The following is a 57,671-nucleotide window of genomic DNA, read 5'->3' as shown; positions in this document are numbered from 1 at the left end:
GCGCCGGGCAACGTCGCCGCCGTCCGCTTCACCGTCAACGGGGTGTACCGGGGTGAGACCCGCATCCAGCTCGAGCACGTGAACCGGATCGGCAACGATGCCGCACCGGACTGGCCGGCGGGCAACGAGAATGACGTGTACCGCGTCGACATCGAGGGCACGCCCAGCATCTTCCAGGAGACCGCGTTCCGGTTCACCGACGGTTCGGGGCGAGACGCCGCGGCGGCCGGATGCCTGGCGACGGGCCTGCGCGCGCTGAACGCGGTGCCGGCGGTCAACGACCGCTCACCCGGCTGGGTCACCGCACTGGACCTGCCGCTGATCCCCGGAGTCGGAACGATCCGTTAGGCCTTGGGCCGCTTGAACAGGACCACGTGGGCCAGCGGTATCCGGGTCTGCTCCGGCGCCGCCGCGATCCGCTCGGCGGCGCCCTTCTCCAGCCGGTCGAAGAATTCGCCGACGCGCTCGGCGGCCCGGTTCTCCAGTGCATGCGCGAGTGAGGCGAACAACGCCGCCCGCGCAAAGGCGGCCCAGCGTGCTCCGAAAGCTCTTGCATCGCCGTCGATCCGGTATTTCTCCCAGAACCGGTCGGTGGCGTCGAAGATCTCCAGGTGCTCGATCTCGAGCCGTTCGAAACGGCCCGACGGGGCGAACGGCGCCGCGAAGTCGGCCGCGCGGCGGACCACGGTCGGGATGCACATCCGCGCCACCTCGTCGGCGGTCAGCAGGCCGCTGCCGGCCAGCTCGTCGAGGGCGTCGAGCAGGGCCGACATCAGCAGCCGGAAACCGTGATCGCCGTCGTCGCCCATCGCCGTCGTCATCACCACGAGCCGGCCACCCGGGCTCAGCTCCCGGCCGCGGAACGCGACGAACTCGTGCCAGTCATGAGCACCCTGCCGTGCGTACGCCGCGCGCACCAACTCGTCAGAACAGAAATTCGCGTGGATGTGACCGTCGATGCCGCACGGGACGCGGGTCAACCAGTCGATCGCCCATGAACTCCAGCCCAGGTGCACGCTGTCCGACGGCAGAATCTGGGAGTAGAACGACCGGCCTATCGCCGAGACGAAGGTGGCCTTGTCCTTGTTCAGGTAGGTGTCCGGGTCGTTCTCCAGGGTGTGAAACAGCTCGGTGAAGTCGTTGTCCGGCCGGTCGGTGTGGGCCACCAGCACCGAATGCTCCGGACGGGTTCGCTTGCGCAACACCGCGATCGCCGCACCGATCGGCAGCAGCGAGTTCAGGCCGTTGGCCGCGCCGTAGTCGGCGATCACGATCGGCTGGCCTGGCCTCGGTAGCGGCACCGCGGCCGCCGCACGCTCGAAGACGGCGATGGCCGGCTTCAGTCCGGCGCCCTGCAGGCGCGACGAGGCACTGTAGGAGTCGCTGTCCTTCGGCTCAGGGCGCACCACGATGCTGGATTCCGCCATGACCGGAACGGTAGTCCTCGGCATGCCGTCGCGCCGCAGAAGGCGGGCCCCCGCGTAGCTGTGCGAAACTCTGCGCATGACAGGTCGGGTCGGGCCGCGTGTCGCGCTCACCGTGACCATCCTCGCGACGGTTTGCGGGGCGGTCGGCTTCCTCGTGACCCTGATGCTCAACGCGTTCGTCTATGACGAGTTCGATGCCTATGGGCAGATCCCGATCCCGGGAACCGGACAGTTGACGCTGCCGGCGGGGGAGGTGACCGTCAGTTTCCACACCCGCGCGCCCGGCGGGACCGACGGCGGTTTCCCTGTGCCCCCGTTGCGGCTGGCCATCACGTCCGCCGACGGCGGCCCCGAACCCGTGGTGACCGAGACGATGAGCTCGACCACCTCGGTCAACAACGACGTCCGCGTCCGTATCTGGATCGCCCGGATTCCCGCCGACGGTGTCTACGAGATCCAGACCGACGGCGAGGTCAGAGGTTACATCGACCCGCGGATGGCCTTCGGTCGCGACACCTCGGCGGGCTGGTTGCCGGGGACGTTCGGCGCGGTGTTCGTCGCCGGCGTGGTCGGGCTCGCGCTCGCGGTGGTGTGGTCCTCACGGGCCGGGCGCACACCGCGACCGCTGCCGGGTCCGGTCAACCTCGACGAGCCGAGCTGGCCCGGGCCGCTGCCGCCGCCGGTGTCCTCCTACCAGCCCAGCGATCAGCGGATCCGCCTCGAGCAGCTGAAAACACTGGCGGCGCTGCGGGACTCCGGTGTGCTCACCGAGCAGGAGTTCGAAGCCGAAAAGCGCCGCATCCTGGAGGGTTGACGGCTCCTGCGGCTCAGTGCCCCCTGGCCACCCATTCGTCGTAGTGCACGATCTCGTCGCCGACGGTCGTGGAGTCGCCGTGACCGGTGTAGACGACGGTGTCCCCGGGCAGCTTCCCGAGCCGGCCCGAGATCGATTCCAGGATGGTCGGGAAGTCGGAGAACGAGCGTCCCGTCGCGCCCGGCCCGCCTTGGAACAGCGTGTCACCGCTGAACACCGCGTTCAGTTCCGGGGCGTGCCAGCACACCGAACCGGGGGAGTGCCCGGGGGTGTGCAGAGCACGCAGTTCGGTGCCTGCGACCCGCAGCGTGTCTCCGTCGGAGACGGAGCGGAAATCGCTGTCCGGGTGGGTCATTCGCCACAGCACCTCGTCGGCGGGGTGCAGCAGCACGGGGGCGTCGAGCGCCTGCCCGAGCTGCGGGGCGACGGTCACGTGGTCGTTGTGGCCGTGCGTGCAGACCACCGCCACCACGTGCCGGCCGCCGACGGCCTCGATGATCGGTTCGGCGGTGTGGGCCGCGTCGAACACCACGACTTCCTTGTCGTCGCCGACGATCCAGATGTTGTTGTCGACGTCCCAGCTGCCGCCGTCGAGTTCGAATGTTCCGCTGGTGACCAGTCGCTGAATCGGTCCGCCGTTCACAGCACCACCACCGAGCGCAGCACTACATCGTCGCTGCCGGCGTGCATCTTGTGGAACGCGTCTTCGATCTGGTCGAGGCCGATGCGTTCGGTGACGAACTTGTCCAGCGGGAAACGGCCCTGCAGATACAACGAGATCAGGGTCGGGAAGTCACGCTCGGGCAGGCAGTCGCCGTACCAGGAGGACTTCAACGCCCCACCGCGGGAGAAGAAGTCGATCAGCGGCATCTCCAGTGTCATGTCCGGGGTCGGCACCCCGACCAGCACCACCGTGCCGGCCAGATCGCGGGCGTAGAACGCCTGCTTCCAGGTCTCGGGACGGCCCACCGCGTCGATCACCACATCGGCGCCGAAGCCGTCGGTCAGGTCCTGGATCGTCTCGACCACATCCAGCTCGCCGGCGTTGATCGTGTGCGTCGCACCGAACTCCCGGGCCCAGTCGAGCTTCCGGTTGTCCATGTCGACCGCGATGATCTTCTTCGCACCGACCAGCCTGGCGCCGGCGATCGCCGCGTCACCGACGCCGCCGCACCCGATCACCGCGACGGTGTCGTCGCGGGTGACCGCGCCGGTGTTGATCGCCGCGCCCACACCCGCCATCACCCCGCAGCCCAGCAGACCGGCCGCGGCCGGGTCGGCTGCCGGATCGACCTTGGTGCACTGGCCTTGGTGCACCAGCGTCTTGTCGGCGAACGCGCCGATACCCAGCGCCGGGGTCAACTCCGTGCCGTCGGTCAGGGTCATCTTCTGCGCCGCGTTGTGGGTGTCGAAGCACAGATGCGGGCGACCGCGCTTGCATGCCCGGCACTGTCCGCACACCGCGCGCCAGTTCAACACCACGAAGTCGCCGGGCTCCACGTGGGTGACGCCCTCGCCGACGGATTCCACCAGACCTGCCGCCTCGTGGCCGAGCAGGAACGGGAACTCGTCGTTGATCCCGCCCTCCCGGTAGTGCAGGTCGGTGTGGCAGACCCCGCACGCCTGGATGTCGACGACCACTTCACCCGGGCCGGGATCGGGAATGACGATGTCCACCACCTCGACCGGTTGAGCCTTGGCCCGAGCGATCACACCGCGCACAGTCTGAGTCATGGTCTCGACCCTAATGGGTCAGGCAGAGTGGGGACATGTCCGACCGCATGCCCGTCGCATTCCTCTCCCACGGCGCCCCGCCGCTGGTGGACGACGCGCTGTGGGTGTCGCAACTGGCGGACTGGGCCGCCCGCCTGCCCGCCCCGTCGGCGATCCTCGTCGTCTCCGCGCACTGGGAGGCCGCGCCGCTGACCATCGGTTCGACCGATCCCCGCACGCCGCTGACCTACGACTTCTGGGGCTTACCCGAGCGCTACTACGACGTCACCTACGACGCGCCCGGGGCGCAGGACGTCGCGGCCGCCGTCGCGAAGTTGATGCCTTCCACCGAGCCTGTGCACCATGACCCCGACCGCCGGCTCGATCACGGCGCGTACGTCCCGCTGACGGTCATGTACCCGGCGGCCGACGTGCCGGTGCTGCAGATCTCGCTGCCCACCCTGGATCCGGAGCGGCTGCTGCATCTCGGGAACCGGCTGCGACCGTTGCGCGACGACGGTGTGCTGATCCTCGGGTCCGGCTTCACCACCCACGGTCTGCCGTTCCTCGACGACCCGAGGCCGAACGCGGTGCCGCCGGGCTGGTCGGTCGAGTTCGACGCGTGGGCCCGTGAGCGGCTGGCGGCCGGCGATGTGGACGCGCTCGTCGACTTCCGCCACCAGGCGCCGGGCATGCCGTACGCGCATCCGACGATCGAACACTTCGCTCCGCTGTTCGTCGCGCTCGGTGCGTCCGACGATCCCGGCGCGGCGCCGAAACAGGTGATCGACGGCTACTGGATGGGTCTGGCGAAACGGTCGGTCGAACTGGGCTGATCAGGGCTACGGTGAATGCTGAGATGCTCACCGACAGCCGACTCGACCTGCTGTCTGCCGCCCGCGAAGCGCACCGGCGGCGGGACTGGGCCGCGAGCTACGAGGCGTTCGAACGGGCCGGGCGGCACGCGCCGCTGCCCACCGACGACCTCGACGCGTTCGCGTTCGCGGCCTGGCGGCTGGGGCACATCAAGGAGTCCAGCCGTGCCGCGGAGCGGGTGTTCACCGAGCTGACCCGCACCGACCCGAATGCCGCCGCGATGAAGGCCAACGACCTGGCACTGGCGTGGCTCGTGCGCGGCGACCTCAACATCGGGCAGGGCTGGATGAGCCGGGCGCGCAGGCTGCTGGCCGCCGCCGAGGAGAGTGTGGCCCACGGCTACCTGGCCTATCTGGACGCCGTCGTCGCGGCGATGACCTACGACCTGGACGCGCTGGCGGAGCACGTGCGGGCGCTGCGGGCGATGAGCGAGCGCCTCGACGCACCCGCGGTGACCGCGCTCGGGCTGATCGCCGCCGGTATCGAAGCGATTGTGCACGCGCGCACCACCGACGGATACGCGCTGATCGACGAGGCGATGCTGCCGCTGCTGGCCGACCAGGTGCCGATCGAGTGGGCCGGAGACATCTACTGCATCGTGCTCCACCACTGCCACAAACTCGCAGATCTGCCCAGGATGCGCTCGTGGACCCAGTCGATGGAGCGGTGTTGCGGGGTGTCGGGATCGGTGCCCTACGGCGGCGTGTGCGATGTGCACCGGCTCCAGGTGCAGGCGGCCGCGGGCGACTACCGGGAGCTCGAGGAGCGGCTGGGTACGGCGAGCCGTGCGCTTGCGGACGTCAACTCGTGGGCCGCCGCCGAGGGCTACTACCAGCTCGGCGAAGTGCGTCGTCTCAAAGGTGAGTTAGACGGTGCGGCAAGGGCTTTCGCGCAGGCGCGGGCGCTCGGCCTGGACCCGCAACCCGGTGAGGCGTTGCTGGCGTGCCGGCGCGGTGACCACGCAGGGGCGTGGACCTCGATCCGCATCGCGCTGGCGGGCAGTGACCGGTTGTCCCGGGTGCCGCTGTTGCGCGCCGCGGTCGAGATCGCGTTGGGCCGGGACGCGCTCGACGAGGCCGAAAGCTATTGCCGGGAACTGGAAACCGATGCGGTCGCATTCGGCACGCCGGGCTTCCTGGCCTGGTCCGCCCACGCCCGCGGTGCCGTGGCGGTGCGTCGCGGAGCGTTCGGCCAGGCGCTGGGACATCTGCAGATCGCGTTGCGCGAGTACCGCCTTGCGCAGTCCCGGTACGAGACGGCCGAAGTGTACGAGTGGATGGCGCTGGCGCGGCGGGGGCTCGGTGACCACGACGGGGCCGCGGCCGATGCGGCGACCGCTGACGCCATCTACGCGCAGCTCGGCGTCGAATCCGCCGGCATCTGCGGAGCGCCGGCCCCGGGTGGACTGACCCGCCGGGAACTCGACGTGCTGACCAGGATCGCCCATGGCGCCACCAACCGGCAGGTCGCCCAGCAGCTGCAGCTGTCCGACAAGACGGTGGGCCGACATCTGGCCAACATCTACGCCAAGCTCGGGGTGAACACCCGCACCGCGGCGGCCAGCTGGGCGTTCCAGCACGGCGTGGCGACCGATGACCGCTGATCTACATCATCTGCACCATCGCCGGACCCCCGAAACGCATGGTTCGACCGATACCGGCCGCGCCGTTGGCGGCCTACCGTTTTCTCCCATGACCACACTGAATGAGAATCCGGCGATCGCCGCCGAGACCACTGAGGGATTCGCCGGACGCGTCGTCGGCTCCATCGACGCCGCCAGCATCGCGATCCTGCTGTCGATCGGCCACCAGACCCGGCTGTTCGACACGATGTCTGACCTGCCGCCGGCCACCAGCACCCAGATCGCCGACGCGGCCGGACTCGACGAACGCTACGTCCGGGAGTGGCTCGGCGGTGTGACGGCCGGCCGGATCGTCGACTATGACGCGGCCGCGCAGACCTATTCGCTGCCGCCGCACCGCGCGGCGGTGCTCACCCGCACCGCCGGCCCGGACAACCTCGCGCGCGTCGCACAGTTCATCCCGCTGCTCGGCGAGGTCGAGCAGAAGGTCATCGACTGCTTCCGTCACGGCGGCGGGCTGTCCTACGCCGAATATCCGCGCTTCCACACCCTGATGGCCGAGGAGAGCGGAGAGGTTTTCGACGCCGCGCTGATCGACGTGATCCTGCCGATGGCCGAGGGAGTTCCGCAGCGCCTGCGCGACGGTGCCGACGTGGCCGACTTCGGTTGCGGCAGCGGCCATGCCGTCAACGTGATGGCGGCGGCGTTCCCGGCCAGCCGCTTCGTCGGTCTCGACTTCTCCGCCGAGGGACTGGCCGCCGGCGCGGCCGAGGCGCAGCGGCTGGGGCTCACGAACGCCACGTTCACGCCCACCGACGTCGCCGACTACGACGCGACCGAGGCGTTCGATGTCATCACCGCGTTCGACGCGATCCACGATCAGGCCCACCCGGGCCGGGTGCTGGCCAACATCCACCGCGCGCTGCGGCCGGGCGGGACGTTCCTGATGGTCGACATCAAGTCGTCGAGCCGGGTCGAGGACAACGTCGGGGTGCCGTTCGCCGCGTACCTGTACACCGTGTCGACCATGCACTGCATGAGCGTGTCGCTCGGGCTCGGCGGTGACGGGCTCGGCACCTGCTGGGGTCGGGAGCTGGCGACGTCGATGCTGACCGACGCCGGGTTCGGCGATGTGCAGGTCCGCGAGATCGAGTCGGATCCGATTAACTTCTACTACATCGCCACGAAATAGCCCTCGCTACGCTCGGGAGCGATGAGCGCACTCGAGGTCCTGAGCGACTGGCCGGTCCCCACTGCCGCTGCCGCGGTGGTGGGGCCGTCCGGTGTATTGGCCCGCCACGGCGACACCGGCCACCGGTTCGCGCTGGCCTCGGTGACCAAACTGCTGGTGGCCCGTGCCGCGCAGGTCGCCGTCGAGGAAGGGGCGATCGAACTCGACGGCGACGCCGGCCCGCCGGGCGCGACGGTGCGACACCTGCTGGCCCACACCGCCGGCTACGAGATGAACTCGTCGAAGGTGATCGCGCGGCCCGGCACGCGACGGGTCTACTCCAATCACGGTTTCACCGTGCTCGCCCAGACCCTCGCCGCGCAGTCGTCGATCCCATTCCCCGCCTACCTGGCCGAGTCCGTCTTCGCGCCGTTGCGAATGGGCGACACCACCCTCGACGGCGGGATCGAGGCCGCCGGTTACGGGGTCACCTCCACCGTCGACGATCTGGTGGCGTTCGCCGGCGAGCTGCTCACGCCCGCGCTCGTGTCCGGTCAGATGCACCGTGAGGCGACCAGCGTGCAGTTCCCGGGTCGCGACGGTGTGTTGCCGGGCTTCGGCGTGCAGCGTCCCAACGACTGGGGACTGGGTTTCGAGATCCGCGGCGGCAAATCGCCGCACTGGACCGGGGCCGGCAACTCGCCCCGTACCTACGGTCATTTCGGTCAGACCGGCACGTTCCTGTGGGTCGATCCGGACGCCGCATTGGCGCTGGTCGTGCTCACCGACCGCCGCTTCGGGGAGTGGGCGCACCCGGTGATGCCCGCACTGTCTGATGAAGTCCTAAGAGAGTACGGGCCGGACTAGCGCAACAGGCGTCTCACGAGGCACAATAGACTCGCAAGTCACAACTTCATCCGCACTCGTTCTGTGCCGTTCGGAAACCACCAGGTCGTTGGGGAAGACGTCCCTCGTGGAACCGAAGGAGCAACAGATGCGTGCAGCGAACCAATTCGCCGACGCGACGACGGGCGTGGTGTACATCCACGCGTCGCCCGCGGCGGTGTGCCCGCATGTCGAGTGGGCGTTGTCGTCGACCCTCAATGCGAGGGCGAATCTGAAGTGGACCCCGCAGCCGGCCATGCCCGGTCAACTGCGCGCCGTCACCAACTGGGTCGGTCCGGTCGGCACCGGCGCCGCGCTGGCGAACGCGCTGCGGTCGTGGTCGGTGCTGCGCTTCGAGGTGACCGAGGATCCCAGCCACGGTGTCGACGGGCACCGCTGGTGCCACACGCCGCAGCTCGGGCTGTGGAGCGGCGCGATGAGCGCCAACGGCGACGTGATGGTCGGCGAGATGAGATTGCGCGCGCTGATGGCGTCGGGCGCCGACGTGCTCGCCGCCGAGCTGGACTCGGTGCTGGGCACCGCGTGGGACGATGCGCTGGAGGCATACCGCGACGGCGGCGAGGGCGCCGAGGTCAGCTGGCTCAGCAGGGGCGTGGGTTAGCCGGGTCGCAGGATCTGCAGCGCGCCCGGCGCCGCCGACACCTCCACGGGCAGCGGGCAAACGTACTCACCGTCGGCGTAGGCATTGATACCGGGACAGGCCACCGTGACGGTCCGGGCCCGGGCGGTGCTCACCTCGTCGAGGTGTACGTGGGTGCCTTTGAACACGGTGGGAAAAAGCCGGATCAGCCTGGTCCGCGACGCGGACGCCACCATGGTCACGTCCAGCAGGCCATCGCGCGGGTCCGCGTCCGGACAGATCTTCATCCCGCCCCCGTAACTTCGGGTGTTGCCGAACGCCGCCAGCGTCAGATCGGCGTCCACCTCTCGGCCGTCGAAGCTCAGCCGGAACGGGAGCAGTCGCAGCTTCGAGATCTCCGCGACCATCGCGAGGTTGTAGCGCATCCGGCCGTGCGGCCAGCGCATTCGGTTGGTGCGGTCGGTGACCAGCGAGTCGAAGCCGGCGGCCATCACGGTGCCGAACCAGCGGTCGGTGCCGTCGGCACCGCGGATACGGCCGAGGTCCACGGTGTCGACGATGCCGTCGACGACGACGTCGGCCGCCGCCTCCGGGTCTCTGGTCGGAATGCCGAACTCGCGGGCATGGTCGTTGCCTGTGCCGGCCGGGACGATGCCGAGGGGGATGCCGGACTGCGCGAGCACCTGCAGTGCCAGTGAGATGATGCCGTCCCCGCCGACGACCACCAGCGCGTCCATGCCGCGCTCGAGCGCTCCTTCGACCAGCTGCCGGGCGTGGGCGGAGTCGCGGCCGGCGATCGCGACGACGTCGACACCGCGGTGGTGGAGTCTGGTGATCGCGCGTTCGGCGGCGTGCGGGGCGCTGCCGTGCCCCGAGGCCGGGTTGGTCAGCACCGTGACCCGGGAGCGGGTCACGGAATCAGCTTGCCCGGGTTGAGGATTCCAGCCGGGTCGAGGGCGGCCTTGACAGCCCGCAGCACCGTCACGCCGAGATCGCCGACCTCGGCGCGCATCCACGGCCGGTGATCGGTGCCGACGGCGTGGTGATGGGTGATGGTGGCCCCGGCGCGCACCATCGCGTCGGACGCGGCGGTCTTGGCCGTGCGCCACTGCTCGATCGGATTTCCGCGCTGCGCGGCGACCACGGTGAAGTACAGCGACGCGCCCGTCGGATACACATGCGAAATGTGGCACATCACCAGCGCGGGCGTACCGGATTGGGCCAGCGAGCTCGTCAGCGCCTCGGTGACGGCCGCCTTGACCGCCGGCACGTTGGACCAGTTGGTCGCGGTCTCCAGCGTCTCGCACAGCGCCCCGGCCGACAGCAGCGCGTCGCGCAGGTACGGCGCGTTGAACCGGCCGTGTTCCCAGGCGCGTGCCGGGCCTTCGCCCAGCGACGTACCGCCCTTGGCGGCCAACAGGTCCCGGGTCTCGGCATGTCTGCTCGCGACGTGGGCCTCGGTGCCCTCGAACACCGTGATCGCCAGGCAGCCGCCGGTGCTTGTCTGCTCGCCGATGCTTTCGGTGGTGGCGAGGTTGACCCCCGTCTCGGCCTCGTCGGAGAGCCGGATCACGGTCGGTCCGGTACCGGTCTGGGCGACGGCGCGCAGCGCGTCGGCGCCGGTGGTGAAATCGGGGAACGACCACGCCTCGAACCGGGTGGCCTCCGGCACCGGATGCACCCGCACGCGGACGCGGGTGATGATCCCGAAGCTGCCCTCCGACCCGAGCAGCAGCTGACGCAGGTCCGGGCCTGCTGCCGAAGCCGGCGCCCGCCCGAGGTCGAGGACGCCGGCCGGCGTGACGGCACGCAACCCGCGCACCATGTCGTCGAAACGTCCGTAGCCGGCCGAATCCTGACCTGACGAGCGGGTCGCAGCGAATCCGCCGATGGTCGCGAAGCAGAAGCTCTGCGGGAAATGTCCCAGCGAGAAGCCGCGCTCGCCGAGCAACCGCTCGGCGTCGGGCCCGGTCAGGCCCGCCCCGAGTTCGGCTTCCCAGGAGACCTCGTCCAGGAAGTGCAGCTCGGCGAGTCGATGCAGATCCACCGACACCACGGCTTTGAAGTCGCCCCGGGCGGGGTCGAGGCCGCCGACGACGCTCGTGCCGCCGCCGAAGGGGACGACCGCGATACTGTGGTCCGAGCAGAACCGCAGGAGTTCGGCGATCTCGTCGTCGCCGCCGGGCGCCAGCACCGCGTCCGGGGCGTCCTGCACTCCGAAATCTCTGCGCCGCAACAGATCCAAGGTCGACTTGCCGCCGGCGCGCAGAAGGCGTTCGCGGTCGTCGAGAATCAGGTTTTCTTCGCCGACGATCGCGGCGAGACCGTCCCGGTCGGCCCGGGAGAGCGCCGACGGACGCAACCGAACCTGCTCGAGGGTGGGTTCGTCGACAGGATCGCCGTCGATGCCGAGCGCCTGGCTGAGCAGGGACCGGATACCGGGGGACAGGGGCTTGGCCGCCGCGGGGTCGCCCCACGCATTCCACTGCATCATGAGTTACAGTATTACAGATGATGTCAATCCGTAACTCTGATGCGAGCGTCGAGCAGCGAATCCTCGACGCCGCTGCCGAGTGCATCCTGGCTTTCGGGGTGGAACGGACGACCATGACCGAGATCGCGCGCAGGGCCCGGGTGAGCCGGCCGACGATCTACCGGCGGTGGCCCGACATCCGCTGGGTGATCGCCGAACTGCTCACCGTGCGCATCGCCGGCGTTCTGGAGGCGATCCCGGACCGCGGAGCCGACCGGGAGGCGACGGTGGGACGCGTCGTGGCCGTGGCAGACCATTTGCGCGCCGACGTGATCGTGCAGTCGGTGATCCGCAACGCGCCGGGCCTGGCGATGACCTACATCGCCGACCGACTCGGCACCAGCCAGCAGATTCTCATCGACGCACTGGCCGAGGCGATCAAAGCCGGTCAGGACGACGGCAGTATCCGGGCCGGGGATCCGCGCGGGATGGCCGCGATGTGCCTGCTGATCACCCAGTCGACGATCCAGTCGGCGCAGATGGTCGCCGAGTTGCTGGACAACGACGCACTCAACCGCGAGCTGGCACTCTCTCTGAACGGATATCTGAAACCATGAGTGGCGCAACTGCTTTGAACGCCGCACGCCGGGCCGCCGAACTCGCGCAGCTCGGGGAAGGCGCGCCCGTCGACCTCGTCGTGATCGGCGGCGGCATCACCGGCGCGGGTATCGCGCTCGACGCGGTCACACGCGGGCTGTCGGTGGTGCTGGCGGAGCGACACGACCTCGCGTTCGGCACCAGCCGCTGGAGCTCCAAACTCGTGCACGGCGGGCTGCGGTACCTGGCCAGCGGCAACGTGGGCATCGCCCGGCGCAGCGCCGTGGAACGCGGAATCCTGATGACCCGCAACGCGCCCCACCTCGTACATGCGATGCCGCAGCTGGTTCCGCTGCTGCCGTCGATGAACACGGCGTCCCGCGCGTTGGTCCGGTTCGGCTTCGCCGCCGGCGACGGTCTGCGCAGGCTGGCAGGCACCCCGGCGGACACGCTGCCCAGGTCGCGTCGGATCGACGCGCACCGCGCCGTCGGTTTGGCTCCGACCGTCGCGCGGGAAGGGCTCGACGGAGCGCTGCTCGCCTACGACGGACAGCTGATCGACGACGCCCGGCTGGTCACCGCCGTGGCGCGTACCGCCGCCCAGCACGGCGCCCGAGTACTCACCCGGGTCGCGGCGTCGGACGCGTCCCGCGACGCGGTGACGCTCACCGACAGCACGACGGGGGAGTCCCTGCGGGTGTCGGCCCGCGCTGTCGTCAACGCGACGGGTGTCTGGGCGGGGGAGGTGGACGACTCGATCAAGCTGCGCCCGAGCCGCGGCACGCACCTGGTGTTCGACGCCGCGAAATTCGGCAATCCGGTTGCCGCGCTGACAGTTCCGATTCCGGGTGAGATCAACCGGTTCGTGTTCGCGATGCCCGAACAACTGGGCAGGGTGTACCTGGGGCTGACCGACGAGGATGCCCCCGGCCCGATTCCGGACGTGCCGGAGCCCACCCCCGGGGAGGTCAGGTTTCTGCTGGACACGGTCAACACGGCGCTGGATGCGGCGCTGACAGAGGCGGACGTGATCGGCGCCTACGCAGGCCTTCGTCCGCTCATCGACACGGGAGCCGGCAGGACGTCCGACATCTCCCGCGAGCACGCGGTCACCGAGTCGCCGTCGGGCGTGCTCACCGTCATTGGCGGCAAGCTCACCGAATACCGGTACATGGCCGAGGATGTCGTCGACCGTGCGGTGCAGTTGCGCGGGCTTGCCGCGGGCGTGTGCCGCACCCGCAACCTGCCGCTCGTCGGCGCACCCGCCAATCCCGTTGCCACGCTGCGATCTTCGACCGATCTGCCCGGTTCGCTGGTGGCGCGGTACGGCGCCGAAGCACCGAACGTGATCGCCCGGGCCACCTGCGAGCGGCCCACCGATCCGGTCGCCGACGGCATCGACGTGATCAGGGCCGAATTCGAGTATGCGGTCACCCACGAAGGGGCGCTCACCGTCGACGACATTCTGGACCGCCGCACCAGGATCGGGTTGGTGGCCCCAGATCGCGAGCGTGCCATGGCCGCCGCCGAGGAGATGCTGTCGCCGGCCCGCTGAAACTCGCCCGGTTACAGCGGGATGTTCTTGTGGCGGCCGCGGCGCAGCGGCGCCTCGGCCAGCGCCTGCGTCAGCTTCGAGCGGGTGCGCGCGGGGTCGATCTTCTCGTCAACCACGCCGATCTCGATCGCGGAATCGACACCGCCGGCGATCTTCTCGTGCTCGATGGCCAGCGCCTCGTGCAGCGACTCGCGCTCCTCGGGGGCGGCGGCGGCCAGCTTCTTCTTGTGCAGGATGCCGACCGCGGCCTTGGCGCCCATCACGGCGACCTCGGCCTCGGGCCACGCGAACACCTTGGTGGCGTTCAGCGACCGCGAGTTCATCGCGATGTAGGCGCCGCCGTAGATCTTGCGGGTGACCAGCGTGACGCGCGGCACCGACGACTCACCGAACGCGTGCAGCAGCTTGGCGCCGCGACGGACCACCCCGCCCCACTCCTGGTCCACACCGGGCAGGTAGCCGGGCACGTCGACGATGACCACCAGCGGGATGCCGAACGCATCGCACAGCCGCACGAAACGGGCTGACTTCTCCGCGCTTTCGGAGTTCAGGCAGCCGCCCAGGCGCAGCGGGTTGTTGGCGATCACACCGACGGTGCGTCCGGCCAGCCGGCCCAGGCCCACGACGATCGACGGCGCCCAGCGGGACTGGAACTCCTCGAACGGGACACCCTCGTCGAGCAGAGCCTCCACGAGCGGATGCACATCGTAGGCGCGTCGCGCCGACTCGGGCAGTAGCGCCTTGAGGTCGGTGTCGCCGGCTTCGGCCTTGCTGCGGTCGAAATGACCCTGCTGGCAGAACAACCCGACCAGGCGACGGCCGCGCTCGTAGGCGTCGAGCTCGTCGTCGGCCACGATGTGGCACACGCCGGACTTCTTGTGATGGGCCTCCGGGCCGCCCAGGGACACCATGTCGACGTCCTCACCGGTCACGCTGCGCACCACGTCCGGGCCGGTGACGAACACCTTGCTATCGGGGGCCATCACGATCACGTCGGTGAGCGCAGGGCCGTACGCGGCGCCCCCGGCGGCGAAACCGACCACCACCGAGATCTGCGGGACGTAGCCGGAGGCCCGGATCATCGCCTCGAATACCAGGCCGACCGCGTGCAGGGCCTTGACGCCCTCGGCCAGCCGCGCGCCGCCGGAGTGCCAGATGCCGACGATCGGGCTCTGCTCCTCGATGGCGACGTCATAGGCGTCGACGATGTGCTTGCAGCCGTCGACGCCCATGGCGCCGCCCATCACGGTGCCGTCGGTGCAGAACGCGATGGTGCGCACACCGTTGACGGTGCCCGCGGCGGCCAGCACACCGGACTTGTCCCGCTGGTGCAGTGGCTCGACGCTGCCGTCGTCGAAGAAAGTGGACAGGCGCAACAGCGGGTCGCGCGGGTCGAGCGATTCGTTGACTGCTTCGGGGGCCAGCCCGTTCTCCAGGGTCGTCATGTGTTCTCCTGCTTGTCAGTACTTCCCGAAGGCGAGTGCGACATTGTGCCCGCCGAATCCGAATGAGTTGTTGATCGCGTACTCGTAATTGCCCGGCCGCGGTGAACCTGCGACCACATCGAGGTCGATCTCGGGATCAAGATTCTTCAAGTTCAGCGTCGGCGGGATGATCCCGTCCCGCAACGCCTGCACGGTCAGGATCGACTCGACCGCGCCGACCGCGCCGACCGAATGGCCGAGCGCGGATTTGGGGGCGTAGACGGCCGGGCGGTGGCCGCCCATCGCATTGTTGATGGCCTTACCTTCGGCCACGTCGCCGACGCTGGTGCCCGTGGCGTGCGCGTTGACGTGGTCGATGTCGGTGCGTTTGAGGCCCGCGAGCTGGATGGCACGCGTCATCGCGTAACCGGCCCGTTCACCGTTCGGATCGGGCGCCACCATATGGTAACCGTCGGAGGTGATGCTCGCACCCATCAGTCGGGCCAGGATCTTCGCGCCCCGAGCCTTGGCGTGCTCCTCGGTCTCGATGACCATCACCGCGCCGGCCTCCCCGAACACGAACCCGTCGCGGTCCTTGTCGAAGGGGCGGCACGCGCCGGCGGGGTCGTCGTTGTTGGTCGACATCACGATCCGCATCTGTGCGAAACCGGCGATCGGCACCGCCTCGATGCGCTGCTCGACGCCTCCGCAGATCGCGATGTCGGCCTCGCCGAGCACGATGTTGCGCCACGCCTGGGCAATGCCCTCGGAGCCGGAGGCGCACGCCGAAACCGGGGTCACCACACCGGCTTTGGCGCCCCGTTCCAAGCCGATCACGGCAGACGGGCCGTTCGGCATGTACATCTGCACGGCCAGCGGGGACACCGCGCGCACGCCCTGCTCCCGCATGCCGTCATAGGCGAACACCAGAGCTTCGGCGCCGCCGAGGCCGGTCCCGATCGACACCAGCAACCGCTCGGTGTCCACCTCGGGGGAGCCGGCGTTCTCCCACACCCGCCTGCCGAGCACGGTCGCCATCCGCTGCGGATAGGACATCCGCTGCAGTTCGACCGTGTCCAATTCGGACTGGAAGTCCTCCAGCAGGTGACCGCCGATGCGGACCGGAAGGTCGAACTCCTCGACGAACGGATCCTCGAGCCTGCGGATTCCGCTCTGACCGTCCAGGAGCGCCTTCCAGGTCCCTTCAGCGTCGGTGGCCACGCTGGTGGACATCGCGATACCGGTGACGACGACGTCGGGCAGCCCGTTACCTGTTGTCGGCGAAACCATGCTGATTCGCGAGTCCTCTCTCGATCGGTTCAGTAACGACCGAAGGCCAGAGCCACATTGTGGCCGCCGAAGCCGAACGAGTTGTTGATCGCGTACTGGAAGTCGCCGTATCGAGGCTCGCCCGCGACGACATCGAGATCGATCTCGGGGTCGGGCGTCTCGTAGTTCAGCGTCGGCGGGATGACACCGTCACGCAGAGCCAGGATCGTCAGCGCGGACTCCAGAGCGCCCACGGCGCCGATCGAGTGGCCCAGCGCCGATTTCGGCGCATAGACCGCTGCGTGCTCCACTCCGGCGACGCGGATGGCGTTGGCCTCGGCCGTGTCACCGATCGGGGTGGCGGTGGCGTGCGCGTTGACGTGGCTGATGTCCTTGGGGGACAGGCCTGCCGTCTCCAGCGCCCGCTTCATCGCGTGGCCGGCCCGCAGGCCGTCGGCCGCGGGAGCCACCATGTGGAACGCATCCGACGTGACACCGGCACCCATGAGCCGGGCCAGCGGCTTGGCGCCGCGGGCTTTGGCATGCTCTTCGGTCTCGATGATCATCAGGACGCCGGCCTCGCCGAAGACGAAGCCGTCGCGATTCTTGTCGAACGGCCTCGAAGCACCGGCAGGATCCTCATTGCGGGTCGACATGGCACGCATCATCGAGAACGCCGCGATGGGCAGTGCCTCGATGCCGCCTTCCACGCCGCCGACGACGGCGAAGTCCGCGTCACCCATGACGATCTGGCGCCAACCGTGGGCGATGGCCTCCGAGCCCGACGAGCACGCCGAGACCGGGGTGATGACCCCGGCCCGGGCGCCCAGTTCGAGACCGGCGACCGCCGCCGCACCGTTGGGCATGATCATCTGAACGGCGAGCGGGGACACCTTGCGGGGCCCGCCCTCGTTCATCGCGTCATAGGTTTCGACGATCTTCTCGCCGCCACCGAGACCCGTGCCGACCACGACCGCGAAGCGATCCGGGTCGACCTCGGGCTTGCCCGCGTTCTCCCAGAGCCGTCGCGACAGCAGCAACGACATGCGCTGCACGTAGGACATGCGGCGCATCTCGATGCGTGTCATGTGGCTGTCGACGTTGTCGACGAGGTGGCCGCCGATCCGCACCGGCAGGTCCCACTTGTCGACGAAGTCGTCCTCGAGGATCCGGATGCCGCTCTCGCCGGCCAGCAGACCCTTCCACGTGCTCTCGATGTCCGCAGCGAGGGCCGTGGTGGCCTCAATGGCGGTCACCACGACGTTAGGAAAACCGCCGTTAGCAGTGGAAGGTCTGGTCACTTGTCGCCCGTAATCTGAGCGCGGATGGCAGCGGCGGCCTCGGGGTTCTCTTCCTCGAGCTTCTGGATGTAGGCGACGACGTCACCGACGGTGCGCAGGCCGGCCAGATCCTCGTCGGGGATCTTCACGCCGTACTTGTCCTCGGTCTGCACGGCGATCTCCACCATCGACAGCGAGTCGATGTCCAGGTCGTCGACGAAGGACTTCTCCGGGGTGACCTCGGAGGGCTCGATGCCGGTGACCTCTTCGATGATCTCCGCGAGACCCGAGATGATTTCTTCCTGAGTGGCGCCCACAGGGTGCTCCTTCTATCTATTTCTTGGTTACTACAACTGGATGTGATCGAGCTGTGGATATGTTCCTGGCTCAGGCGCGCAGTGACTCTGCGAGCCCGTCCAGGTCAGCGGGGGACTTGACGGCGTGCGTCGGCGTCCCCCGAAGTTCGCGTTTGGCGATGCCGGTCAGGGTCCCTGCGGGCGGGAACTCGACGATCGCCGTGACACCCTGCTCCTTCATGGAGGCGGTGCACAGGTCCCAGCGCACGGGCCGGGTCATCTGGGCGACGAGCTTGGCCATCGCGTCGGCTGCCGAGGAGACCGGGCGGCCGTCGGCGTTGGACAGTAGCGTGACGCGGGGCTCGCTGGGATTGATCCGGTCGGCGACCGCGGTGTACTCGGCGAGCGCGGGCGCCATGTAGTGGGTGTGGAACGCACCGGCGGTGGCCAGCGGACGCACCCGGGCGCGGGCCGGCGGATCCTCGGCGAGCTTCTCCAGGGCGGCGAGCGCGCCCGCGGCGACGATCTGGCCGGCGGCGTTGCGGTTGGCCGGGACGAGGTCCAGAGCTTCCAGCCGCGAGAGCACCTCGGCCTCGTCACCGCCCAGAAGCGCCGACATGCCGGTGGGCTCCAGCGCGCAGGCCTTGGCCATCTCCTTGCCACGGGTGGCGGCGAGCGAAACGGCTTCGTCAGCAGTGATCACGCCGGCGATGGCGTAGGCGGCGATCTCACCGACCGAGTGGCCGGCGGCGATGACCTCGACCGGGCCTTCGAGCCCGTAGTTCTCGCCGCGCTTGCTCAGTTCTTCGTAGGCCAGCAGCGTGGCGGCGACGACCAGCGGCTGGGTGACCGCGGTATCGGTGATCTGCTCGGCCGTCGCGGTGGTGCCGAGTGTCGCCAGATCGAGTCCGCTGATCTGCGACCATGCCTCGATACGCTCAGCGGCGCCGGGCAGCTCCAGCCACTCGGCGAGCATGCCGGGGGTCTGCGAACCCTGTCCGGGCGCGAGGAATGCGAGCACAGTCGTCTGAGGCACGTCTCTAAGAGAACATTGTGAAGACGGATTTGAACGGTGTAAGAGATTATGAACCTCGTCTTATGTTTTTGTAGGTAGTCCACAAATCCGCATGTGATGCGACTCCATCGAGACCTCGCCGCAACCTGTTATCCCTAAGAGATGCCTCCAGGTGTGACGGAGCCAACACCGGTGACCTGCTCGGATCCCACCGCGGAGACGGCTGTCGACTGCGCATGACGGTTCAACCGACCCACCGAGGAAGCCACCCGCAGCACATAGGCGTCGCGCGGAATCGTCGGGTCGCGGCCGGTGAAGTCGGCGATCCGCTTCAACCGGTACCGCACGGTATTTGGATGAACGAACAATTTGCGTGCGCAAGCTTCTATGGCGCCGCCGGAGTCAAGGTAGGCGTCGAGCGTCTCCACCAGCGCAGGGCCGGCGTCCGACAGCGGCCGCATCACGTCGGCTTCCAGCGCGGCGGCCGCGTTCGCATCGCCGAGCAGCGCGCGTTCGGGCAGCAGCTCCCGCGCGGCCACCGGACGCGGGGCGCCGGCCCAGCCGGCGACGGCGTTCATCCCGGCGATGGCCTCGGTGGCACTGCGGTGGGCGGCGCCGAGTGTGGGGGCGGTCGGGCCGATCACGACCGGGCCCTCGGCGAAGACCTTCATCAGATCCGACAGGAACCGGTCCGTCGGCGACAGACCGCCCGACACGACCGCGACCAGCCACGTGCCGTGCACATCGGACAACGCCGCGCGCCCGTTGCGGGCCGCCACGTCACGCACGTCGTCACCGGCGAATTCCATCCGGTCCGGGCGTGGCATGCCCACGATGACCGTGGCCGGCGCGGTCGCGTCCCAGTTGAGCGCGGCTGCCTGCGACTGCAGTTCGGTTCCGGTACCGCCGCGGACCACCGCGTCGACGAGATTGGCCTCCATCCGGGTGTCCCACGCGCCGCGCGCCTCGGCCTGGTCGGCGTAGGCGGTGGCGGCCGCGAACGCCAGGTCACGGCTGTACCGCAGGATGCCGGCCGTCAAGGCGGTGAGCTGCTCCTCGGAACGGGCCAGCAGCGGCACCACTTCTTCGAAGAACTCCATGGTCACGCGAACCATCTCCACCGACTGGCGCAGCGCGATCCGCCTGCGCAGATCCTGTGGCACCACCTCAAAGGCCTGGGCGGTGTAGCTGACGTCGCTGCGCGGGTCGCGCATCCACTCGACGAAGTTCACCACCGCGGTCTGCACCACCAACTGGACGCTGGCGCGCTGGTTGGCTTCGAGCGCGGCGAAGAACGGCAGCCGCTCCTCCATCACGTGCACGGCCTCGGTCGCCAAACGGCCCGAATACTGCTTGAGCCGGCGCAGCGCCGACTCCGGCACGCTTTCCAGCACGTCGACGGTCGAGCGCGGCGGGATGAACCGGTTGTTGTCAACCATCCCTAAAATCTACGCCTGGTTTTGGCGGAAACCTCTAACCAACTACGCGACTCCGGGTCCGATGTCGTCGCTACGCGACTCCGGGTCCGATGTCGTCGCTACGCGACTCCGGGGTCCGACGTCTGCTCCGGCGCCGCCAGCACATTGTCGATCTCGTACTTCCGCGCCGCCTCGACCGCCACCGAGATGTCGATGTTGCCGTCGCGAGCCAGACCTTCGAGCACGCCGACGACGATCGACTCGGCGTCGGTGTTGAAATAGCGCCGGGCCGCGGGCCGGGTGTCGGAGAAGCCGAAGCCGTCCGTGCCCAGGGTGATGAAGGTGCCCGGCACCCAGGGCCGGATCTGCTCGGGCACCGCCCGCATCCAGTCCGACACCGCGACGACGGGTCCGGTGGCCTCGGCCAGCGCCTTGGTGACGTAGGGCGTCTGCGCGGGCCGGTCGGGATGGCGCAGCTTCTCCTTCTCGATGGCCACGCCGTCGCGGTTGAGCTCACCCCAGCTGGTCACCGACCAGATGTCGGCGGCGACGTCCCATTCCTCGGCCAGCATCTCGGCGGCCTTCAGCGCCGACGGCATCGCCACACCGGAGACCAGGATCTGCGCGGTGTTGGTGCGCTTCTCCGGCGCGGCCCGGTACCGGTACATGCCGCGCAACAGACCGTCGACGTCGATGCCCTCAGGCTCGGCCGGCTGTACGTAGGGCTCGTTGTAGATCGTCATGTAGAAGTAGACGTTCTCCGGGTTCTCGCCGTACATGCGGGCCAGGCCGCTCTCGATGATGTAGGCGATCTCGTAGGCGAACGCCGGGTCGTAGGCCACCACGGCCGGGTTGGTCGCCGCCAGCAGCAGCGAGTGGCCGTCAGCGTGCTGCAGGCCCTCGCCGACCAGCGTCGTGCGGCCGGCCGTCGCGCCCAGCAGGAACCCGCGGGCCATCTGGTCGGCCGCCGCCCACAGGCCGTCACCGGTGCGCTGGAACCCGAACATCGAATAGAAGATGTAGACCGGGATCATCGGTTCGTTGTGGGTGGCATACGACGTGCCCACCGCGGTGAACGACGCGGTCGACCCGGCCTCGTTGATGCCTTCGTGCAGGATCTGGCCGACTTCGCTCTCCTTGTAGGCCAGCATCAGCTCGGCGTCCACGGCCGTGTACAGCTGCCCGTTGCGGTTGTAGATCTTCAGGCTCGGGAACCAGGAGTCCATCCCGAAGGTGCGGGCCTCGTCGGGGATGATGGGAACGATTCGCGGCCCGATGTTCTTGTCGCGCAACAGTTCTTTGAACGTACGTACGGTCGCCATGGTGGTGGCGACCTCCTGCTTGCCCGACCCCTTCTTCAGGGCCTTGTAGGTGTCGTGGCCGGGCAACGTCAGCGCCTTGCTCTTGGTCCGCCGTTCCGGCAGGAAGCCGCCCAAGGCGCGCCGGCGGTCGAGCATGTAGCGGATCTCCGGCGCCTCCGGGCCCGGGTGGTAGTACGGCGGCAGGTAGGGGTCGTTCTCGAGTTGCTCGTCGGAGATCGGGATGCGCTGGGCGTCGCGAAAGTCCTTGAGATCCTGCAGCGCAAGCTTTTTCATCTGGTGCGTGGCGTTGCGGCCTTCGAAGTGCTTGCCCAGCGTGTAGCCCTTGATGGTCTTGGCCAGGATCACCGTGGGCTGACCCTTGTGCTCCATTGCCGCGTGGTAGGCGGCGTAGACCTTGCGGTAGTCGTGACCGCCGCGCTTGAGGTTCCAGATCTCCTGGTCGGTCATGTTCTGGACGAGCGCCTTGGTGCGCGGGTCCCGGCCGAAGAAGTGGTCGCGGACGTAGGCCCCGTCGTTGGCCTTGTAGGTCTGATAGTCCCCGTCGGGGGTCGTGTTCATCAGGTTCACGAGCGCGCCGTCGCGGTCGGCGTGCAGCAGCGCGTCCCACTCGCGGCCCCACACCACCTTGATGACGTTCCAGCCCGCGCCGCGGAAGAACGACTCCAGCTCCTGGATGATCTTGCCGTTGCCGCGCACCGGGCCGTCGAGGCGCTGCAGGTTGCAGTTCACCACGAAGGTCAGGTTGTCGAGGCCCTCCAGTGCGGCGACGTGCGCCAGGCCGCGGCTCTCGGGCTCGTCCATCTCGCCGTCGCCCAGGAACGCCCACACGTGCTGATTGGAGGTGTCCTTGATGCCCCGGTCGTGCAGGTAGTGGTTGAACCGCGCCTGATAGATCGCGTTCATCGGGCCCAGGCCCATCGACACGGTCGGGAACTCCCAGAAGTCCGGCATCAGCCGCGGGTGCGGATAGGACGGCAGCCCGCCGCCGGGATGGCTGTGCTCCTGGCGGAAGCCGTCGAGTTTGTCCTCGGTGAGCCGGCCCTCGAGGTAGGCCCGCGCGTAGATACCGGGGGAGGCGTGGCCCTGGATGAAGATTTGATCGCCGCCGCCGGGATGGTTCTTGCCGCGGAAGAAGTGGTTGAAGCCGACTTCGTAGAGCGCCGCCGACGACGCGTACGTCGAAATATGGCCACCCACACCGACTCCCGGGCGCTGTGCGCGGTGCACCATGATCGCGGCGTTCCACCGGATCCAGGCGCGGTAGCGGCGCTCGACGTCCTCGTCGCCGGGGAACCAGGGTTCCAGCTCGGTCGGGATCGTGTTGACGTAGTCGGTGGAGGTCAGTGCCGGGATCGCGACGCGCTGCTCACCGGCACGCTCGAGCATGCGGAGCAGCAGGTAGCGGGCGCGGGCCGGACCGGACCGGTCCAGCAGGTCGTCGAAAGACTCCAGCCACTCGCCGGTCTCTTCGGGGTCGATGTCCGGCAGATACGAGGCAACGCCTTCTCTGATCACGCGAACCCGGTCGGGTTCTGCTGCGCTGCCGGAGTTTTGGGCCAGGTCCTGGCGCACGAACTCGGTGGTCAACATCCGCTCCTTGTTAGGCGGTTTAAACACGTCCGCTTCGGCTCGGTGGGTTACCTTGCTTCCCGCGTACGCGGCTTTCCATCCTTGTCTAATCCTGCCCGATGCGCACTAGCGGGTCCGAAGTGCCGGGTGAACCGGCAGCCGACCCGGTAACGTCTGCAGACCGTGCTGATCGGTCGGTGGGGCGTCCGCACCATGCGGCTCGCCGCGTCGGTGACCGGCGCGTTAGCCGCGCTGGCGATGATCGTCGTCGGGTGCACCAGCGTCACCGACGGCGACGCCGCGGTCGCCGAGGGGGATGCGCCGCTGTACCGGGCGTCGGTGTCGGCGTCGCTCGAGGAGTCCGCGGCCAGTTCCAGCGCCCGCGAGTCCCAGCGGCAGACCTCGCTGACCGTCGAGGCCGTCCGCACCTCGTGCGAGGCGATGAGCTCCAGCAGCGCCGAGGCCATCGGTGCGGTCAACACCTATGTCGATGCGTTCAACAACAATCCCGCCGACATCGGCCGCACCGCCGGTCCGGCCGTCGACGCGCTCAACCACAGCGCCGACCTGGTCGCCGGCAGCCTCTCCGACCCGCTGACCCCGGAGCTGCGCGACGCGCTGAACAGCTGGGTCGACGCGGCCAGGGGCGTGGCGACGTCGATCGCGGGCAACTACGGAACCGACGAATTCAACGCCGCGATCGAGCGGTTGAACACCTCCAAGACCACCGCATTGGACCGATGCGACGCGGCATACCGATGAACCTGCCGCTACATGGCTTGCTGTGAGCGCTGGGCATGCGACGATAGGACTTCGAACGTGACCGAGCGCACGGTGCGCCAACGCGGCTGAAGGAGGACCGACGGTGTCGGCGGGTGATCCCCCGAACTACGCCCGAATGCTGGGCATCCAAAAAGATCAGGTTGTGCAGGAGGTGGGCTGGGACGAGGACACCGACGACGACATCCGGGCCGACATCGAGGATGAGAGCGGGAACGATCTACTCGACGAAGATGCCGACGAAGTCGTCGACGTGGTGCTGCTGTGGTGGCGGGACGGTGACGGCGACCTTGTCGACACCCTGATGGATGCCATCACCCCGCTCGCCGACGACGGTGTCATCTGGGTGGTCACCCCGAAGACGGGCAAGCCCGGACACGTGCGGCCCGCCGAGATCGCCGAGTCCGCTCCGACTGCGGGCCTGATGCAGACCTCGTCGGCCAACCTCGGCGACTGGATCGCCAGCCGGTTGGTACAGCCGAAATCCAAGGCCGCCGGCAAGCGCGGCTAGTGATGCTCTCCGTCGGCCAAACCGCACCGGAGTTCACGCTCAAGGACCAGAACAACCAGCCGGTGACGCTGGGCGCTTTCCGTGGCGCAAAGAACGTCGTGCTGGTCTTCTTCCCGCTGGCGTTCACCGGGGTCTGTCAGCGTGAGCTCGACGAAATCCGGGACCACATCGGTGATTTCGTCAACGATGAGACCGCGACGCTGACCGTGTCGGTGGGCCCGTCGCCGACACACAAGGTGTGGGCCACCGACCGGGGCTACCGGTTTCCGGTCCTGTCGGACTTCTGGCCGCACGGCGAGGTCAGCCAGGCTTACGGGGTGTTCAACGATGCGTCCGGGTTCGCCAACCGCGGCACCTTCGTCATCGACCGTGCCGGGATCATCCGCTTCGCCGAGTGCAAGGAGCCCGGCGAGGCCAGGGATCAGGCGGTGTGGACCCAGGCGCTGAACGCGTTGGACACGGACTGACGGAATTTCCGGTTGGGCGGCTGCGCCGTGTAGCCTGCCCGGGATCGGGCGCGTAGCTCAGTGGTAGAGCTCTGGTTTTACACACCAGCGGTCGGCGGTTCGATACCGTCCGCGCCCACCATCAAACCCGCAGTTCAGAGGGTTTCGGCCCAAATCTGCAAAACCCCCGTTGTGCCAAGAGTGTGCCAAGCCGTCCGGCCCTCACCCGCGGCGTGCGCGCCAAGCTAGTTGCGAGCTCGCCCAATCTTTTCTTCGACGCGCTCAGCAGGTGTGGGAAGAAAGTTGTTGCGTGCTGGTCATGATTCGGGGTGCACGGCTTCGTCCACGTCCGATTGACCCATCGCCGGGCGTTGTCTAATCCTGAATCCACCGATGAATTGCCTGGTAGGCGGGTGTCGATATGAGGAAAGTGCCCTCTGAGCTGTGATGATGAGTGTTCCTTACGCACTTATCGGCACAACTCGGAAAGGTGTCGCTTGCCAGGGTGATGGGACCACCTGATTGCCAGGGGGATGGGACCACCGTGGCGCGTTATCGAGGATGCTCGTCGGGTCCCTCTGGGTCAAGCTGACCGGGTCGGGTGCGTTGGCGGTAGGACGGTCCTTCGATGACCAGGGTGTGGGCCGCAGCGGTGAGTCGGTCGATGGCTGATTGGGCGAGCAGGGTGTCGGCGGTCATGGTCAGCCATTCGGCGGGTTCCCGGTTTGATGTCACGATGGTGGTCTTGGTTTGGTGGCGTTCGACGACGATTTCGTAGAAGTCGCTGGTTTCGGTGGCGTCGAGGGGTCGCAGCGCGAAGTCGTCGATGATGAGGACGTCGACGGCCGCCAGTCGGCGGATCTCGGCGTCGACGGTGTGGTCGAGTCGGGCGGCGCGTAGCCGGGTGAACAGTTTGTCGGATCGGGCGAACAGGACGGTGTGGCGGCGACGAATGGCCAAGTGCCCCAGTGCTGTTGCCAGATGTGTTTTGCCTACGCCCACGGGCCCGAGGATGATTGCGGACTGTCCGGCGTCGAGGAATCGTAGCGAGGTCAGGTCGCCGAGCAGGGTACGGTCGTAGCGCAGGTCCTGTTGTGCGGTCCAGGAGTCGAAGCGCATCGTCGGGTCGAGTCCGGCTTTGGCCGCCCGCAGGGCGGCTGATCGGGATTCGCGTCGGGATACTTCGTCGGCAAGAAGTGTTTCGAGGAATCCGATGTGGCTGAGTTTGTGCTGGCGGGCCAGTGCGGCCCGTTCGGGCAGGGTGTCGGCCAGGGCGCCGAGCTTGAGCGCTTTGAGCAGTCGGAGCAGGTCGGCGCCGACCGGGTCTGCGGCCACGCGGTTGGTAGTGGTCATATCAGCAGGTCTCCTCGGAGTCGGCATTGGCGATGACGGTCAATGATGTTGAGGTGGTGCCGAATTCGGATGGATCGCGCGAGAACCGGGTAGCGGTTTGGCCGACGGCCAGCGGCAGTGCCGGGATCGTGTTCTCGGTGGCGCGCTCGAGCATCGAGGCGATCTTGTTGACCGAGACGACGTCGAGATCCAGTGCCACCGAACATGCCTGCTCGACACGCTGCGCGCCGTAACGGCGCACCAGGCCCTGGAGTCGGTAGACGGTGCGCATCCGCGTCCACGGCAGCGGATCGTCGAGGATGCGTTCGGCGTAGATCCCGACGTTCGGGCCATAGGCGGCGCAGGTGGCGATCAGCGTCGTTAAGTCCCGCAGCGCGTAACCGACTTTGTGTTCGGGTAGATCAGCGCGGTCGGTACTGCGGCCTCCCGCAGGCTGACGAGGATGGACTTTGACCAGCACACCGCGGTGATAGAACTTCACCAGCTCACCGTCAGCACGCACGTCGAGGGTGTGCCCGATCCACTGCTCAGGAAGCGAGTAGAGGGCTTTGGCGACCTCGGCGTGGAAGTCGCGGTGCACCTTGACCGCTTTGAACACCGGCACGTCGTAGGCCCCCGGCACCGCCAGCAGCAGCGGTTGCTCCTCGGTGGTGAACACCTCCACCGGCCGTGCGCAGGTGGTGCCGTGGATGCGGGTCCCGGCAGTACGAAGACACCACACGGTGACAGCCTGCTGCGCCTGCTCAATACTGGCGAATGTTTCACCGTCCCAGAAGTTTCGGCGCACGTACTGCACCGCACGCTCCACTCGCGGTTTGTCCTTTGGGGAGCGCACCCGAGCCGGGTCGGTGAGGAACCCGACATGACCGGCGTAGTCGAGCCACCCCTGGGTGAATCGGGGATTGACCGCATCAGCGGCGGCGATCACCGGCTTGAGGTTGTCCGGGATCAGCACCGCGAACACCCCTCCGAAGAACTCCCACGCCGCCTGACATCCGGCGATCACCGCCACCAGGGTCTGCGAGTAGGTCAGCCACACGAACATGTGCCGGGAGTAGACGGCGGTGAAGATCAGCGCGTGCACCTTGCGGCGCCGCCCACCATCGGCGTCGGTGAGCATCCCGAGGTAGCCGAAATCGATCTGGCATTCCACCCCGGGATCCCCGTCGGCGACCCGCACCGTGGTGTCCTTGCGGCCGAAACCGCAACGCTCACCGGCGAATCGGTTCAACGTGCGATACGGCACCACGCACCCCTGACGGGCCAGCAGGGTCTCGATCTTGGTGATCGTCAACGGACGCTGCTCACCCTCGCCGGCCACCCACGCGGTGATCTGGTCCTCGAACCCCAGCAGCTGTTCCCACGCTGCGCCGTGGCCATCCGGGCGTACCGGGCGCACCGCGTCGGCGACAGCCCCGATCAACCCGTCATCGACGGCCTCAACGCCGTCGCTGCGGTGCAGACCAGCCGCTTGCGCAGCCTCGACGTAGCGGCGCACAGTTTTGCGGTCCACGCCGCAATGCGCGGCGATCGTGCGGTAGCCCGGTGCCGGTAGCCCGGCGACCCCCAGCCACACCCGCAGCACTTCCCTGATCTCGTTCACACTGACCTCCCGAAAAGCCATGCCCGCCGCCTCCGTGACTTCGACCGTCACGGCGATCAAACGAACAGATGAAGGGACCACCGACGCGACGCGCCGGTGGTCCCATAACTGGCAATCCAGGTGGTCCCATCACCCTGGCAAAATCAGCTCACACTGGTCCCATCCTCCTGGCAGACGACAAAAGGCACTTCCAGTGCAAGTGTCCCATAGGTTCGCTGCGTCGGCGGCGGTCTTTGATGATGAGCATCTCGTGTCCTGCGCGGGATTGGTCCCGGTGATGGCATTGGCTGCCCAGACTGCTTTGCCGCAGCTTTTAACCGACAAGGTGTTCATCGCCGAGCCGAGGATCAAGTCGGGCGCGGCCAACCCAGCGCCGAAGCTGAGCACGCTGATCGCCGGGATGTGCGCCGGCGCCGACAGCATCGATGACCTCGACATCGTGCGGTCAGGAGGGATGAAGACATTGTTCGACGGTGTCTACGCGCCCTCGACAATCGGAACTCTGTTACGCGAGTTCACCTTCGGGCATGCCCGGCAACTCGAATCGGTTCTGCGCGAGCACTTGGCTGAGCTCTGCACACGGGTCGATCTGCTGCCCGGCGCCAGTGAGCGGACGTTCATCGATATCGACTCCTTACTGCGTCCGGTGTACGGCCACGCCAAACAGGGCGCCTCCTACGGGCGCACCAAAATCGCCGGCAAGCAGATCCTGCGCAAGGGTCTGTCCCCGCTGGTCACCACCATCAGCACTGCCACCGGCGCGCCGGTGATCGCCGGTGCCCGGTTGCGGGCCGGTAAAACCAACTCGGGCAAGGGCGCGGCCCGGATGGTCGCCCAAGCCATCGCCACAGCCCGCGCCGCCGGGGTCACCGGCCAGATCTTGGTGCGCGGCGACTCGGCCTACGGCAACAGCACCGTGGCCGCAGCCTGCCGCCGCGCCGGTGCTCAGTTCTCGTTGGTGCTGACCAAAACTCGCGCTGTTGCGGCGGCCATCGAGTCCATTGACGAAAGCGCCTGGGTCCCCGTGGAATACCCCGGGGCGGTCCTTGATCCCGACAACGGAGCCTGGATCTCTGATGCCGAAGTCGCCGAGATCGCCCACACCGCCTTCACCTCCACTGACAACCCGATTACCGCACGGTTGATCGTGCGTCGGGTCAAAGACGCCCGCTTCCCTGATGCGCTGTTTCCGGTGTGGCGGTATCACCCGTTCTTCACCAACACCGACCTCCCGACCGCCGAAGCCGACATCACCCACCGCCGCCACGCGATCATCGAGACGGTGTTCGCCGATCTGATCGACGGACCCTTGGCGCACATGCCGTCGGGACGATTTGGGGCCAACTCGGCCTGGATCCTGTGCGCTGCGATCGCCCACAACCTGCTGCGTGCCGCTGGCGTGCTCGCCGGTGGCGCCCACGCGGTGGCCCGCGCAGCCACCCTGCGCCGCAAGATCATCACCATCCCCGCCCGGCTGGTCCGACCGCAACGCCGACCCATTCTGCACCTACCAAGCCACTGGCCCTGGACCGAACACTGGCTCACATTGTGGCGCAACACCATCGGCTACAGCCCACCGCAAGCTGCGACCCCCTGACCGCCGGCCCACCGGGGCCCTGACCGAGCACCATAGGAAAAGCTGGGCAAACCAGCGGCTCCCTCCTACCCGCACCAAACCCAGCCACTGGAAGTCCCCCCAGTCCCACCAGGGAGGTCGATCCACGGATTCAGGCTAATACGCCGACGGGGTGATGGCGTAGGGATCGTCGCGTCTACGGAGTTATGTCCTCCAGGACGTACTCCGTCTTCCACGCCGGTAAGGTCACCGACATGCGCTCCGATACGCTGTGATTCGACTGAAACCCCAGATAGCCCGGAGGAGCAGATTGCAGCGAGAAGCCGTCCTGGAGGCGCTGCGCAGTTTAGGTATCCCCGAGAAAGTTCTTCAGGACGTACCTGACCTGCCGGCTGGTGTGCAAGGGCTATTGGTCTATGGCAGTCGAGCTCGCGGGGATTCGATCGAGGGCTCCGACGTGGATCTCCTAGCGCTCTCCGGACGAACATCGCCAAGCACCTATTCAGGACTTGTAAATATCAGCTATTACACGTCCGATCAGTTGAAGTCGGGTGTAGGTACACTTTTCGGCGCGCACTTACGGCGCGATGCGAAGATAGTTTCGGATCCGACGGGGCGCCTGCAGGGCCTGATAGACGAGCTAGGTGAGGTCGACACGACACGGCTCTTTAGCCGTGTCAAGAACATGTCGAAGGTTTTCGGTGCTCTGGACACTGATCTACCGAAGTACCTCGCTGGCCTCCTGCGCGAGGCCCGTTACTTGTTGCGGAGCAGCCTCTACGCTGGAGCAATTGCCGCTGGTGACCCCTGTTTTTCGGTGCGAGAGATTGCGGTTCGCCATAATGATCCGTCACTGGTGCAGCTCCTCGCCTCGCGACACGTCGGTCCACCCGAGGCGGCAGACCTTCGGGAATGTCTAATCCGTCTTGAGTCGCTCCTTGGCGAGCTACCTCTGAATCCCCATGGCTCCCTCGAAGCGCTCATAGTCAACGAATGGGACCACGGAGGCGATCTCTTGGCGATTGGTTTTATGGCGCTTGGGCTGGTTGGAGCAGATACTGGTTATGCGGAAGTGGATAAAATTCTCCTGTGAGTAAGAATTTAATCGCGTTTGTCGGCGATATACACGGAAATTCTGTTGCCCTTCGCGGTTTGCTCCCTCTCCTTGAGGGGGAAGGTATTAATCAGATTGTTCTCCTTGGAGACTATATAAATAAGGGCAACGATTCGGCCGGCGTGATTGAGATCCTATTTCAAGAATCAAAGCGAGTGCCCATGGTGCTATTGAAAGGTAACCATGAGAAGGTTCTTCTCGAAGCACTTGATACTGAAAGTTTGACACATTTTCTCAAGATCGGGGGAGCGAGGACAATACATTCATATTTGCAACGCCCGGCCGGGCCTGATGTACTAGCTGAATTCAAGTCGCGGATTCCGGAAGCGCATGTTGAGTTCCTTCGTCGCATGCCGGACAGATTCGAGCATGCGGATGTTGTCGCTTCGCATATACCCCTTGCGAGCGCGGGAGGTCGCTATAAAGTGTCAGCTCATATATCGGTTGGTGCAGCGCCTTTGATCGATCGGGACGGTGCCCGAATCGATACCGGTTGCGGATCATTCGCTGAGGGCCGATTAACAGCTTTCTTGTGGCCGGCGTTAGACTATTTTCAGGTGAGAGCTGACGGAACGCCTATTCAGGACTAACTTACCCGTGAACTCACGCACCGAGCTTGACTAACAGCCACTTCGCTCGGTCTTGTCCGTATTGATTGCCCATAGCTGTATTGAGCTCCAGACATTGTTGGGCATGGGATATTGCTTTATCCCTTCGCCCTGCAGACCGACTGCACTGGGCTGTCACGAGGTGTGCGATCGCTTCACCTTGTCGGTTGCCAATCTGCTGATTTATTGCGACAGCGCGTTCGCCGTTCTCGATTGCCTCCGTAGCCCTGTTTAGCCTGAGCAACGTTTGTGCGAGTAAGATTTCTGCGTTCGCGCGCAATGTATCGGGCGGCAAATCTCGCAGGTCGGCTAGCGCCCTGTTTGCGAATTCTTCTGCAGCTTCATGGTCGCCGGCTCGCCCGCGGACGCGCGCTATGTTGACTAGGGACTGAGCTATTTCGACGGGTTCGCCCTCCTGGCTGCGAATCTCGTACGCGGTTTCGAACTGCTTCAGCGCTAGGTCATAGTCTTTGGTGTCCTGGTAGGCGATCCTGAGTGTGGTCACCTGACTTGGCCCCACTTTGGTCGGTGTTCGTCACCAATTTTGGCCCCGGTGGGTGGGTGAGCGTTTCCGGCCGGGTGGGGCGGTGTGTCGTCACGAATTTTGGCCCCACCCTCGTTCAGATCTTTCCTGTCGCACCGTCGTCCCTGGCGGTCGTCAGGGAGGTCGGTCAGGATGCGGTCACGCGTGGAGCTGTTCGAGAAGATCAGGAAGGACCGGCGGCGCGAGGGCTTGTCGATCCGTGAGTTAGCAGATCGCCATGGCACCCATCGGCGGACGGTGCGCCAGGCACTCGCTGATGCGGTGCCCCCGCCGCGCAAGGCCTATCCGGCGCGGCCCCGGCCGGCGATCGATGAGTGGGTGTCGGTGATCGACGCCTGGCTGATCGCCGACAAGCAGGCTCCGCGCAAGCAACGCCACACCGCTCGGCGGATCTGGCAGCGTCTGGTCGCCGAGCATGGGGCTACGTGTGCGGAGGTGACGGTGTCGCGGTATGTCGCGCGTCGGCGGGTCGAGTTGGGCCTGGACCAGCAGGAGGTGTCGGTCCCGCAGGCCCATGAGGCCGGTGCCGAGGCGGAGGTCGATTTCGGTGAGTTCTACGCCACGATCGCCGGTCTGGTGGTGAAGTGCTGGATGTTCGTGATGCGACTGTCCCACTCGGGCAAAGCATTTCACGTCGCGTTCGCCACCCAGGCCCAGGAGGCGTTCCTGGAGGGCCACGTCCTGGCGTTCGAGTACTTCGGTGGGGTGCCGGCCCGGATCCGGTATGACAACCTCAAACCGGCGGTGATCCGGGTCCTCAAAGGTCGCGACCGTACCGAGTCTGAACGGTTCACCGCGCTGCGCAGTCACTACGGGTTCGACTCGTTCTTCTGCCGCCCAGGCGTCGAGGGAGCGCATGAGAAGGGCGGTGTGGAAGGTGAGATCGGCCGGTTCCGGCGACGCCACCTCGTCCCGGTCCCCACGGTCGCCTCCCTGGCCGAGCTCAACGAGGTGATCGCCGCTGCCGACGTCCTCGACGACGACCGGGTGATTACCGGGCGCCCGATCACTGTCGGGGCGGCGTTCGCCGCCGAGGCCGCTGCGTTGATGGGGCTGCCGGCTGAGGGGTTCGACTGCGCGAGGCTGCTGCACGCGCGGGTTGATAATCGGGCCAGAGTGTCTGTGCGGCAATGCTTCTACTCCGTGCCGGCCCGCTACGCCGGGCGGCGTCTACCGGTGCGTCTGGCCGCCCGCAGCGTCGAGATCTATGACGGTCCCCGGTTGGTGGCCCGCCACGAACGTGCCGCCGGACGCTACGTCGAAGTCCTCGCCCTGGACCACTACCTGGAGGTCCTGGCCACCAAACCTGGGGCGCTGCCCGGGGCGACCGCCCTGGCCCAGGCCAAGGCCCGCGGCGTGTTCACCACCAGCCATCAGCGGTACTGGGATGCCGCCCGCACCGCCCGCGGCGACGCCAAGGGCACCCGCGCTCTGATCACCGTGCTGCTGGCGCACCGCAGCCTGCCGACGGCCGCGCTGATCACCGCGATGGACCGCGCGGTCACCTCCGGATGCCTGGATCCCGAGGCGGTGATCATCGAAGCCCGCCGCGACACCACCCCGCAGGCGCCGATCGCTGCGATCGGTGCCCTGGCCCGCTACGACCGGCCCGCACCCTCGCTGACCGACTACGACGACCTGCTGACCGGAAGTGACTCATGACCACCACCGCCACCACCAAGCCGGCGACCGCTGATGCCGCCGCGCAAGCCTCCATCGGCGCCGCGGCACGCGAACTGCACCTGCCCACGGTGCGCACCGAAGCCGCCCGCCTGGCCGAGATCGCCGACCGGGAACGCCACACCCATCTGCGCTACCTCGCCGAGGTGCTGGCCGCCGAAGTCGACGACCGCACTGAACGGCGCCGCGCCCGGCGCATCAACGACGCCAAGTTCCCGCGGCTGAAACGGTTGGCGGAGTTCAACATTGACGCCGTACCCGGCATCACCCCGGCGCTGCTGGGGCAGCTGGCCGCCGGGCATTACATGGATGCCGGCGAGCCGGTTGTGCTGCTCGGGGACTCCGGAACCGGCAAATCGCATCTGCTCATCGGGCTGGGGCTGGCGGCCTGCGAGCAGGGCCGTCGAGTCCGATACGTCACCACCGCGCAACTGGTCAACGAACTCGTCGAAGCCGCCGACGAGCGCATCCTGTCCCGGGTCGTTGCCCGCTACGGACGCCTGGATCTGCTCTGTCTCGATGAACTCGGATACGTCCAAATCGACCCTCGCGGAGCAGAACTGCTGTTCCAGATCATCACCGAACGCGAAGAACGCGCGTCCGTGGCGATTGCCACCAACCTGCCGTTCAGCGAGTGGGGCACCGTCTTCCCCGACCCCCGCCTCGTTGCTGCCATCGTCGACCGCGTCACCTTCAACGCCCACATCCTCGAAACCGGCACCAAGTCCTACCGACTACGCACCAGCAAAACCGCCACCCGAGCCAAACGCGCCGACTGACCCAAGCTGGGGCCAAAATTCATGACGACGGTGGGGCCAAATCACTTGACGAAACGCATGATCCCGAGGTCGTCGAGTATGCGGCACTTGACCCTGGTCGAGAACGGGTCGGTATCCACCAGGAGGGTCAGTGCACGCTGCAATCGGCCAATTGCACCAACTTCGTCGCCTTGACGGCGCAATATGCGGGCGTCAGCGGAAAAGGTCTCCGCAGCCAAAGCTGAGTGCAGAACGCCTGGGCCCGTTGCGAAGTACTCTATTGTTCGCTCGATCACCAATCGCGCATCGTCAAGATCGCCCCGACGCTCGAGAAATCTGGCATATGCGAGCTGTTCTGGCGGCCCTCCAATTGCTGAGGCCTCTTTCAGCTTGTCTCCACCACTGCCCGGCTGGCCGAGTTCGACCAGCTTCTCGCCATCACGGCGCAGATTCGCCGCCCGAAGGATGTCCTTTCCAGATGTTGGGAGTAGCTCGACGTGTCGGGCCACTTTCCTAGATGTGCTGGTGACCGCCCACCCTTCGAGGCGGTCAGCGATTTTGGACTTCAAGTCGCGGAGATCAGAAGGCTTTTCGTACATCACCGCGTGACTGGCAGACATTTGGTCCTGGAGCGATTTGATTCTTGAATCAGGTGACGTGGCGGGCAAAAATGCCACCCATACGTCTCGCATCGGCTGTTCAGGCCGGCCAAGCTCCAAGAATCCGGTAAACAGTTCTTCCTCGGTGCCTGATGTAAATCCCCAGGGGCTCCCTGGTTCGCTTCCCCAAGACTCCTTGAACATCGTAATCAAGTAATGCGACTCGCCGATTAGGGCGTGTCTGCTTAATGTGAACGATGTTGTGCCTGATGCTGTTTAAGTGTTACGGACTGATGTGATTTCTGATGACTTGTGGTCGGTGATTGAGCCGGTACTGCCTTCGGGTCGACGGCGCGGGCGGCCGTGGAACGATCATCGGGTGACGCTGGAAGGAATTATCTGGCGTTACCGGACTGGATCTCCGTGGCGCGATCTGCCCGCGCAGTTCGGCGCCTGGCAGTCGGTGGCTGAACGTCACCTGCGGTGGTCCACCGACGGCACCTACGCGCAGATCTTCGCAGCGATCTCCCGTGACATCGATGTCGATGACGCTGACGCTGAGCTGGTCGAACTGCTGCTGGCGGTGGATTCGACCAGCGTGCGTGTACATCAGCATGCCGCTGGTGCCCGCCCTGGTCGCCACACAGGGGGATCTGTCGAATTACAACAAACACCCCGATGAGCCCGATGACCATGCCATCGGCCGTTCACGCGGCGGGCTGACAACGAAGATCCACGCGCTGGCCGATCAACGCTGCAGCGCGGTCACCATGGCACTGTCGCCGGGGCAAGCCGGCGAGAACCCGATGCTGTGGCCACTGCTGACTGCCCATCAGGGCCCAAAGTTTCGGCTACTCGCCGATAAGGCGTACTCCCATGACTCGACCCGAGCCCGACTGCGCCAGCTCAAAATCGCCCACACCATTCCCGAGCGCAGCGACCAGATCGCCCGCCGAAAGAGCCGGGGAAGCAAAGGCGGACGGCCACCGGCGTTCTCCGGGCGAATCTATAAGCACCGCAACACCGTCGAGCGATCCTTCAACCGCTTCAAGCACTGGCGAGGTATCGCCACCCGATACGACAAATACGCGCTGAGCTACCTCGGGGGCGTCACCCTAGCTGCGATCATCATCTATCACCGCGTCCGCAATTAACAGACACTACCTAGTTCGTTGATTGCCTCTTGGGGCCTTCGAGCTGTTCCACGAACGCTTCCCCACCCCACCATCTTGAACTTGACACCAGTTGACCCCTGTCGCGAGTTATGTTCGTCGATGCAGGTTGAAATTAGCGTTCGCTCTGGGGAGACGTCGCCGGGTGTGGCGACGAACACATGGAGCGGAAGGGAGTCTGGCATAGGCGCACATTACCCCCGCGACTCAACGGTGGTGCCTGCATGGTGCGGTTTGAGTGGACACATCCATTGCCTGTCGTTCGCGGATGCGACTTCTGGCACATACGTGTTTTCTTTTTGCTCATTCAGTCAAGTTGAGCGGAGTGCGACCTACCAAGCAGCGTATCGCGGCCGTCGTTAAGGTTTCGTCGTAGACATTTCCGTATACCCGGAGGATGTGACCGACCGATGCGCCCAATTGCCGTCTGGACTGCGAGCCCGTCGCGGCGGACGCACAGACGTGACGGGAATGCGTGGGCACCGCATCGCCGTGCAAGACGTCATCCTCACCTGAGCAACGACGCCTCGGTCCTGCAACGCGACCAGTCAGATCCAAATGAGGGGGACCCAGTTGGTGGTCCAGCCGTTATGCGACTTTCGGTTGGTGGGTCGCCGACCACTGTAGGGCAAACTCGGCAGGGGTGAGTTCGCCGTGGGCTGAGTGGGGCCGGTTGGCGTTGTAATCGCGGCGCCAGTCCTCGATGATCACCCGGGCTTCCAACAGAGAGTCGAAGCGCCACGAGTTGAGCAGTTCGTCGCGCAGTCGGCCGTTGAATGATTCGACGAAGGCGTTCTGCCACAGCGAGCCGGGATCGATGAAAAGTGATCGGGCACTGTTGAATCGGCACCAATCAGCCACCGCGTGCGCCACGAATTCGGGGCCGTTGTCGAAACGTACGTAGACCGGTGCGCCGTGCACCAGCGCGAGGCGGTCCAAGACCTCGACGACACCGTCGGCGTCGATGGATCGGGCGACCTCGATCGCCAGTGCTTCGCGGGTGAACTCGTCGATGACGTTGAGCATCTTGATGGTGCGCCCATCAGCAGTGGTGTCGAACTGAAAGTCCATCGCCCAGATCACGTTCGGGCGAATCGGCGACATCGCACCCACGGCGACACCGATGCCGGTCAACCGCTTCTTGCGGCGCCGTTGCGGCACCCGCAGGCCCTCCTCCCGCCAGAGCCGGCGGATGCGCTTGTTGTTGATCTTCCAGCCCGCTCGGCGGGCCATCTTGGCAGCCCGGCGCCATCCCCAGCGGGGCCGGTCGATGGAGAACCAGCGCAGCCAGGCCCGTAGTTCGGCTTCCTCGGTGGTGATCGGTGATGGCGTCAAGCGCATCGTGGAGCGGTGCAGACCGACCACGGTGCAGGCGCGGCGCTGCGACACCCCGAACCGCTCACGCAGCATGGTCGCTGCGCGGCGTTTGCGGTTCGGGGTCAGAAGTTTCCCGACGAAATCTCCTTGAGCATGTCGATGTCGAGAGCCTGGTTGGCGACCAGCTTCTTGAGCCGGGCGTTCTCGGCCTCGAGCTCTTTGAGGCGCTTGGCGTCGTTGGCCTTCATGCCCCCGTATTGGGCCAGCCAGCGATGCCACGTCGATTCCGCGATCTCCAGGTGCCGGCACACCTCGGCCAGTTCCTGGCCCGACGCGAGCAGCTTGTTGCCCTCGGCGAGCTTGCGGATGATCTGATCCGGCGTATGCCGCCGGCGCTTGTTCGATGCCATGTCGTTGTCGATTCTTCCTACCCGAACACTCGGGCAACAGAGTCCCACAACGACTGGACCACTACAGAGGGCTCACCTCAAGTTCCTCGAAGTACGACACGACCTCGCCCATGGCTGCGAGGAACTTGGCGTGCCCGTCGGGCGTGGTGGGGTCACCGTGCAAGATCGCGACAACCCAGCCCATGAACCGGTTCAGCTCGGAGATCGGGAGGCCGAATATTTCCAGGAATATCGTGGTGGGAAACAGTTGGGCGAAGTCGGTGAGGTAGTCGCATTCACCGCGCGCGATCAGAGGGTCGATCAATTCGATTGCCCTGGAAGCAATCTTGTCGTCCAGCCGTTTGATTGCCTTGGGGGAGAAGAAGGGTGCCAACAGCCTTCGCCATTCGGCGTGCTCCGGCGGGTCGAGCATCAATGGAATCCACCGGTAGCTGGGATCCGGATCGAAGATCGTCACGGCGGAGTTGGAGAAGCGGTCGGTGCTTTGCAACACCTCGAGGATGTCTTCGTAGCGGGTGGGTACGAAGAATCCTCGTGGGCCCACCTCGCTCCGAATCCAACGGTGCTCGGCCCTGAGTTGGTCGTATGTCGTGACCCACTCGAAAGGGCGACGTCCACCCGCGGACGGGTTGAAGTCGGGGATGACGGGACATGTCCCGACGGTGGAGGAGGGGCTGTTGGTCACATGGGCTCCATCGGCGATGGCGGAGAATCGATATGTCGCGCCGACTGACTTCCATACGTGCTGGAAGCGAATTGTCGGCTGTCACAGGATGATAGCGACTCTGCGACTCCAAGAACAGGCAAATCGTCATGTCATCCAAGGTGCCGCCGCATGTGGACTTCCCGTTATCTATACATAAATGTCGGATCTGCCGTTGCACCGCTGTTTACGATGAGTAGATGGCGACCAACGCAGCTACAATCAGCCGGCGCGAGCGGCTCGCGTCGGCGCGGTCATCGGCTGGGCCTCGGGGGATGAGATCGATCGAGGCCCTACTGGACGCGTCGATCAGGCAACTGTCCGAAAAAGGTTGGCGAGACATCACTGTCGAGCATGTTCTGCTTGCCGCTGGAGTATCACGTGCAACTTTTTATCGGTACTTCGCGGATCTTCGCGACGTGTTGCACGTTCTGGTGCAGGTCTATACCGACGAGGTGACTCCGGTGATGGATCGGCTGTATGCCAATGTGGTGTCAGGTGCCGGTGAGCAGGACCTGGTGATCGAGCACTATGTGCGGGTCTACCAACGGTACGCGGGGATCGCGCGGATCTGGGCGGAGGAAGCGCGTCAGGACCCGATCCTGATGCGGATGGCGACACAATCGTCAGCGTTGCCCCGTAACAAGCTTCGTTCTCATCTGGCAGCGCGTCCCGATGTCGACGCCGACGCGACGTTTCTTGTCATCTACGCGCTGATCGATCGGTTTCCGTTCCACGCCTTCGGTGTCGGCGCGCCGGGTGCGTCATCGGCGGACACGAGGTCGGTGACCCGGACAATGAAGGTGATGCTGGACGGAATCGCCCGTGCACAAACACTTCTGGCCAGCGGCGATTAGCTGCCTCTGAATGAATCCCGTCCAAGTCCGAAATATAACTGCTCGGCGGTGGTGTGCGGGTACAGGGTGCACTGCACGCTGGCGGTCAGCGCATCGATCAGCGGTTGCGACACCGCGGGTGCCAGGTTCGCGAATTCGCCGATTCGCTCGATCGACGACAGCACGGCCAGGCAGATCGTGGGAAGATCGGTCGAGTCTGGGACCCGGGGTTCTGGGCCAGGTCGCGATCGGAGTCTGACCGTCTCGGCGAAGCGGATCACCAGGTCGCCCGACGGGGCAATCGGTTCGGGCCGGCCGGGTAGGAGTTCGGTCCACAACAAGAAAAGTGCCGAGTTCTGCAGATAGAGATCGACGAATTCGCCTATCCACCAGCGTAGGTTGGCGACACCGTAGGGTTCCGCGCCCAGCGGTCCCATACGTGAAGTAAGGCTTTCGAGGCTGCGCTCCAGCGCGTCGGCCAACTCGACGATGATGGCGTCCTTGCTGGCGAAGTAGGAATACGCGGTCGCCCGCCCGACGCCGGCCCGTGATGCCACCGCATCGATCGAGTTGGCGAGTCCCCGTTACTGAGTCCACCCGGTTCTCGAGTCGGGTTGGTGTGATCCGTTCTCAGTTGATGCTGCAGACCACCGGGGTGTGGGTGCACCTGCAGGCTGCAGCGTACTCGGCCGGCGTGAGGTAGCCCAGGGCCGAGTGGCGGTGTCGGTGGTTGTGCTCGTGCTTGAAGTCGCCGATGACCACGCGGGCTTCGAACAGTGTGTTCCAGTAGTTGCGGTTGAGGCACTCCTTTCGCAGGCGGTTGTTGAACGATTCGATGTAGCCGTTGTCCCACGGGCAGCCCGGCGGGATGTACACCATCCCGGTCTTGTTCTCGCAGAACCGTTGCAGCGCTTGAGAAACCATCTCCGGCCCGTTATCGAGGCGCAGCACCTTCGGCGGGCCACCGGCAGCTGCGAAGGCCTTCTCCAACTCGAACACCAGCCGCTCGCCGGTGATCGAGCGCTCCACCACATGCAAGCAGTGAAACCCGGGTGTGTTCATCGATCATCGAGGCGATCTTGATGGCCTTCCCGTCGATGGTGGAGTCGAACTGGAAGTCGATCGCCCACACCACCTTCGGCGCATCGGCGACGATCAGCGGGACCGAGGAGATCCCGGCCCGCTTGCGTGGGCTGTGCACGCGGACCTGCAGGCCCTCCTCGCGCCACAGCCGGTGGATCTTTTTCTTGTTCACCTCACGGCGCTCGTCGAAGCGCAAAGACGCCCAGGCACGCCGGAACCCGTGGCAGGGGTGTTTGGTGGCGTAGGCGCGCAACCAGGCCCGCATTTCGGCGTCGGGATCATCAGGGGTCTGCCCGAGTGGGAGGCGGCGGTAGGTGGAGCGGGCCAGCCCAACGGCTTTGCACGCCAGCCGTTCCGACATGCTCAACGTGTCTTTGAGCATGTCGACGGCGCGGCGTTTGGCAGCTGGGCTCAGAATTTTCCCTTGGCGACCTCCCGCAGGGCGTCCTTTTCCAGTTCGGCATCGGCCAGCAGCCGCTTCAATCGGGCGTTCTGCTCGCGCAGCTCCTTGAGCTCTTTGGCGGCGTCGGTGTCCATGCCGCCGTAGGTGCGCCGCCAGTTGTACAGCGTGGCCGGCGAGACCTGCAGTTCGGCGGCGATCTCCTCGCCGGTCTTGCCCTCGGCAGCCAGCTCATCCGCACGGCGCAGCTTGCGCACGATGTCCTCCGCGGAGTTCCGCTTCCGACCAGCCATGTGTTCATCGTCCCTTCTGACCCGACATCGGGCCACAGGACTCTAAAACTGGTTGGACTCATTCAGCGGGAACACGCCAGAGTAACGGTCGATTCCGCTCTCGGACAGAACTTCCAACGTCGCCTGAAGAAGCCTCCGACGAGTGGCAAGTCCTCTGCGTCCGAGGACGGGTCCACGATCGACTCGCGACCGCAGTTTGCGGTCCTCGGCTCCCGAGTCGCCTGTCCCGGCGGTGTTCACCGCAGCAGGCTAGGTAGCTGCTCCCTCGATCTTGAGATGCAGGATCGCCTCGTCATCCATCCCGAGTTCGCGCAGGATCTCATCGGTATGCTCGGCGAACCCGGGGGCACGGGTCAGTTGCAGCGGGGATTCGTCGAACTGCACCGGGTTGGCCACCAGTTCCTGGGTGTTTCCCTCAGCGTCCAGAACCTCAGCTATCAGGCCATTGGCCCGGATCGAAGCATCGTGGCCGACCTCCCAGGCATTCTGCACTGCAGCCCATTGTCCGCTGCCTTGCGACAAAGTGTCGACCCAGTGTTGAAAGTCGTTCTGGGCAAACATCTCCGCGACAAGATCGGCGGCTGCGGGAGCATTGGCCATCAGGCTTTCGACCGTGCTGAATCGCTCGTCATCGCAGAGTTCGGGGCGCCCAGCTAGTTTGCAGAACTCGGGCCAGTAGCGCCCTGGCTGGAGCATGGCCAGTTCGATCCAGCGGTCGTCCGATGTCTTGAACGGGCCGATCAGTGGGTTGGTGGCCGATCCGTGCTTGGGCATGGTGGCTGCCGGTAGCGGAGCGCCGTTCATGAGTGCCAGATTGATGGAGAACTGGGTGGCCCAGGCCCCTACCCCGAGAAGCGCCACGTCGACCACCGATGGCTCGCCGGTCGTGGCTCGCGAGAAGAGCGCCGCGGCGATACCGCCGGCGATGGTCATACCGCCGAGAGAGTCGCCGTAGGCGCCGGCCGGCATCCGAGCCAGGCGTTCGGCGCCGGGGGGCGTTACTCCGGCGGCGCTGCCGCCACGTGCCCAGAATGCAGTGCTGTCGAACCCACCCTTGTCAGCCTCTGGCCCGCGCTGTCCGAACCCACTGCCGCGTACGTAGATGATGTTCGGGTTGATGGCGCGGATGTCGTCTACCTCGATGCCGAGTTGTCTCCGCACCGCGGGCAGGTAGTTGGTGAGGAAGACGTCGCTGTCCTTGACCAATTGCTCGAGCACCGGCCTGCATGCCGGGTTGTCGAGTGCCAGACCGATACTGCGCTTGCCCCGGTTCGGGCCCTCCATGATGGGAAAGAACGATGTGCCCTCCTTGGAGGTCTCCAGACCCAGGAGTCGGACCAGGCCACGTTGGGCATCACCGCGTTCAGCATGTTCGACCTTGATTACGTTCGCGCCCCAGTCGGCCAGCACGGCACCTGCCGCGGGGACGAAGGTGTACTGCGCAACCTCCAACACACGTACACCGTCCATCGGCTTCTGCGTCATTGCTCGCTCCTTGACTGTCGAACCTGTCGATACTGCGCCGCGCCTAGTTTGTTGGCACGTCACATACTAGGTAAACTATGTCTGTGATCTTGACGCCTCACCATACGCTGCTGAAAGCTTATTGTTGAGACGTGCACCACATGTGTAACCTAGTGTACGTCGATACCGGCGGGGTTGAATTGCCCGGCTTGATGCCGATACCGCGTCCCTGCGATCCGATTGGAAGCTGATTTGTCAGACTCGGCAGCTTTGCCCGAAGTTGTTGCCAACTGGTTGAAGTCGTCAACCGGGGCGGTTGAGATTCGTGCACAACGTCGGCCGGGGGGCGGACGCCGCGAAGCGTGGATGGTGGACGCGGAAATGCAGGACGGCTCCACACAGGAATTGTTCATGCGCCTGGACAGGGGAGACCCGGCCGCATCGGGGGACCCTTTCACTCTCGACAGGGAGGCGCGGTTCTACGCGGCGCTGGAAGGCACTGCGGTACCGGTACCCCGCTTGGTGGCCTCACATCAGACGGTCCAGGCGATTCTCACCGAACGGGTCGCGGGGGAACCGTGGTTCTCCCGATTGACCGATGAGTCGGCCAGGCTGGCGGTGGCTCGGGAATTCATGACCAAGCTCGCCGCCCTGCACCGTGTCGACGTGAGCAGAGTCGACCTGGACGAGCCGCGGGCCACGGTTCGAGACGGCCTGGAGGCTGATATCGCGCGTTGGGAGGGCATGTACCGCTTCGGCGATGCGCCCAAAGATCCCACCATCGAGTTCGGTCTGCTGTGGCTGAAGGCCAATGCGCCCGACACCGGCGCCATGCGCCCGGTAATCGTCCAGGGTGATACCGGCCCCGGGAACTTCCTGTATGACCACGGGCGCGTGACTGCGGTGTTGGACTGGGAGTTGGCGCACTTCGGGGATCCGATGGCCGACCTCGGCTGGCTCGCCTTGCGAGCGGTGCAAGAGCCGTTCACAAATCTGGCCGACCGGTTAGCCGACTACGAGCGCGAGTCGGGCATCGCTGTCGATCTTCGCCGCCTGCGCTACTACCGGATCTTCGCCGAGTTGAAGGTGGTCATTCTCAGCTACCGGCGAACGCTCGATATCGACGTGCTCAGCGAGGTCGGCAATGGACTGGGCTTCGAGGGGTTGCACGGCCGACTCTTCGTCGATGCGTTGGCCGAACAGTACGGACTCCGACTCCAACTGCCGGACCGACCGGCGGTGCCGCCGACCGCCGACGACTACCTCTTCGAGGTGATGTTGGCACAGTTTAAAGAGATCGTCGTGCCCGGCAGCGCGGACCCGTTCGTGGCACTGCGGGCGAAAGGGTTGGCCCGAATCGTCAAGTATCTGCGACAGGTGGACCAATACGGGGATTGGAGCTCGGACCGGGAGTTGGACGCTGCCGAGGCGATCCTCGGGTATCGGCCGGTGACATCACGCGACGCCAGGAAGCTGGTGTCAGACCAGATGGATGATGCGGCCCTGCACGATTCGCAGTACGTGGAATACCTGTGGATCTGCGCCCACGTAAGGCACGAATTGTTGAGACCGGCGATGGGTGTGTTGGCAGACCGCCACTTCGACCCGCTGCCTGACGAAATCGACCAGGATCTAGCCCCGCTACCGAAAGAGAAGCAAAGGAGTAACGCATGACGGCGACCGATGAAACCGAGGCTGACGACTACACGTTCCTACGACCGGGCAAGGACCCGGTGTGTTCGAACTTCGCAAGACTTGACCGGTTGCAGGCGCAGAATCGTCCCTACCTGCGTGCGGAGGAGCCGGCCAACAACTACTGGGTGATGACAGACCACGATGCCATTCTGGAAGGATTCCAGAAGCCCGAGTTCTTCTCCAGCAGTGTGATGGTTCCGATCGATCCGAACCCGCCGTACAAGTGGATACCGGTCATGTTGGATCCCCCCGAGCACAACAAGTGGCGGCACCTGCTCGGTCTCTACTTCTCGCCGAGGCGGGTCAAGACAGCGGCCGACCAGCAGCGAAAATTCGCCATCGACCTCATCGAGAAGTTCCGTGCATCGGGATCCTGTGACTTCTACAGTGACTTCGCCGCGATCTATCCGACGACGATCTTCCTCCAGATCATGGGACTTCCGATCGACAAGCTGCCGGACTTCATGGAGTGGGAGGACAAGATCCTGCATCCGGATCCGGCGACGGACCCGGATCTGTCCAAGCAGGTAGCGGCCATGATGGAGGTGGTCGGTTACTTCTCCGGCCTGATCAGCGAGCGTCGTAACGACCCGAGCAGTCGCGGTGACGACATCGTCAGCCATGCGATCGATTGGGACATCGACGGCGAGAAGCCGAAGGACGAGGACCTGCTCTCGTGCATGCTGCTGCTCTTCATGGCGGGATTGGACACGGTGGCGGCTCAGCTGTCCTATAGCTTCTGGCACCTGGCAACCCACCCCGCGGACCGTCGGCGAATTGTGGATGACCCAGAGATGATTCCCGGTGCGATCGAAGAACTACTTCGCGCATATCCGATCGTGCAGAGTGCGCGAAAGGCTACGCAGGACATCGAATTCCATGGCTGTCCCATCAAGAAGGGCGATATGGTGTCGCTTCCGTTGGCCATGGCCGGCAGGGACCCGAAGGTATTCGAGCGGGGTGGCACCGTCGACTTCGATGCGCCCAGGCCACGCCACATCAGCTTCGGGGCCGGCCCGCATCGGTGCCTCGGGTCCCACCTGGCCCGCCAAGAACTACAAATCGTCCTCGAGGAATGGCATCGGCTGATCCCTGATTACGAAATCGGTGGCGATGAAGTCACGCTCGAACACATCGGAGGCGTGTTCGGCATCGACAAACTGCCTCTGCAGTGGAAGGTCTAGGGCCGCAGCATTGCCGCGATGTTCGCTACCGCCCGCAGGGTGGTGGCGAACATCGGGTGGTGGACGGGTGCTCGACCCGGTCCTCGCGAGCGCGCGTGTCGATCGTGCTGATTATTGCTGAGACTGTTGGACGAGATCGTTGAGACGGGTTCAACCCGTTTATTGCAAAACTACGAGTAGTGCCGTTATAGATCCAAAAACTCGTTACTACAACATATTTGGGTTATTGCATCGCCGCGTTGACGGAGTTCAGCAAAGTATACGTCGATAACTAGGTAGTTTAAGTCCTTGATCTTGATCGCCGATATCGAGGTTGCTGACATCGCCACGAGGCTGCTATGTTTTCCGCTGACGCTGTGCCTTGAGTCACACCGGGTGGGTGTTGTGCTCCGTGCGCTGATCGAAGAGGTGATTGACGTTATAGAAAGTCGCGTGACGGCGTCGTCGAACACAGGGTGGTCCCGATGAGCAACGCTCTGATCAAGCCTGCCACTGCGCTGGGCGAGTTCTTCGCCCTGGCGCTCGATACGTTCGTCCAGATGTTCAGGCCACCATGGGCCTGGCGGGAGTTCTTGCTCCAGTCTTGGTTCGTGGCAAGGGTTTCGCTAGCACCGACGCTGCTGCTGGCGATTCCCTTCACGGTCTTGACCACGTTCACCTTGAACATCCTGTTGATGGAGATCGGTGCCGCAGACTTTTCGGGAACCGGTGCGGCTCTTGGTGCGGTGACCCAGATCGGCCCGGTGGTAACGGTATTGGTGATCGCCGGGGCGGGAGCCACTGCAATGTGTGCCGACCTGGGAGCCCGCACGATCCGTGAGGAACTCGACGCGCTCCGCGTCTTGGGCATCGATCCGGTTCAGGCCCTCGTGGTGCCTCGCGTCCTCGCCGCGACCTTGGTGTCGGTGATGCTCGCGTCGGTCGTCACCATCACCGGCATCGTCGGCGGGTTCTTCTTCTCAGTGTTCCTGCAGGATGTCACCCCGGGGGCGTTTGCCGGCGGACTCACACTGCTGGTCGGTGCGCCCGAGGTCATCGTCTGCCTGATCAAGGCGGCTATTTTCGGCCTGACAGCGGGAATCATCGCCTGCTACAAAGGTATTCATGTCGCCGGTGGCCCGGCAGGAGTAGGCAACGCGGTGAACGAGACGGTGGTGTTCACCTTCTTGGCGTTGTTCGTCATCAACGTGATAGCCACCGCGGTCGCGGTGAAGGCGACCGCATGAGTTGCCCTGTGTCAAGCCGCCCTGGGTTGATCCTGGTTGATCAGCTTTTGGAGGGCCCTGTGTTGGGTGGGATCGTAGGCGACTTCGTCGTGCCAGCAGTGCCAGAGGATGTAGAGCCAGGCGCGGGCGAGGATGCGCACGGCGTGGGGGTGGTCGTGTCCGCGGGCTCGGGCGCGGTTGTAGAGATCGGCAGCCCAGGGGTTGGCTCGACGACTGTCACCGGCGAAATCGCATACGGCGTCGCGGAGTTGTTTGTCTGCAGCCCAGCGGAATCCGACGTGTTTGACTTTCCCGGACTGGCGGGTGGAGGGGGCGACTCCGGCCAGGCACGCCAGCGATTCGGGGGTGGGGAACCGTGCGCGGCAGTCGCCCATTTCGGCGAGCAGTCGGGCGGCACGGAAGGTGCCCGAGCGGGGCAGGCTGGTGAAGATATGAGCATCGGCGTGAGCGTCGAGTTGCTCGGCGATGCTCTGGTCGAGGGTTTTGATCTGGGCGCTCACAGTGCTCAACACCTCGACGAAGGTCGCGGTGATGGTGGCACCGTCGATACCGGTGGCGCCGCGAGGCGCGGCGGTGAGTCGTCGGTGCAGTTCACTGGCGTGGGTGCGGCCGCTGTAGCCAACGCTGGCCAGCCAGTTGGCCATCCGGGTGACCGAGAGCCAGTCGGCGCGGTCCTGGCAGTCAAAGCGGGCCAAAAAGGCCAGGCTGATCGGCGAGTCGATATCGGCGAACAGCCCGACCGCGCCGGGAAAGACGATCATCAGATGAGCCCGCAGCTGGTTGGCGATCGCCACGCGGTGAGCGACCAGATTTTTGCGGGCTCGACAGGTCTGACGCAGGGCGACGGTGGCCGGGCTGTCGGGCTGCAGGGGCCGCAGCCGGGTCCGGTCGGTGCGCAAGGTGTCGGCCAGGACGAACGCGTCGAAGCGGTCGTCTTTGTTGCCGGCCGATCCGTAGCGCCCGCGCAGGTTCTTCACCTGGTTGGGACTGATCACCACGACGGTGATCCCGGCCTCGAGCAGGGCATCTACAACCGGACCGTCGGGGCGTTCGATGGCGACTTCTCCGACACCGACGCGCTGCAGTGTGGTGAGCAGATCACGCAGCCCAACGGCGTGGTGACCGATCGTTTTGCGGGTGATCTCGCGGCCTTTGGCATCGACGATCGAGACCGCGTGATCATCGCGGGCCCAGTCGATTCCACAGGTGAGCCCATTGGTGGGTTCCGTTGGCAGGGTATTTCGGGCAGACTTCATGACAGCCTCCTCGCTGCTAAGCCCAGTGGGGAGGCACCCTTATGTGCAGGTTCCGGGGCACGACTGCCGGTTCGCTCACTGAGCGGCGCTCGGTGGCGCATAGCCCTGTCGACGGTCAACGCGCCCCGGGTAACCACTGGCCTCCGCAGAACTCATGCTGGACATCGAATGTGTCGAGCGAGCAGGGCGATAGATCAGCGGCACCTCGGGTGCATCGGCAATCCATCCAAGATCACCGACACAAGGATGGTGCACCAGTGAGCAACACAAGCCCGAGCACCCAATTCCCTCGCCTGAGACGTCGGGCGGATGCCCTGGCCGACGGTTGGTTTCGGTTCAGCAGCCAAGCAGAGTTCTACGGGCAAACCTTCCGGGGCATAGTGGGGGCGTTGACCCACTATCGGGTCGAAGTGGTCCGTTTGACCGCCCAGATGAGTTTCGGCACAGGTGCTCTGGCGGTCATTGGGGGCACTGTCGTGATTGTCGGTTTTCTGACACTCTCGGCCGGTTCGCTCATCGCCGTGCAGGCCTACAGCCAGCTCCAGCAGGTTGGTGTCGATGCGCTCGCCGGATTCACTTCGGCATTCCTGAATGTGCGGCTGGTGGCCCCCCTCGTGGCCGGAATCGGGCTGGCTGCCACCATCGGTGCCGGTGCCACCGCCCAGCTGGGTGCCATGCGCATTGCCGAGGAGATCGATGCACTGGAAGTGATGGGCATCCGGTCGGTCGCCTATCTAGCGTCGAGTCGGCTTGTCGCCGGCATCATCGTTGTTGTTCCGCTCTACTGCGTGGCTGTGTTGATGGCGTTCTTGGCCACCCGGTTCGGCACCACCGCCGTATACGGACAGTCCACCGGCGTGTACGACCACTACTTCACGACGTTCCTCAATCCAACAGACCTGATCTGGTCGTTCTTCCAGGCCATCTGTATGGCCGTGGTGGTCATGTTGGTGCACACGTATTACGGTTTCAACGCCAGTGGCGGGCCTGCGGGTGTCGGTGAAGCGGTGGGGCGCGCTGTGCGCACCTCGCTCATTGCCGCCGTCGGCATCACCATGTTCGTCTCGCTGGCCATCTACGGCCAGTCCGGCAACTTCAACCTCTCGGGGTAGCGGCATGTCCAACGGAAAGCGGAATCGACCGATCAACAGGTCATGGTGGGGGCTGGCGCTACTCGCGGCGATCGTCGTCGTCGTCGGCACGTGCCTCGGCTTTTTCGCCGGTACCTTCGACCGAGTTGTGGCTGTGACGTTGACGTCGGAGAGGTCCGGACTCGTGATGGAGCCTGGTGCGAAGGTTAAACTCCGCGGTGTCCAGGTCGGCCGCGTCCAAGCGGTCCGAGGCGGCACCGGACCTGTGTCGTTGACTTTGGAGTTGTTCCCCGACCAAGTGCAGTACATCCCGGCCAATGTTCAGGCTCAGATCCGTGCGACGACGGCCTTCGGCGCCAAGTATGTCGACTTGAGCTATCCGTCCGACCCAGCCGCCGATCGGTTGCGAGCCGGTGCCGTCATCGTCGCCCAGAACGTCAGCACCGAGGTAAACACGGTTTTCCAGAACTTGAACAACGTCCTCGACAAGGTTGATCCGAGCAAGCTGAATGCAATTCTCACCGCATTGTCCGATGGGCTTCGCGGGCAGGGGCAGGCGATCGGCGAGGCCACCAGTGGTGCCAACCGAGTGTTGAGTGCCTTGAATGCACGCTCGGATGCGCTGAGCTCGGACTGGCAGTCGCTCAAGGGTTTCAGCGACACGTACGGGGCAGCGGCTCCGGACATTCTTGCGGCTCTTGACGCACTGTCCGTGACGAGTACATCGATCACCACCAACGCCGGTGCGCTCGATGCCCTATTGGCCAACGTCATCGGCTTCTCCACGTCGGGGACAAACCTACTTGCGCCGAGCAAGGACAATTTCGTCACGTCGATCAACGCACTGGAGTCCACGACACGGCTGCTGCATAAGTACAGCCCTGAGTACACGTGCCTTTTGCAAGCCGGCACCACGTTTCTCGAACAGGGTGGCTATTCCGCCACTGGCTCGGTCAACCGCAACTCGCTCTGGCTCGACGTGGCGATTCTCCTCGGTGACGACGCCTATAGGTATCCGGACAATCTGCCGAAGGTCGCAGCCAAGGGCGGACCCGGCGGTAAGCCCGGATGCGGATCGCTACCTGATGTCGCGAAGAACTGGCCTGTCCGGTCATTGATCACCGACACCGGCTGGGGAACCGGGATCGACTGGCGGCCCAATCCGGGTATCGGATTTCCCGGATACGCCAACTATTTCCCCGGCACTCGTGCTGTGCCCGAGCCGCCGAGCGTCCGGAATCCCGGCGGCCCCGCGATCGGTCCTGTTCCGTATCCCGGTGCACCGCCTCACGGAGCTCAGCTCTATGCGCCGGATGGAGCACCGCTCTGGCCGGGTCTCCCACCTGCACCGCCACCGGGGTTGCCCCGTGACCCGGGGCCGAGACCGGGATCAGAACCGTTTGTGGTGCCGGTCCCCGCTCACACCCACCCCACTCCCGGCGCGCCACCGCCGGTCCCGGCGGCGCCGCGATGAAGTTCCTTTCGATGCGCTACGTACAGAGAGTTGACCGAGATGCGCGATAACCTCCCGGCCGCTGTATGGCGACTGAGCGCATTCCTGGTTGTCTGCACCTTCTTCACATTCGCAATGTTCGCCGTCTTCGCCCAGCTGCGATTCAACGATGAGACGACCTACCGTGCGGTGTTCTCGAATGTGACCGGTCTGGAGGAAGGACAATTCGTCAGGGTCGCCGGCGTAGAGGTCGGCAAGGTGAAGTCCATCTCTGTGGATTCCCGGTCGGCGACCGTGGAGTTCGCAGCGGACGATTCGGTGGTACTCACCGACGGCAGCCGTGCGGTGATCCGGTACGACGACCTGATCGGGGGCCGATATCTGGCTTTGGAAGAAGGTGCCGGGGGAGTCCGGACTCTGCGGGCCGGAGACACTATTCCGCTCCAGAACACGTCTCCCGCGTTGGATTTGGATGCGCTGATCGGCGGTTTCCGGCCGTTGTTCCGCGCGCTCGACCCAGACCAGGTCAACGCTCTGTCCGAACAACTGGTCAGTGCGTTCGAGGGCCAGGGCGCGACTGTGAGTTCGTTCTTTCAACACACGGCCACCTTGACCAACACTCTCGCGGACCGGAACCAACTGATCGGCGATGTCATCACGAATCTGAAGACAGTCACCGGGTCGCTGGCCGACCAGAACACCGAATTCGCCAAGGCGGTCGATTCGCTGTCCGGGTTGATGAAGACGCTTTCCAAGCGCAGTGAGGACATCAGCAACTCGATCGCATACACCGATGCCGCGTCGGCGAGCATCGCCGACCTGCTCACCCAGGCACGTCCGCCCCTGAAGACCTTCGTCCAGGAGACGGACCGGGTAGCCGGCAACATCGTGGCCGACAAGGACTACATGAACTCGCTGCTCCAGACGTTGCCGGAGAAGTATCAGATGCTGAGCCGGTTCGGCCTGTATGGCGATTTCTTCAACTTCTATCTGTGTAATGCCGTGCTGAAGGTCAACGGCAAGGGTGGGCAACCCGTCTATGTCAAGTTGGCCGGCCAGGACACGGGGAGGTGTGCACCCAAGTGAAAGCTTTCGGAGAGCGAAATCCACTGGTACTCAGTGCTGTCGGCGTCGGCTTGACCGCGGCGGTGATTGTCGGGGCGCTGAACTACGACAAGATTCCATTCGTCAATACCAGCACCCAGTATTCGGCCTACTTCGCTGAGGCGGGCGGTTTGATCGACGGTGCGCCGGTACAGGTGTTCGGATACCGGGTGGGTCAGGTCAACGGTGTGTCTTTGGATGACACCGGGGTGCTGGTGACCTTCAAGGTCGACGGCGATATCGAGCTCGGCGACCGCACCGAGGTGGCGATCAAGACGAAAAGCCTTCTTGGCGCCAAAATACTTGAGGTGATCCCGCGCGGTGAGGAATCGCAGAAGGGCCCCATCCCGCTGTCCAGGACTCAGTCGCCGTACCAGCTCCCGGATGCGTTGGGGGATCTGACCAGTACGATCAGTGGACTGGACACCGATCAACTGTCGCAGTCTCTTTCGGTGCTGTCCGAGACCTTCAAGGACACGCCCGACGACGTCAGGGCCGCCGTCGAAGGTGTCGGCAGATTTTCTGAAGCGCTGACCCAGCGCGACGGCGACTTGCGGAATCTGCTCGCCAATGCCAATAAGATCACCGGGGTGCTCGCCGAGCGCAGTGAACAGGTGGTCGGCCTCATCGCAGAAACCAATGCACTGCTTGTCCAATTGCAGACGCAGAGTGCGGCGTTGGATAACGTCTCTGGACACATCTCAGCCCTCGTCCAGCAGTTGAAGGGATTGATCGACGAGAATCGAGATTCCATAGGTCCGGCGTTGAGCAAGCTCAATGGTGCTTTGCATATTGTGGACGACCACAAGGAGGAGATCCAGGTCTCGATAAAGAGGCTGAATCAGTACGCGATGTCACTGGGGGAGTCGGTATCGTCGGGCCCCTTCTTCAAGGCTTATCTGGCGAATCTGTTGCCAGGTCAGTTCGTCCAGCCCTTCGTCGATGCTGCGTTCTCGGATCTGGGCGTCGACCCGAACACCTTGTTACCGTCGCAATTGGGCGACCCTGAGGTCGGGCAACCTGCCTCGCCGGCACTTCCGGTGCCCTTCCCGCGGACCGGCCAAGCGGGCGATCCTCGAATGACCATTCCGGACGCCATCACCGGAAACCCCGGTGACCGGCAGTGCGGTCCTCCGGGCATCCCGCTACCGGGGCCGGGATGCTACCCCTTACGGGAACAGGGTCCCCAACCCGCGCCCGGCGGGCCGCCGCCCGGCCCGCCGGCAGACCTCCAGCCCGCGCCGAGTCCGGTACCGGTGATTGCGCCGGCTCCCGGCGAAGCTGCGCCGCAACCGGCCATTCCGTCGACGGGACAACCATGAACAAGTCAAAAGCCCTGACACGGAGCAGGATTGCCGTCGCTCTGCTGGTGATCTTGGTTGTCGGAATTGTGCTCGTCACCCGTCATACCGAGACGTCCGCGCGAGTGCACGTCACCGGGTTCTTCGCCAACAGCAACGGCATCTATCCCGGTGATGAGGTAAGGATCCTCGGTGTTCCGGTCGGCAAGATCGAATCCATCGAACCGCAGGGGAATCGGGCCAAGATCGACTTCTGGTACGACTCCCGATTCAAGGTGCCCGCAGAAGCGAAAGCTGCGATTCTCTCACCGTCTTTAGTGTCGGTACGCGCGATTCAGCTCACTCCCCGGTACAGCGGTGGTCCGACGTTGCAGGATGATGCGACGATCCCGGAGGACCGCACCGCGGTACCAGTCGAATGGGATGATTTCCGCGAGCAGTTGGAGAAACTGACCGAGTCCCTGCAACCGACGAGTCCCGGTGGCGTCAGTTCGCTGGGCGGGTTCATCAACACCGCAGCGGACAACCTTCGGGGCGAGGGCGCCAACATTCGCGAGACACTCATCCAGTTGTCGCAGGCGTTCTCGGCCCTGGGCGACCACAGCACCGACATCTTCTCGACGGTCAAGAACATATCGATTCTGGTGTCCGCGTTGCAGAATAGTGCCGACATCATGCGCAAGCTGAACCAGAATCTCAGCGGCGTGACGAATGCCCTCGCCAATGATGACAACGAAGTAGGTTCGGCGCTCACCGATGTCTCTGGAGTCGTCGGTGATGTCTCGACGTTCCTCGCGGACAACCGGGACGCGGTGGGTACGGCCTCGGAATCGCTCGCGTCGATCACGACGGCGCTGTACGAGAGTCTGGGTGACCTCAAGCAGACGCTGCACGTTGCGCCGACCGCATTCCAGAACTTCGTGAATATCTACCAGCCCGCGCAGGGCGCCCTGACCGGGGTGCTCGCCATCAACAACTTCTCCAACCCCATCGATTTCATCTGCGGTGCAATCCAGGCCGCGTCGCGACTGGGGGCCGAGGAGTCCGCGAAGCTGTGCGTGCAATACCTTGCGCCGATTGTGAAGAACCGCCAATACAACTTCCCGCCGCTCGGCGAGAACCTGTTCGTCGGCGCTGCGGCCCGTCCCAACGAGGTCACCTACAGCGAGGACTGGATGCGGCCGGATTACATCCCGCCGCCGGCAGCCGAGGCCCCGGGTCCCGATGCCACGCCAGCTGGCACCGATCCGTTTGCCGCGGAGTCCACGGATCCGGCGGCCGGGTTGCCAGGCCTGATGGTTCCGGCAGGGAGCGGTTCATGAAGATCATCGCTCCCGCACGCTGCACCGTGACCGTATTGGCCGTGACCGTGGCAGTCGCCGCGTCGGGTTGTGGCTGGCAGGGTGCCAATTCGCTGCCTTTGCCGGGGACCGAAGGCGGCGGACCCGGTGCGTACACGATTCAGGCTCAGCTGCCCGATGTGGACAATATCGAGCGAAACTCCAGGGTCCGGGTGGGTGATGTCAACGTCGGCACCGTCATCAAGATCGAACGGCAGGGTTGGCACGCGCTGCTGACGATGGATATCAACGGCGATGTCTCCTTGCCCGCCAACGCGATCGCGACGGTAGGACAGACAAGCCTGCTCGGGTCCAAACACATCGAGTTGGCGCCACCGCTCGGGACCGACCCCGAGGGCCGGCTCGGGGACGGCTCGCTGATCCCATTGTCATCCGGTGACTCGTATCCGACGACCGAACGGACCCTCGCCGCTCTTTCGCTCATACTCAACGGCGGCGGTATCGGCCAGATCCAGGACATCACCCAGGCACTCAGTTCGGCATTTGCCGGACGTGAGGCCGATCTGCGCAGTCTGTTACAGCAACTCGACATCTTCATGGGGACTTTGAGCCGGCAGTCAGACGACATCATCGATGCCACGCAGAGCCTCAATGACCTCGCAGGGCAGGTATCGGCTCAAAAGCCATTGGTGGACCGGGCCATCGAGACCATCCCGGAGGCGTTGCATGTTCTCAACAAGCAACGCGACCAACTCGTCGGTGCCCTCGATTCACTGGGTAAGTTCTCGGCGTTGGCAGCCGACACCGTCAGTCAGACCAAAGAGAACCTGGTCGCCGAACTCAGGCAGCTCAACCCGGCACTCAAGGGCCTGGCCGATGCCGGACTGTCGATGACGCGCTCGCTGAGCTACTTCGCGACCTATCCGTGGCCCAACGAAACGCTGGATTACTGGGTGCGCGGTGACTACGGGAACCTCACCGCGATCATCGATCTGACCCTCAGCCGACTGGATGCGTCATTGTTCACCGGTACACGGTGGGAGGGCAATCTCACCGAGCTCGAAATGCAATGGGGACGCACCATCGGCCAGATGCCGAGCCCATACACCGCAGGCAATCCGCTTGTCGTGCCGTATCGCTGGGACCAAGGACGCTGACATGCGGATGACCCGACAGATCTGGCTGCAGGTGATCGCCTTGATCGCCGTATCGGTCGTTGCCTTCACCGTGATGGCACTGCAGTACATGCGCCTTCCGAATCTCGCCTTCGGAATCGGGCACTACGATGTGACGCTCGAACTCCCGGAGGCGGCAGGGCTCTACGAGCGTGCCAATGTCACGTATCTGGGTACCGAGGTCGGAACTGTCAGCCGTGTCGGCCTGACCGAGACCGGAGTGCAGGCTGTTCTGAATCTCAGGTCAGATATTGACGTGCCGGCTGACCTCGATGCCGAGGTGCACAGCGCGTCGGCGGTCGGCGAGCAGTACGTCGAGCTCACACCGCGCGTCGCCGACGGGCCCTTTCTCAAAGAGGGCGACGTGATCGCGCGGGACCGCACATCGACACCACCCGATATCAACGCCTTGCTCGACGCCACCAACACGGGATTGGAGGCGATCCCCGGTGACAACCTGACGACCGTCATCGATGAGGGCTACACCGCTTTTGGCGGTCTCGGGCCCGAGATCTCCCGCTTCGTCAAAGGATCCACCGCGCTGGCCATCGACGCCGATCACAACCTCGGGCATGTGACGAATGTCGTGGACAACGTGGGACCGCTGCTCGACACGCAGACCGATACGGCCGAATCCATCCGCAACTGGGCGTCCAATCTGGCTGACATCACTGGCCAACTTCGCGACAATGATCCCGCGTTACAGAACATCCTGCGCTCTGGCCCGGAGGCCGCCGATCAGGCCCGTCAGTTGCTGGACCGGGTACAGCCGACCTTGCCGGTATTGCTGGCCAACATGGCCAGCATCGCACCGGTTCTCGTCGACTATGCGCCTGCGGTCGAGCAGATTCTGGTGCTTCTGCCGCAGGGTGTGGCCGTCCACCAGGGCACGACGGTGCCCAACCGCGGGACGCGTCAGGACTATCTGGGGGCCTTCCTCAGCTTCAATTTGAACGTCAATGTGCCGCCGCCGTGCACGACCGGATTCTTGCCGGCTCAACAGCGACGCAATCCGGCCGAGGTCGACAGCCCCGACCGGCCGGAGGGATCGATCTACTGCCGAATTCCGCAGGACTCTCCGAATAATGTTCGCGGGGTGCGCAACTACCCGTGCTTGACACGTCCCGGTAAGCGGGCTCCTACCGTCGAGATGTGCGAGAGCGATGAGAAATACGTGCCCCTCAACGACGGCTTCAGCTGGAAAGGGGATCCGAACGCGACCTTGTCGGGTCAGGACATACCTCAGTTGCCCGCTGGCGCCCCGCGCGACGCTGCGCCCGCGGCAGCCCCTGTTCAGCCGCCGGTGCCGGTGACGATTGCGGAGTACGACCCCGCCACCGGTACCTACCTCGGCCCGGACGGCTTGCTGCACACCAGGGCTGACCTCGCCCAGAACGCCCCCACGGACAAGACGTGGCAGGACATGCTGACGCCGCCGGAAAGTTGAGCCACGTGCAAGTTGGATAACAACACTTACCTAGTAAGCTAAGTTAATCAGTAGACGAAGCAACGCGATACGCGTTGCAGATCCGGAGTGAATGAAATGAAACTCGCCGATTCGGACCTGGACAGCTTTCGAGCCGAGCTCCGGAAGTTCATCGACGACAACGCTCCGTCGATACCGCCTCGGGCCGGCGTGCGAAGCGCCGAGAATGAATCCGAACTGCATGAACTGCGCGCTTGGACGCAGAAACTCTACAGCGCCGGATATGCCGGGATCGACTGGCCTCAAGAGTGGGGCGGACGTACCGACCGCGGTCCGTTGCACGCGATCGTGGTCGGCGAAGAACTGGCCCGGGCACAGGTGCCCGGCGTGCAGGGCGGCGGATCACTGGTCGCGCAGGCGCTGATCGCACACGGTACCGTCGAACAGCAGAACAAGTTTCTGCCCGGCATCAGTTCGGGGGAGGACATCTGGTGCCAACTGTTCAGCGAACCGGAGGCCGGTAGCGACCTGGCCTCGTTGCGTACCAAGGCTGTTCGTGACGGTGATCGGTATGTGATCAGTGGACAGAAGGTCTGGACGACCGACGGTCACTGGGCGCGGTACGGCTACCTTCTGGCCCGCACCGATGGCGACGCGCCCAAGCACAAGGGCATCACCGCATTTCTTCTGGACATGTCACTACCGGGTATCGATATCCGGCCGCTGCGTGAGATCACCGGAACATCGGACTTCAACGAGGTGTATCTCGATGACGTGGTGGTGTCCGCCGATGCGGTCCTCGGTTCACCGGGTGAAGGATGGAAGATCGCCAACGCCAGCCTGGCTCATGAGCGGACCAGTGTGAGTGCTGTCGTGGTAAAGCTCCAGGCTGGGGTGCAAGCGCTGGTGGACCTGGCACGCG

Annotated in this window: 50 protein-coding genes, 1 tRNA gene and 2 pseudogenes (2 of these 53 cut by a window edge); 31 read left to right on the top strand and 22 right to left on the bottom strand. The window is 65.2% G+C overall.

Annotated features, from left to right (window positions below; genetic code table 11):
- Positions 1–348, top strand: the 3' end of a protein-coding gene (locus KXD97_RS27295; RefSeq protein ID WP_260753992.1) for a dihydrodipicolinate reductase. The gene continues 723 nt to the left of window position 1, outside the view; the window shows 348 of its 1,071 coding nt (coding positions 724–1,071); its start codon lies beyond the left edge, outside the window; it ends in the stop codon at positions 346–348.
- Here the strand turns inward: KXD97_RS27295 and KXD97_RS27290 are convergent.
- Positions 345–1,427 (bottom strand): class I SAM-dependent methyltransferase, encoded by a 1,083-nt coding sequence (locus tag KXD97_RS27290; RefSeq protein ID WP_260753990.1) that lies wholly within the window; start codon positions 1,425–1,427, stop codon positions 345–347. The genes KXD97_RS27295 and KXD97_RS27290 overlap by 4 nt on opposite strands.
- Before the next feature lie 76 nt (positions 1,428–1,503).
- Here KXD97_RS27290 and KXD97_RS27285 point away from each other — a divergent pair, with 76 nt between their 5' ends.
- Positions 1,504–2,241 (top strand): SHOCT domain-containing protein, encoded by a 738-nt coding sequence (locus tag KXD97_RS27285; RefSeq protein WP_260753986.1) that lies wholly within the window; start codon positions 1,504–1,506, stop codon positions 2,239–2,241.
- Between the two features lie 13 nt (positions 2,242–2,254).
- Here the strand turns inward: KXD97_RS27285 and KXD97_RS27280 are convergent, their stop codons facing one another.
- Together KXD97_RS27280 and KXD97_RS27275 are read right to left on the bottom strand one after the other, a co-directional pair.
- Complete coding sequence (locus tag KXD97_RS27280; RefSeq protein WP_260753983.1) at positions 2,255–2,884, bottom strand: MBL fold metallo-hydrolase; 630 nt, start codon at positions 2,882–2,884, stop codon at positions 2,255–2,257.
- Positions 2,881–3,975, bottom strand: coding sequence for an S-(hydroxymethyl)mycothiol dehydrogenase (locus KXD97_RS27275; protein ID WP_260753982.1), 1,095 nt, complete (start codon positions 3,973–3,975; stop codon positions 2,881–2,883). Before KXD97_RS27275 ends, KXD97_RS27280 begins: the two co-directional genes overlap by 4 nt.
- A gap of 35 nt (positions 3,976–4,010) precedes the next feature.
- Here KXD97_RS27275 and KXD97_RS27270 point away from each other — a divergent pair, with 35 nt between their 5' ends.
- The 5 genes from KXD97_RS27270 (at position 4,011) to KXD97_RS27250 (ending at position 9,090) form a co-directional block, all read left to right on the top strand.
- Positions 4,011–4,790 carry a dioxygenase gene (locus tag KXD97_RS27270; protein ID WP_260753979.1) on the top strand — a complete coding sequence of 260 codons (780 nt, stop codon included), beginning with the start codon at positions 4,011–4,013 and terminating at the stop codon, positions 4,788–4,790.
- 23 nt (positions 4,791–4,813) lie between these two features.
- Positions 4,814–6,433, top strand: coding sequence for a LuxR C-terminal-related transcriptional regulator (locus tag KXD97_RS27265; protein ID WP_260753976.1), 1,620 nt, complete (start codon positions 4,814–4,816; stop codon positions 6,431–6,433).
- 88 nt (positions 6,434–6,521) lie between these two features.
- Positions 6,522–7,604: a class I SAM-dependent methyltransferase gene (locus tag KXD97_RS27260; protein WP_260753974.1), complete on the top strand. Its 1,083-nt coding sequence runs from the start codon at positions 6,522–6,524 to the stop codon at positions 7,602–7,604.
- 21 nt (positions 7,605–7,625) lie between these two features.
- Positions 7,626–8,450 carry a serine hydrolase gene (locus tag KXD97_RS27255; RefSeq protein ID WP_260753973.1) on the top strand — a complete coding sequence of 275 codons (825 nt, stop codon included), beginning with the start codon at positions 7,626–7,628 and terminating at the stop codon, positions 8,448–8,450.
- Between the two features lie 127 nt (positions 8,451–8,577).
- A complete protein-coding gene (locus tag KXD97_RS27250) occupies positions 8,578–9,090 on the top strand; it encodes a DUF3145 domain-containing protein (protein WP_260753972.1) in 513 nt (170 codons plus the stop codon).
- On the opposite strand, the gene KXD97_RS27245 is transcribed toward KXD97_RS27250, so the two are convergent.
- Both KXD97_RS27245 and KXD97_RS27240 read right to left on the bottom strand, forming a co-directional pair.
- The gene (locus KXD97_RS27245; protein ID WP_260753971.1) at positions 9,087–9,983 is read right to left on the bottom strand and encodes a diacylglycerol kinase; all 897 of its coding nucleotides are present in this window, start codon (positions 9,981–9,983) and stop codon (positions 9,087–9,089) included. The two genes, KXD97_RS27250 and KXD97_RS27245, sit on opposite strands and share 4 nt — an antisense overlap.
- Complete coding sequence (locus KXD97_RS27240) at positions 9,980–11,560, bottom strand: FAD-binding oxidoreductase (protein ID WP_260753968.1); 1,581 nt, start codon at positions 11,558–11,560, stop codon at positions 9,980–9,982. Before KXD97_RS27240 ends, KXD97_RS27245 begins: the two co-directional genes overlap by 4 nt.
- 20 nt (positions 11,561–11,580) lie before the next feature.
- On the opposite strand from KXD97_RS27240, the gene KXD97_RS27235 reads away from it, so the two are divergent.
- A complete protein-coding gene (locus KXD97_RS27235) occupies positions 11,581–12,159 on the top strand; it encodes a TetR/AcrR family transcriptional regulator (RefSeq protein WP_260753967.1) in 579 nt (192 codons plus the stop codon).
- Entirely contained in the window at positions 12,156–13,694 is a 1,539-nt protein-coding gene (locus tag KXD97_RS27230) for a glycerol-3-phosphate dehydrogenase/oxidase (RefSeq protein ID WP_260753965.1), read from the top strand. The genes KXD97_RS27235 and KXD97_RS27230 overlap by 4 nt, the downstream gene beginning before the upstream one ends.
- Positions 13,695–13,705: 11 nt before the next feature.
- On the opposite strand, the gene KXD97_RS27225 is transcribed toward KXD97_RS27230, so the two are convergent.
- The 7 genes from KXD97_RS27225 to aceE all read right to left on the bottom strand — a co-directional run bounded on the left by KXD97_RS27225 (position 13,706) and on the right by aceE (position 23,305).
- Positions 13,706–15,139: an acyl-CoA carboxylase subunit beta gene (locus KXD97_RS27225; RefSeq protein ID WP_260753964.1), complete on the bottom strand. Its 1,434-nt coding sequence runs from the start codon at positions 15,137–15,139 to the stop codon at positions 13,706–13,708.
- A gap of 15 nt (positions 15,140–15,154) precedes the next feature.
- A complete protein-coding gene (kasB, locus tag KXD97_RS27220) occupies positions 15,155–16,408 on the bottom strand; it encodes a 3-oxoacyl-ACP synthase KasB (protein WP_260753957.1) in 1,254 nt (417 codons plus the stop codon).
- Between the two features lie 29 nt (positions 16,409–16,437).
- A complete protein-coding gene (kasA, locus tag KXD97_RS27215) occupies positions 16,438–17,688 on the bottom strand; it encodes a 3-oxoacyl-ACP synthase KasA (protein WP_260753956.1) in 1,251 nt (416 codons plus the stop codon).
- Entirely contained in the window at positions 17,685–17,984 is a 300-nt protein-coding gene (acpM, locus tag KXD97_RS27210) for a meromycolate extension acyl carrier protein AcpM (RefSeq protein ID WP_011893658.1), read from the bottom strand. The genes kasA and acpM overlap by 4 nt, the downstream gene beginning before the upstream one ends.
- A gap of 70 nt (positions 17,985–18,054) precedes the next feature.
- Complete coding sequence (locus KXD97_RS27205; protein WP_260758175.1) at positions 18,055–18,984, bottom strand: ACP S-malonyltransferase; 930 nt, start codon at positions 18,982–18,984, stop codon at positions 18,055–18,057.
- Positions 18,985–19,133: 149 nt separating this feature from the next.
- Positions 19,134–20,417 carry a CdaR family transcriptional regulator gene (locus tag KXD97_RS27200; protein ID WP_260753943.1) on the bottom strand — a complete coding sequence of 428 codons (1,284 nt, stop codon included), beginning with the start codon at positions 20,415–20,417 and terminating at the stop codon, positions 19,134–19,136.
- 98 nt (positions 20,418–20,515) lie between these two features.
- Positions 20,516–23,305, bottom strand: coding sequence for a pyruvate dehydrogenase (acetyl-transferring), homodimeric type (gene aceE / locus KXD97_RS27195; protein WP_260753942.1), 2,790 nt, complete (start codon positions 23,303–23,305; stop codon positions 20,516–20,518).
- A gap of 195 nt (positions 23,306–23,500) precedes the next feature.
- Here aceE and KXD97_RS27190 point away from each other — a divergent pair, with 195 nt between their 5' ends.
- The 4 genes from KXD97_RS27190 (at position 23,501) to KXD97_RS27175 (ending at position 25,166) form a co-directional block, all read left to right on the top strand.
- Positions 23,501–24,049 carry a hypothetical protein gene (locus KXD97_RS27190; protein ID WP_260758174.1) on the top strand — a complete coding sequence of 183 codons (549 nt, stop codon included), beginning with the start codon at positions 23,501–23,503 and terminating at the stop codon, positions 24,047–24,049.
- Positions 24,050–24,185: 136 nt separating this feature from the next.
- A complete protein-coding gene (locus KXD97_RS27185) occupies positions 24,186–24,578 on the top strand; it encodes a DUF3052 domain-containing protein (protein ID WP_260758173.1) in 393 nt (130 codons plus the stop codon).
- A gap of 2 nt (positions 24,579–24,580) precedes the next feature.
- Positions 24,581–25,045 carry a peroxiredoxin gene (locus KXD97_RS27180; RefSeq protein ID WP_260758172.1) on the top strand — a complete coding sequence of 155 codons (465 nt, stop codon included), beginning with the start codon at positions 24,581–24,583 and terminating at the stop codon, positions 25,043–25,045.
- A 46-nt stretch (positions 25,046–25,091) separates the two neighbouring features.
- Positions 25,092–25,166 (top strand) — tRNA-Val (locus tag KXD97_RS27175).
- Positions 25,167–25,576: 410 nt separating this feature from the next.
- Here the strand turns inward: KXD97_RS27175 and istB (KXD97_RS27170) are convergent.
- Positions 25,577–26,377 carry an IS21-like element helper ATPase IstB gene (istB, locus tag KXD97_RS27170; RefSeq protein ID WP_070351813.1) on the bottom strand — a complete coding sequence of 267 codons (801 nt, stop codon included), beginning with the start codon at positions 26,375–26,377 and terminating at the stop codon, positions 25,577–25,579.
- 1 nt (position 26,378) lies between these two features.
- A complete protein-coding gene (gene istA, locus KXD97_RS27165) occupies positions 26,379–28,001 on the bottom strand; it encodes an IS21 family transposase (RefSeq protein ID WP_260753010.1) in 1,623 nt (540 codons plus the stop codon).
- Between the two features lie 172 nt (positions 28,002–28,173).
- Between istA (KXD97_RS27165) and KXD97_RS27160 the strand changes: the two genes are divergently transcribed.
- The 3 genes from KXD97_RS27160 (at position 28,174) to KXD97_RS27150 (ending at position 31,260) form a co-directional block, all read left to right on the top strand.
- Positions 28,174–29,577, top strand: a complete 1,404-nt coding sequence (locus KXD97_RS27160) for an IS1380 family transposase (RefSeq protein ID WP_260753934.1) — start codon at positions 28,174–28,176, stop codon at positions 29,575–29,577.
- Positions 29,578–29,866: 289 nt separating this feature from the next.
- Entirely contained in the window at positions 29,867–30,649 is a 783-nt protein-coding gene (locus KXD97_RS27155; protein ID WP_260753932.1) for a nucleotidyltransferase domain-containing protein, read from the top strand.
- Complete coding sequence (locus tag KXD97_RS27150) at positions 30,646–31,260, top strand: metallophosphoesterase (RefSeq protein ID WP_260753929.1); 615 nt, start codon at positions 30,646–30,648, stop codon at positions 31,258–31,260. Before KXD97_RS27155 ends, KXD97_RS27150 begins: the two co-directional genes overlap by 4 nt.
- A gap of 13 nt (positions 31,261–31,273) precedes the next feature.
- On the opposite strand, the gene KXD97_RS27145 is transcribed toward KXD97_RS27150, so the two are convergent.
- A complete protein-coding gene (locus KXD97_RS27145) occupies positions 31,274–31,783 on the bottom strand; it encodes a tetratricopeptide repeat protein (protein WP_260753926.1) in 510 nt (169 codons plus the stop codon).
- A 171-nt stretch (positions 31,784–31,954) separates the two neighbouring features.
- On the opposite strand from KXD97_RS27145, the gene istA (KXD97_RS27140) reads away from it, so the two are divergent.
- Positions 31,955–33,484, top strand: a complete 1,530-nt coding sequence (istA, locus tag KXD97_RS27140) for an IS21 family transposase (protein ID WP_260751889.1) — start codon at positions 31,955–31,957, stop codon at positions 33,482–33,484.
- Positions 33,481–34,281, top strand: coding sequence for an IS21-like element helper ATPase IstB (gene istB / locus KXD97_RS27135; protein WP_260751888.1), 801 nt, complete (start codon positions 33,481–33,483; stop codon positions 34,279–34,281). The genes istA (KXD97_RS27140) and istB (KXD97_RS27135) overlap by 4 nt, the downstream gene beginning before the upstream one ends.
- Before the next feature lie 41 nt (positions 34,282–34,322).
- Here istB (KXD97_RS27135) and KXD97_RS27130 read toward each other — a convergent pair whose 3' ends face one another.
- Complete coding sequence (locus KXD97_RS27130; RefSeq protein WP_260753924.1) at positions 34,323–35,063, bottom strand: hypothetical protein; 741 nt, start codon at positions 35,061–35,063, stop codon at positions 34,323–34,325.
- 76 nt (positions 35,064–35,139) lie between these two features.
- Between KXD97_RS27130 and KXD97_RS27125 the strand changes: the two are divergent.
- Positions 35,140–36,013, top strand: a pseudogene (locus tag KXD97_RS27125) (IS5 family transposase).
- A gap of 606 nt (positions 36,014–36,619) precedes the next feature.
- On the opposite strand, the gene KXD97_RS27120 reads toward KXD97_RS27125, so the two are convergent.
- Positions 36,620–37,758, bottom strand: a protein-coding gene (locus tag KXD97_RS27120; RefSeq protein WP_260753923.1) for an IS3 family transposase whose coding sequence is annotated in 2 segments (ribosomal slippage) — positions 36,620–37,488 and positions 37,488–37,758 — 1,140 coding nt in all. Because the reading frame shifts where the segments join, the coding sequence is not laid out codon by codon here.
- A gap of 61 nt (positions 37,759–37,819) precedes the next feature.
- Positions 37,820–38,302 carry a cytochrome P450 gene (locus tag KXD97_RS27115; protein ID WP_260753922.1) on the bottom strand — a complete coding sequence of 161 codons (483 nt, stop codon included), beginning with the start codon at positions 38,300–38,302 and terminating at the stop codon, positions 37,820–37,822.
- Positions 38,303–38,661: 359 nt separating this feature from the next.
- Here KXD97_RS27115 and KXD97_RS27110 point away from each other — a divergent pair, with 359 nt between their 5' ends.
- On the top strand, positions 38,662–39,318 hold the full coding sequence (locus tag KXD97_RS27110) for a TetR/AcrR family transcriptional regulator (protein ID WP_260753921.1): 657 nt from the start codon (positions 38,662–38,664) through the stop codon (positions 39,316–39,318).
- On the opposite strand, the gene KXD97_RS27105 is transcribed toward KXD97_RS27110, so the two are convergent.
- From KXD97_RS27105 to KXD97_RS27095, 3 genes and pseudogenes are all read right to left on the bottom strand, one after another.
- Positions 39,315–39,854, bottom strand: coding sequence for a TetR/AcrR family transcriptional regulator (locus tag KXD97_RS27105; RefSeq protein WP_260753919.1), 540 nt, complete (start codon positions 39,852–39,854; stop codon positions 39,315–39,317). The genes KXD97_RS27110 and KXD97_RS27105 overlap by 4 nt on opposite strands.
- A gap of 73 nt (positions 39,855–39,927) precedes the next feature.
- A pseudogene (locus KXD97_RS27100) lies at positions 39,928–41,073 on the bottom strand (IS3 family transposase).
- Positions 41,074–41,322: 249 nt separating this feature from the next.
- Positions 41,323–42,558, bottom strand: a complete 1,236-nt coding sequence (locus KXD97_RS27095) for a CaiB/BaiF CoA-transferase family protein (RefSeq protein ID WP_260753917.1) — start codon at positions 42,556–42,558, stop codon at positions 41,323–41,325.
- Positions 42,559–42,903: 345 nt separating this feature from the next.
- Here KXD97_RS27095 and KXD97_RS27090 point away from each other — a divergent pair, with 345 nt between their 5' ends.
- From KXD97_RS27090 to KXD97_RS27080, 3 genes are all read left to right on the top strand, one after another.
- Positions 42,904–44,211, top strand: coding sequence for a phosphotransferase family protein (locus KXD97_RS27090; RefSeq protein WP_260753916.1), 1,308 nt, complete (start codon positions 42,904–42,906; stop codon positions 44,209–44,211).
- Positions 44,208–45,416, top strand: coding sequence for a cytochrome P450 (locus KXD97_RS27085; RefSeq protein WP_260753915.1), 1,209 nt, complete (start codon positions 44,208–44,210; stop codon positions 45,414–45,416). Before KXD97_RS27090 ends, KXD97_RS27085 begins: the two co-directional genes overlap by 4 nt.
- A gap of 464 nt (positions 45,417–45,880) precedes the next feature.
- Complete coding sequence (locus tag KXD97_RS27080; protein ID WP_260753913.1) at positions 45,881–46,642, top strand: ABC transporter permease; 762 nt, start codon at positions 45,881–45,883, stop codon at positions 46,640–46,642.
- Positions 46,643–46,653: 11 nt separating this feature from the next.
- On the opposite strand, the gene KXD97_RS27075 is transcribed toward KXD97_RS27080, so the two are convergent.
- The gene (locus tag KXD97_RS27075) at positions 46,654–47,898 is read right to left on the bottom strand and encodes an IS110 family transposase (RefSeq protein ID WP_105386664.1); all 1,245 of its coding nucleotides are present in this window, start codon (positions 47,896–47,898) and stop codon (positions 46,654–46,656) included.
- Between the two features lie 257 nt (positions 47,899–48,155).
- On the opposite strand from KXD97_RS27075, the gene KXD97_RS27070 reads away from it, so the two are divergent.
- The 8 genes from KXD97_RS27070 to KXD97_RS27035 form a co-directional block, all read left to right on the top strand.
- On the top strand, positions 48,156–49,010 hold the full coding sequence (locus KXD97_RS27070; RefSeq protein ID WP_260753911.1) for an ABC transporter permease: 855 nt from the start codon (positions 48,156–48,158) through the stop codon (positions 49,008–49,010).
- A 4-nt stretch (positions 49,011–49,014) separates the two neighbouring features.
- Positions 49,015–50,463, top strand: coding sequence for an MCE family protein (locus KXD97_RS27065; protein WP_260753910.1), 1,449 nt, complete (start codon positions 49,015–49,017; stop codon positions 50,461–50,463).
- 39 nt (positions 50,464–50,502) lie between these two features.
- Entirely contained in the window at positions 50,503–51,528 is a 1,026-nt protein-coding gene (locus KXD97_RS27060; RefSeq protein ID WP_260753908.1) for an MCE family protein, read from the top strand.
- On the top strand, positions 51,525–52,868 hold the full coding sequence (locus tag KXD97_RS27055) for an MCE family protein (RefSeq protein ID WP_260753905.1): 1,344 nt from the start codon (positions 51,525–51,527) through the stop codon (positions 52,866–52,868). The genes KXD97_RS27060 and KXD97_RS27055 overlap by 4 nt, the downstream gene beginning before the upstream one ends.
- Positions 52,865–54,169: an MCE family protein gene (locus tag KXD97_RS27050; protein WP_260753903.1), complete on the top strand. Its 1,305-nt coding sequence runs from the start codon at positions 52,865–52,867 to the stop codon at positions 54,167–54,169. The genes KXD97_RS27055 and KXD97_RS27050 overlap by 4 nt, the downstream gene beginning before the upstream one ends.
- Positions 54,166–55,305, top strand: coding sequence for an MCE family protein (locus KXD97_RS27045; RefSeq protein ID WP_260753901.1), 1,140 nt, complete (start codon positions 54,166–54,168; stop codon positions 55,303–55,305). The genes KXD97_RS27050 and KXD97_RS27045 overlap by 4 nt, the downstream gene beginning before the upstream one ends.
- A 1-nt stretch (position 55,306) precedes the next feature.
- Positions 55,307–56,770 carry an MCE family protein gene (locus tag KXD97_RS27040; protein WP_260753898.1) on the top strand — a complete coding sequence of 488 codons (1,464 nt, stop codon included), beginning with the start codon at positions 55,307–55,309 and terminating at the stop codon, positions 56,768–56,770.
- Between the two features lie 96 nt (positions 56,771–56,866).
- A protein-coding gene (locus KXD97_RS27035) for an acyl-CoA dehydrogenase family protein (protein ID WP_260753897.1) crosses the window boundary here: on the top strand, positions 56,867–57,671 show its 5' portion. Its footprint extends 377 nt past the window's final position; only the first 805 of its 1,182 coding nucleotides appear in the window; it begins with the start codon at positions 56,867–56,869; its stop codon lies beyond the right edge, outside the window.

It is taken from the genome of Mycobacterium sp. SMC-8, assembly GCF_025263565.1.
In the GTDB taxonomy this organism is placed as follows: Bacteria; Actinomycetota; Actinomycetes; order Mycobacteriales; family Mycobacteriaceae; genus Mycobacterium.
The sequence above is the reverse complement of the archived record's forward strand: the minus strand, read 5'-3'. Positions and strand labels throughout refer to the sequence as shown.

Coding starts and splice junctions, on each gene's coding strand:
- KXD97_RS27290 (WP_260753990.1), bottom strand. CDS start 1,427: ATGGCGGAATCCAGCATCGTGGTGCGCCCTGAGCCGAAGGACAGCGAC.
- KXD97_RS27285 (WP_260753986.1), top strand. CDS start 1,504: ATGACAGGTCGGGTCGGGCCGCGTGTCGCGCTCACCGTGACCATCCTC.
- KXD97_RS27275 (WP_260753982.1), bottom strand. CDS start 3,975: ATGACTCAGACTGTGCGCGGTGTGATCGCTCGGGCCAAGGCTCAACCG.
- KXD97_RS27270 (WP_260753979.1), top strand. CDS start 4,011: ATGTCCGACCGCATGCCCGTCGCATTCCTCTCCCACGGCGCCCCGCCG.
- KXD97_RS27265 (WP_260753976.1), top strand. CDS start 4,814: ATGCTCACCGACAGCCGACTCGACCTGCTGTCTGCCGCCCGCGAAGCG.
- KXD97_RS27260 (WP_260753974.1), top strand. CDS start 6,522: ATGACCACACTGAATGAGAATCCGGCGATCGCCGCCGAGACCACTGAG.
- KXD97_RS27255 (WP_260753973.1), top strand. CDS start 7,626: ATGAGCGCACTCGAGGTCCTGAGCGACTGGCCGGTCCCCACTGCCGCT.
- KXD97_RS27250 (WP_260753972.1), top strand. CDS start 8,578: ATGCGTGCAGCGAACCAATTCGCCGACGCGACGACGGGCGTGGTGTAC.
- KXD97_RS27240 (WP_260753968.1), bottom strand. CDS start 11,560: ATGCAGTGGAATGCGTGGGGCGACCCCGCGGCGGCCAAGCCCCTGTCC.
- KXD97_RS27235 (WP_260753967.1), top strand. CDS start 11,581: ATGATGTCAATCCGTAACTCTGATGCGAGCGTCGAGCAGCGAATCCTC.
- KXD97_RS27230 (WP_260753965.1), top strand. CDS start 12,156: ATGAGTGGCGCAACTGCTTTGAACGCCGCACGCCGGGCCGCCGAACTC.
- KXD97_RS27225 (WP_260753964.1), bottom strand. CDS start 15,139: ATGACGACCCTGGAGAACGGGCTGGCCCCCGAAGCAGTCAACGAATCG.
- kasB (WP_260753957.1), bottom strand. CDS start 16,408: ATGGTTTCGCCGACAACAGGTAACGGGCTGCCCGACGTCGTCGTCACC.
- KXD97_RS27200 (WP_260753943.1), bottom strand. CDS start 20,417: ATGGTTGACAACAACCGGTTCATCCCGCCGCGCTCGACCGTCGACGTG.
- KXD97_RS27190 (WP_260758174.1), top strand. CDS start 23,501: ATGCGGCTCGCCGCGTCGGTGACCGGCGCGTTAGCCGCGCTGGCGATG.
- KXD97_RS27185 (WP_260758173.1), top strand. CDS start 24,186: ATGCTGGGCATCCAAAAAGATCAGGTTGTGCAGGAGGTGGGCTGGGAC.
- KXD97_RS27180 (WP_260758172.1), top strand. CDS start 24,581: ATGCTCTCCGTCGGCCAAACCGCACCGGAGTTCACGCTCAAGGACCAG.
- istB (WP_070351813.1), bottom strand. CDS start 26,377: ATGACCACTACCAACCGCGTGGCCGCAGACCCGGTCGGCGCCGACCTG.
- istA (WP_260753010.1), bottom strand. CDS start 28,001: ATGGCTTTTCGGGAGGTCAGTGTGAACGAGATCAGGGAAGTGCTGCGG.
- istA (WP_260751889.1), top strand. CDS start 31,955: ATGCGGTCACGCGTGGAGCTGTTCGAGAAGATCAGGAAGGACCGGCGG.
- istB (WP_260751888.1), top strand. CDS start 33,481: ATGACCACCACCGCCACCACCAAGCCGGCGACCGCTGATGCCGCCGCG.
- KXD97_RS27130 (WP_260753924.1), bottom strand. CDS start 35,063: ATGTTCAAGGAGTCTTGGGGAAGCGAACCAGGGAGCCCCTGGGGATTT.
- KXD97_RS27110 (WP_260753921.1), top strand. CDS start 38,662: ATGGCGACCAACGCAGCTACAATCAGCCGGCGCGAGCGGCTCGCGTCG.
- KXD97_RS27095 (WP_260753917.1), bottom strand. CDS start 42,558: ATGACGCAGAAGCCGATGGACGGTGTACGTGTGTTGGAGGTTGCGCAG.
- KXD97_RS27090 (WP_260753916.1), top strand. CDS start 42,904: ATGGTGGACGCGGAAATGCAGGACGGCTCCACACAGGAATTGTTCATG.
- KXD97_RS27085 (WP_260753915.1), top strand. CDS start 44,208: ATGACGGCGACCGATGAAACCGAGGCTGACGACTACACGTTCCTACGA.
- KXD97_RS27080 (WP_260753913.1), top strand. CDS start 45,881: ATGAGCAACGCTCTGATCAAGCCTGCCACTGCGCTGGGCGAGTTCTTC.
- KXD97_RS27075 (WP_105386664.1), bottom strand. CDS start 47,898: ATGAAGTCTGCCCGAAATACCCTGCCAACGGAACCCACCAATGGGCTC.
- KXD97_RS27065 (WP_260753910.1), top strand. CDS start 49,015: ATGTCCAACGGAAAGCGGAATCGACCGATCAACAGGTCATGGTGGGGG.
- KXD97_RS27060 (WP_260753908.1), top strand. CDS start 50,503: ATGCGCGATAACCTCCCGGCCGCTGTATGGCGACTGAGCGCATTCCTG.
- KXD97_RS27050 (WP_260753903.1), top strand. CDS start 52,865: ATGAACAAGTCAAAAGCCCTGACACGGAGCAGGATTGCCGTCGCTCTG.
- KXD97_RS27045 (WP_260753901.1), top strand. CDS start 54,166: ATGAAGATCATCGCTCCCGCACGCTGCACCGTGACCGTATTGGCCGTG.
- KXD97_RS27040 (WP_260753898.1), top strand. CDS start 55,307: ATGCGGATGACCCGACAGATCTGGCTGCAGGTGATCGCCTTGATCGCC.